General features: G+C 70.0%; 46 protein-coding genes. 23 read left to right on the top strand and 23 right to left on the bottom strand.

All coding sequences use genetic code 11. The features are described 5' to 3' along the window. Window positions 1–108: 108 nt before the first annotated feature. The 4 genes from alr (at window position 109) to purF (ending at window position 4,845) form a co-directional block, all read left to right on the top strand. A complete protein-coding gene (alr, locus tag VGN74_RS01680; RefSeq protein ID WP_327445628.1) occupies window positions 109–1,143 on the top strand; it encodes an alanine racemase in 1,035 nt (344 codons plus the stop codon). Between the two features lie 85 nt (window positions 1,144–1,228). After that, window positions 1,229–2,587, top strand: coding sequence for a DNA repair protein RadA (gene radA, locus VGN74_RS01675; RefSeq protein ID WP_327445626.1), 1,359 nt, complete (start codon window positions 1,229–1,231; stop codon window positions 2,585–2,587). Window positions 2,588–2,712: 125 nt separating this feature from the next. Continuing rightward, window positions 2,713–3,303 (top strand): CvpA family protein, encoded by a 591-nt coding sequence (locus VGN74_RS01670; protein WP_327445625.1) that lies wholly within the window; start codon window positions 2,713–2,715, stop codon window positions 3,301–3,303. 27 nt (window positions 3,304–3,330) lie between these two features. Then, entirely contained in the window at window positions 3,331–4,845 is a 1,515-nt protein-coding gene (gene purF / locus VGN74_RS01665) for an amidophosphoribosyltransferase (RefSeq protein WP_327445624.1), read from the top strand. 33 nt (window positions 4,846–4,878) lie between these two features. On the opposite strand, the gene VGN74_RS01660 is transcribed toward purF, so the two are convergent. Next, a complete protein-coding gene (locus tag VGN74_RS01660) occupies window positions 4,879–5,178 on the bottom strand; it encodes a type II toxin-antitoxin system RelE/ParE family toxin (RefSeq protein WP_327445623.1) in 300 nt (99 codons plus the stop codon). Next, window positions 5,175–5,435 carry a hypothetical protein gene (locus tag VGN74_RS01655; RefSeq protein WP_327445622.1) on the bottom strand — a complete coding sequence of 87 codons (261 nt, stop codon included), beginning with the start codon at window positions 5,433–5,435 and terminating at the stop codon, window positions 5,175–5,177. Before VGN74_RS01655 ends, VGN74_RS01660 begins: the two co-directional genes overlap by 4 nt. Before the next feature lie 75 nt (window positions 5,436–5,510). On the opposite strand from VGN74_RS01655, the gene VGN74_RS01650 reads away from it, so the two are divergent. Next, window positions 5,511–6,254 carry an SDR family NAD(P)-dependent oxidoreductase gene (locus VGN74_RS01650; RefSeq protein ID WP_327445621.1) on the top strand — a complete coding sequence of 248 codons (744 nt, stop codon included), beginning with the start codon at window positions 5,511–5,513 and terminating at the stop codon, window positions 6,252–6,254. After that, entirely contained in the window at window positions 6,251–7,171 is a 921-nt protein-coding gene (locus VGN74_RS01645; protein ID WP_327445620.1) for a DMT family transporter, read from the top strand. Before VGN74_RS01650 ends, VGN74_RS01645 begins: the two co-directional genes overlap by 4 nt. Before the next feature lie 13 nt (window positions 7,172–7,184). On the opposite strand, the gene VGN74_RS01640 is transcribed toward VGN74_RS01645, so the two are convergent. The 7 genes from VGN74_RS01640 to VGN74_RS01610 all read right to left on the bottom strand — a co-directional run bounded on the left by VGN74_RS01640 (window position 7,185) and on the right by VGN74_RS01610 (window position 17,623). Beyond that, window positions 7,185–7,388 carry a cold-shock protein gene (locus VGN74_RS01640; RefSeq protein ID WP_298278254.1) on the bottom strand — a complete coding sequence of 68 codons (204 nt, stop codon included), beginning with the start codon at window positions 7,386–7,388 and terminating at the stop codon, window positions 7,185–7,187. 183 nt (window positions 7,389–7,571) lie between these two features. Then, complete coding sequence (locus tag VGN74_RS01635) at window positions 7,572–8,339, bottom strand: extensin family protein (protein WP_327445619.1); 768 nt, start codon at window positions 8,337–8,339, stop codon at window positions 7,572–7,574. Beyond that, the gene (locus VGN74_RS01630; protein WP_327445618.1) at window positions 8,336–9,427 is read right to left on the bottom strand and encodes a serine hydrolase domain-containing protein; all 1,092 of its coding nucleotides are present in this window, start codon (window positions 9,425–9,427) and stop codon (window positions 8,336–8,338) included. The genes VGN74_RS01635 and VGN74_RS01630 overlap by 4 nt, the downstream gene beginning before the upstream one ends. Before the next feature lie 86 nt (window positions 9,428–9,513). Next, on the bottom strand, window positions 9,514–12,594 hold the full coding sequence (locus VGN74_RS01625) for a TonB-dependent receptor domain-containing protein (RefSeq protein WP_327445617.1): 3,081 nt from the start codon (window positions 12,592–12,594) through the stop codon (window positions 9,514–9,516). A 173-nt stretch (window positions 12,595–12,767) separates the two neighbouring features. Further along, window positions 12,768–13,868 (bottom strand): HAAS signaling domain-containing protein, encoded by a 1,101-nt coding sequence (locus tag VGN74_RS01620; RefSeq protein ID WP_327445616.1) that lies wholly within the window; start codon window positions 13,866–13,868, stop codon window positions 12,768–12,770. Then, window positions 13,865–14,218: a PadR family transcriptional regulator gene (locus VGN74_RS01615; RefSeq protein WP_327445615.1), complete on the bottom strand. Its 354-nt coding sequence runs from the start codon at window positions 14,216–14,218 to the stop codon at window positions 13,865–13,867. The genes VGN74_RS01620 and VGN74_RS01615 overlap by 4 nt, the downstream gene beginning before the upstream one ends. A gap of 132 nt (window positions 14,219–14,350) precedes the next feature. Beyond that, window positions 14,351–17,623: a TonB-dependent receptor domain-containing protein gene (locus tag VGN74_RS01610; RefSeq protein WP_327445614.1), complete on the bottom strand. Its 3,273-nt coding sequence runs from the start codon at window positions 17,621–17,623 to the stop codon at window positions 14,351–14,353. 299 nt (window positions 17,624–17,922) lie between these two features. Between VGN74_RS01610 and VGN74_RS01605 the strand changes: the two genes are divergently transcribed. The 7 genes from VGN74_RS01605 to VGN74_RS01575 all read left to right on the top strand — a co-directional run bounded on the left by VGN74_RS01605 (window position 17,923) and on the right by VGN74_RS01575 (window position 25,663). Beyond that, window positions 17,923–18,942 carry a mechanosensitive ion channel family protein gene (locus tag VGN74_RS01605; protein WP_327445613.1) on the top strand — a complete coding sequence of 340 codons (1,020 nt, stop codon included), beginning with the start codon at window positions 17,923–17,925 and terminating at the stop codon, window positions 18,940–18,942. 80 nt (window positions 18,943–19,022) lie between these two features. Then, window positions 19,023–19,250, top strand: coding sequence for a hypothetical protein (locus VGN74_RS01600; protein ID WP_327445612.1), 228 nt, complete (start codon window positions 19,023–19,025; stop codon window positions 19,248–19,250). A 59-nt stretch (window positions 19,251–19,309) separates the two neighbouring features. Further along, the gene (gene uvrB, locus VGN74_RS01595) at window positions 19,310–21,610 is read left to right on the top strand and encodes an excinuclease ABC subunit UvrB (protein WP_327445611.1); all 2,301 of its coding nucleotides are present in this window, start codon (window positions 19,310–19,312) and stop codon (window positions 21,608–21,610) included. A 229-nt stretch (window positions 21,611–21,839) separates the two neighbouring features. Then, window positions 21,840–23,309 (top strand): P-loop ATPase, Sll1717 family, encoded by a 1,470-nt coding sequence (locus VGN74_RS01590; RefSeq protein ID WP_327445610.1) that lies wholly within the window; start codon window positions 21,840–21,842, stop codon window positions 23,307–23,309. Window positions 23,310–23,535: 226 nt separating this feature from the next. Continuing rightward, window positions 23,536–23,664, top strand: a complete 129-nt coding sequence (locus VGN74_RS01585) for a hypothetical protein (protein WP_327445609.1) — start codon at window positions 23,536–23,538, stop codon at window positions 23,662–23,664. Window positions 23,665–24,438: 774 nt separating this feature from the next. Then, window positions 24,439–24,783 carry an HNH endonuclease gene (locus tag VGN74_RS01580; protein ID WP_327445608.1) on the top strand — a complete coding sequence of 115 codons (345 nt, stop codon included), beginning with the start codon at window positions 24,439–24,441 and terminating at the stop codon, window positions 24,781–24,783. 331 nt (window positions 24,784–25,114) lie between these two features. Next, entirely contained in the window at window positions 25,115–25,663 is a 549-nt protein-coding gene (locus VGN74_RS01575) for a hypothetical protein (protein ID WP_327445607.1), read from the top strand. Between the two features lie 404 nt (window positions 25,664–26,067). Here the strand turns inward: VGN74_RS01575 and VGN74_RS01570 are convergent, their stop codons facing one another. Together VGN74_RS01570 and VGN74_RS01565 are read right to left on the bottom strand one after the other, a co-directional pair. Then, entirely contained in the window at window positions 26,068–28,743 is a 2,676-nt protein-coding gene (locus VGN74_RS01570) for a M14 family metallopeptidase (RefSeq protein WP_327445606.1), read from the bottom strand. Between the two features lie 69 nt (window positions 28,744–28,812). After that, complete coding sequence (locus VGN74_RS01565) at window positions 28,813–29,469, bottom strand: DUF4126 domain-containing protein (RefSeq protein WP_327445605.1); 657 nt, start codon at window positions 29,467–29,469, stop codon at window positions 28,813–28,815. Between the two features lie 227 nt (window positions 29,470–29,696). On the opposite strand from VGN74_RS01565, the gene VGN74_RS01560 reads away from it, so the two are divergent. Continuing rightward, window positions 29,697–30,704: an SDR family oxidoreductase gene (locus tag VGN74_RS01560; RefSeq protein ID WP_327445604.1), complete on the top strand. Its 1,008-nt coding sequence runs from the start codon at window positions 29,697–29,699 to the stop codon at window positions 30,702–30,704. On the opposite strand, the gene VGN74_RS01555 is transcribed toward VGN74_RS01560, so the two are convergent. Beyond that, window positions 30,689–31,393, bottom strand: coding sequence for a winged helix-turn-helix transcriptional regulator (locus VGN74_RS01555; protein WP_327445603.1), 705 nt, complete (start codon window positions 31,391–31,393; stop codon window positions 30,689–30,691). The two genes, VGN74_RS01560 and VGN74_RS01555, sit on opposite strands and share 16 nt — an antisense overlap. A 128-nt stretch (window positions 31,394–31,521) precedes the next feature. On the opposite strand from VGN74_RS01555, the gene VGN74_RS01550 reads away from it, so the two are divergent. The 3 genes from VGN74_RS01550 to VGN74_RS01540 are packed head-to-tail and all read left to right on the top strand — an operon-like array spanning window position 31,522 to window position 32,848. Next, window positions 31,522–31,989, top strand: coding sequence for an SRPBCC domain-containing protein (locus tag VGN74_RS01550; protein WP_327445602.1), 468 nt, complete (start codon window positions 31,522–31,524; stop codon window positions 31,987–31,989). Further along, window positions 31,986–32,474 carry a VOC family protein gene (locus VGN74_RS01545; RefSeq protein ID WP_327445601.1) on the top strand — a complete coding sequence of 163 codons (489 nt, stop codon included), beginning with the start codon at window positions 31,986–31,988 and terminating at the stop codon, window positions 32,472–32,474. The genes VGN74_RS01550 and VGN74_RS01545 overlap by 4 nt, the downstream gene beginning before the upstream one ends. Before the next feature lie 26 nt (window positions 32,475–32,500). Continuing rightward, on the top strand, window positions 32,501–32,848 hold the full coding sequence (locus VGN74_RS01540; protein ID WP_327445600.1) for a DUF1428 domain-containing protein: 348 nt from the start codon (window positions 32,501–32,503) through the stop codon (window positions 32,846–32,848). A 3-nt stretch (window positions 32,849–32,851) separates the two neighbouring features. Here VGN74_RS01540 and VGN74_RS01535 read toward each other — a convergent pair whose 3' ends face one another. After that, a complete protein-coding gene (locus VGN74_RS01535) occupies window positions 32,852–33,505 on the bottom strand; it encodes a hypothetical protein (RefSeq protein WP_327445599.1) in 654 nt (217 codons plus the stop codon). Between VGN74_RS01535 and VGN74_RS01530 the strand changes: the two genes are divergently transcribed. Both VGN74_RS01530 and VGN74_RS01525 read left to right on the top strand, forming a co-directional pair. Next, the gene (locus VGN74_RS01530) at window positions 33,504–34,307 is read left to right on the top strand and encodes a glycoside hydrolase family 16 protein (protein ID WP_327445598.1); all 804 of its coding nucleotides are present in this window, start codon (window positions 33,504–33,506) and stop codon (window positions 34,305–34,307) included. The genes VGN74_RS01535 and VGN74_RS01530 overlap by 2 nt on opposite strands. A 77-nt stretch (window positions 34,308–34,384) precedes the next feature. Beyond that, the gene (locus VGN74_RS01525) at window positions 34,385–34,594 is read left to right on the top strand and encodes a flagellar hook protein FlgE (protein ID WP_327445597.1); all 210 of its coding nucleotides are present in this window, start codon (window positions 34,385–34,387) and stop codon (window positions 34,592–34,594) included. A gap of 17 nt (window positions 34,595–34,611) precedes the next feature. On the opposite strand, the gene rpoD is transcribed toward VGN74_RS01525, so the two are convergent. The 6 genes from rpoD to VGN74_RS01495 form a co-directional block, all read right to left on the bottom strand. After that, a complete protein-coding gene (gene rpoD, locus VGN74_RS01520) occupies window positions 34,612–36,540 on the bottom strand; it encodes an RNA polymerase sigma factor RpoD (protein WP_327445596.1) in 1,929 nt (642 codons plus the stop codon). Window positions 36,541–36,599: 59 nt separating this feature from the next. Further along, window positions 36,600–38,468 (bottom strand): DNA primase, encoded by a 1,869-nt coding sequence (gene dnaG, locus VGN74_RS01515; RefSeq protein WP_327445595.1) that lies wholly within the window; start codon window positions 38,466–38,468, stop codon window positions 36,600–36,602. A gap of 25 nt (window positions 38,469–38,493) precedes the next feature. Further along, complete coding sequence (locus tag VGN74_RS01510) at window positions 38,494–39,003, bottom strand: hypothetical protein (protein ID WP_327445594.1); 510 nt, start codon at window positions 39,001–39,003, stop codon at window positions 38,494–38,496. Between the two features lie 17 nt (window positions 39,004–39,020). Further along, entirely contained in the window at window positions 39,021–40,181 is a 1,161-nt protein-coding gene (locus tag VGN74_RS01505; RefSeq protein WP_327445593.1) for a patatin-like phospholipase family protein, read from the bottom strand. 61 nt (window positions 40,182–40,242) lie between these two features. Next, entirely contained in the window at window positions 40,243–41,400 is a 1,158-nt protein-coding gene (carA, locus tag VGN74_RS01500; RefSeq protein ID WP_327445592.1) for a glutamine-hydrolyzing carbamoyl-phosphate synthase small subunit, read from the bottom strand. A 95-nt stretch (window positions 41,401–41,495) separates the two neighbouring features. After that, a complete protein-coding gene (locus VGN74_RS01495; protein WP_327445591.1) occupies window positions 41,496–42,185 on the bottom strand; it encodes an SDR family NAD(P)-dependent oxidoreductase in 690 nt (229 codons plus the stop codon). A 126-nt stretch (window positions 42,186–42,311) separates the two neighbouring features. Here VGN74_RS01495 and VGN74_RS01490 point away from each other — a divergent pair, with 126 nt between their 5' ends. Both VGN74_RS01490 and VGN74_RS01485 read left to right on the top strand, forming a co-directional pair. Beyond that, complete coding sequence (locus tag VGN74_RS01490) at window positions 42,312–43,013, top strand: HAD family hydrolase (protein ID WP_327445590.1); 702 nt, start codon at window positions 42,312–42,314, stop codon at window positions 43,011–43,013. A gap of 149 nt (window positions 43,014–43,162) precedes the next feature. Next, window positions 43,163–46,396, top strand: coding sequence for a TonB-dependent receptor domain-containing protein (locus VGN74_RS01485; RefSeq protein WP_327445589.1), 3,234 nt, complete (start codon window positions 43,163–43,165; stop codon window positions 46,394–46,396). 64 nt (window positions 46,397–46,460) lie between these two features. Here the strand turns inward: VGN74_RS01485 and VGN74_RS01480 are convergent, their stop codons facing one another. Both VGN74_RS01480 and VGN74_RS01475 read right to left on the bottom strand, forming a co-directional pair. Then, entirely contained in the window at window positions 46,461–47,255 is a 795-nt protein-coding gene (locus tag VGN74_RS01480) for a hypothetical protein (RefSeq protein WP_327445588.1), read from the bottom strand. A 101-nt stretch (window positions 47,256–47,356) separates the two neighbouring features. Then, window positions 47,357–50,365 (bottom strand): TonB-dependent receptor domain-containing protein, encoded by a 3,009-nt coding sequence (locus VGN74_RS01475; protein WP_327445587.1) that lies wholly within the window; start codon window positions 50,363–50,365, stop codon window positions 47,357–47,359. A gap of 271 nt (window positions 50,366–50,636) precedes the next feature. On the opposite strand from VGN74_RS01475, the gene carB reads away from it, so the two are divergent. Then, window positions 50,637–53,936: a carbamoyl-phosphate synthase large subunit gene (carB, locus tag VGN74_RS01470; protein ID WP_327445586.1), complete on the top strand. Its 3,300-nt coding sequence runs from the start codon at window positions 50,637–50,639 to the stop codon at window positions 53,934–53,936. Here carB and VGN74_RS01465 read toward each other — a convergent pair. Beyond that, window positions 53,927–54,940: a serine hydrolase domain-containing protein gene (locus tag VGN74_RS01465; RefSeq protein ID WP_327445585.1), complete on the bottom strand. Its 1,014-nt coding sequence runs from the start codon at window positions 54,938–54,940 to the stop codon at window positions 53,927–53,929. The two genes, carB and VGN74_RS01465, sit on opposite strands and share 10 nt — an antisense overlap. 52 nt (window positions 54,941–54,992) lie before the next feature. After that, window positions 54,993–56,297, bottom strand: a complete 1,305-nt coding sequence (locus VGN74_RS01460) for a dicarboxylate/amino acid:cation symporter (RefSeq protein ID WP_327445584.1) — start codon at window positions 56,295–56,297, stop codon at window positions 54,993–54,995. 112 nt (window positions 56,298–56,409) lie between these two features. Here VGN74_RS01460 and VGN74_RS01455 point away from each other — a divergent pair, with 112 nt between their 5' ends. Beyond that, a complete protein-coding gene (locus tag VGN74_RS01455; RefSeq protein WP_327445583.1) occupies window positions 56,410–57,075 on the top strand; it encodes a glutathione S-transferase in 666 nt (221 codons plus the stop codon). Window positions 57,076–57,266: the final 191 nt, after the last annotated feature.

Raw genomic sequence — 57,266 nt, 5'->3', positions numbered from 1 at the left:
CTTGGGATCGCCCCCTCCACCGCTTCGCGGTCCCCCTCCCCCGCTCGCGGGGGAGGAGAAGGCGCCACCCCCTCTGGCGCTGCACAAAAGTTCCGGCATAAGGGCGCCATGCGTCCGAATGCTGTTCTCGAAGTCGATCTCGCCGCCCTGGCGCGGAACTTCCATGCCCTGTCGGTGATCGCCGGCGCGCCGGTGCATCCGGTGGTCAAGGCGGACGCCTATGGCCTCGGCGCCGGACCGGTGGCCCAGCGGCTGCTGAGCGAGGGCGCCCGCGCCTTCTTCATCGCCCGCGCCGCCGAGGGCGAGCGCCTGCGCGCCGCGGTTGGCCCGGCCCCGGACATCTATGTGCTCGACGGCTGCGTTCCCGGGACCGAGGCGGCCCTCAAGACCGCGGCCCTGTGGCCGGTGCTCAACCAGCCGGCCCAGCTGGCGGCCTGGCGCGCGGCCGGCGGCGGCAAGTGCGGCATCCAGATCGACACCGGCATGAACCGGCTCGGATTCCGCCCCGAGGACGCGCCCGAGGCCTTCCCCGGCCTGGCGCTGGTGATGAGCCACCTCGCCTGCGCCGACGCCCCCGACGAGCCGATGAACCGGCGTCAGCGCGACGCCTTCGCCGCCGTCGCCGCGCGCTATCCCGGGACGCTCCGCTCCTTCGCCAACTCCGGCGGCGTCTTCCTCGGTCCGGACTTCGCCTTCGACGCCGTCCGCCCGGGAATCAGCCTCTACGGCGGCGGGCCCGAGGGCCGGCCCGATCCCCGCCTCGCCGCGGTCGGCGCCTTCCGCGCCCCGGTGCTGCAGGTCCGCGAGGTCCCGGCCGGAGAGAGCGTCGGCTATTCGCGCGGCTTCATCGCCGAGCGGCCGATGCGGGTCGCCACGGTCGGCGCCGGCTACGCCGACGGGGTCCTGCGCAGCTACGGCCCCCGCGGGCAGGTTGCGCTCAACGGCGAGCTGCGCCCCCTGCTCGGCCGGGTGTCGATGGACGTCTGCGCCGTCGAGGTCACGGGCCTCGACGTGGCGGTCGGCGACATGGCCGAGCTGTTCGGTCCGGTCCGGCGCATCGACGACCAGGCCGCGGCCGCCGGCACCATCGCCTACGAGCTGCAGACCTCGGTCACCGCCCGGGTCCCGCGCGTCTATCTCTGAGCGCGTTCCGTCCGCCTTTGTCGCAGGCATGCGGCACGGACACGGACGCCGCCGGGAATCGCCGGCGGCCTGCTAGGATGAGATCATGGCTCGCGACGGCGCCCTCTATGTCTGTCAGTCCTGCGGCGCGGTGCACGCCAAATGGGCCGGCCAGTGCTCGGCCTGTCAGGGCTGGAACACCCTCGTCGAGGAGACGAAGGCCGCCCCGCCGGGCGCCCTCAAGCCCGCCTCCACCGCCCGGGGGCGCGGCCTGACCTTCGAGAGCCTGACCTCGGAGACGCCCGAGCCGCCGCGCATCCTCACCGGCGTCGGCGAGTTCGACCGGGTCTGCGGCGGCGGGGTGGTGCCCGGCTCGGCCCTGCTGCTGGGCGGCGACCCCGGCGTGGGCAAGTCGACCCTGCTGCTGGAGGTGCTGGCCAAGGCGGCCCGGGCCGGCGCCCGCACCGCCTACATCTCCGGCGAGGAGGCGATCGAGCAGATCCGCGCCCGCGCCCGACGCATGGGCGTCGCCGACGCCCCGGTGGCCCTGGCCTCGGCCACCTCGCTGCGCGACATCCTCACCACCCTGAAGCGCGAGCGCTTCGACATCGTGGTGATCGACTCGATCCAGACCCTGTGGAGCGACGCCCACGAGGCAGGCCCCGGCTCCATCGTCCAGGTGCGCGCCTGCGCCGCCGAGCTGGTGCGGCTGGCCAAGGCCGGCGGCCCGGCGGTGATCCTCGTCGGCCACGTCACCAAGGACGGCCAGATCGCCGGGCCGCGCGTGGTCGAGCACATGGTCGACGCCGTGCTCAGCTTCGAGGGCGAGCGCGGCTATCCCTTCCGCATCCTGCGCGCCGGCAAGAACCGCTTCGGGGCCACCGACGAGATCGGCGTGTTCGAGATGGGCGACGCCGGCCTGCGCGAGGTGGCCAATCCCTCGGCCCTGTTCCTCGGCGAGGGCAAGGACCGGGCCCCCGGCGCCGCCGTGTTCGCCGGCATCGAGGGCTCGCGGCCGGTGCTGGTCGAGATTCAGGCCCTCGTCGCCCCCTCGGCCTATGGCACCCCGCGCCGGGCCGTGGTCGGCTGGGACTCCGGCCGGCTGGCCATGGTGCTGGCGGTGCTGGAGGCCCGCTGCGGCCTGGGCTTCGGCGACCGCGACATCTATCTGAACGTGGCCGGGGGTCTTCGCGTCAATGAACCGGCCGCCGACCTCGCCGCCGCCGCCGCCCTGATCTCCTCGGCCAGCGACATGCCCCTGCCCCAGGGCTGCGTCGTGTTCGGCGAGGTCAGCCTGTCCGGCGAGGTCCGCCCGGTCGGCCGGGCCGAGGCGCGCCTGCGCGAGGCGGCCAAGCTCGGCTTCGACCAGGCGCTGGCCCCGCCGGGCCCGGCCCAGTCGTCCGGCCTGACCGCCGTCACCCGTCTCACCGAGGCGGTCGAACGAATCTCGACGAACAGGTATTAGGGACATCAGTCTCCTCCCTGGTCGCGCAGCGAGCGGGGAGGTGGCTCGCGCAGCGAGACGGAGGGGCCCCTCCACCGCTTCGCGGTCCCCCTCCCCACGGGCGTGGGGAGGAAACGGTGGAGCGCATGACCGGCTACGACGTCTTCGTCATCCTCGTGGTGCTGGCCTCGGCGGCGTCCGGCGGGGTGCGGGGCGGCGTGCGCGAGATCGTTACCCTGCTCAGCTTCATCCTGGCGGCGTTTCTCACGCTGGTGGCCCTGCCCTACACCGCCCCCGTCGGACGGGCCCTGGTCGAGCCGGAGTGGGCCGGTTCGATCCTCGCGGCGGTGCTCAGCTTCCTCATCGTCTATTTCGGCATCCGCATCCTCGGCTCGGTCCTGTCGAAGCGGGCCCAGGCCCATCCGCAGCTGGGCGGCGTCGATCGCATCCTCGGCGTCATTGTCGGGGCCGGCCGGGCGCTGGTGCTGGTCGGGGCGGTGCATCTGGTGATCGCCGCCGCCCTGCCGGGCGAGCGCACCCCGCGCTGGCTGTCCGAGGCCGGCCTCTACGGTGTCAGCGCCGGGGCTGCGCGCACCATCCAGTGGATCCTTCCGGGCATCGGCCAGAGTGTCGATGCGGTCACGCCGGCGCTCGACTCGTCCGTCCGCAGAGGGTTCGGCGGCGATGACGCCTTGCCCCCGACGCAATCCGCGCCTACTTCGCCCCCCGACTCCTGACCCCCGCCGATCATCGGAGCCCCGACGATGAGCCGCCCCGTCCATGCGATCGCCGAGCCCGTCGTCCATCGTCCGCACTGGCGCGAGCCCGGCGATGACCATCTCCGGCTGGAATGCGGCGTCTGCGGCGTCTGGGGCGCTCCGGACACCGACGCCGCCTCGATCGTCGCCCTCGGCCTGCACGCCCTGCAGCATCGCGGCCAGGAAGCCTGCGGCATCGCCTCGGTGCACCAGGCCCGCTTCCACACCGAACGGCATCAGGGCCTCGTCGGCGAAGCCTTCGGCGGCGCGGACCTGTCGCAGCGCCTGCCCGGCTCGGCGGCGGTCGGCCACACCCGCTACTCGACCGCTGGCGGCGGTTTCGTGCGCAACATCCAGCCGATGTTCGCCGATCTGGACTCCGGCGGCATCGCCATCGCCCACAACGGCAACCTGACCAACTTCCACTATCTGCGGAAGATTCTGGTCGGCGAGGGGGCGATCTTCCAGTCGACCTCGGACTCCGAGGTGATCCTTCACCTGATCGCCCGCAGCCGGAAGGCCAAGATCGTCGACCGCTTCATCGACGCCATCAGCCGCATCGAGGGCGGCTACGCCCTGGTCTGCCAGACGCGCTCGAAGATGATCGGCGCCCGCGACCCGCTGGGCATCCGCCCGCTGGTGCTGGGCCGCCTCGGCGACGCCTGGGTGCTGGCGTCCGAGACCTGCGCGCTGGACACCATCGGCGCCGAGTTCGTGCGCGACGTCGAGAACGGCGAGGTGGTGGTCATCGACCAGGGCGGCCTGCAGTCGCTCAAGCCCTTCCCCGAACGTCCGGCGCGGCCGTGCCTGTTCGAGTACGTCTACTTCTCGCGCCCGGACAGCGTCGTGAACGGCCGCTCGGTCTATGAGGTGCGCAAGGCCATGGGCCGCATCCTCGCCCGCGAGCACGGGGCCGAGGCCGACGTGGTCGTTCCGGTGCCCGATTCCGGCGTGCCGGCGGCTCTGGGCTACGCCCAGCAGTCGGGCGTGCCCTACGAGATGGGCATCATCCGCAGCCACTATCTGGGCCGCACCTTCATCCAGCCCAGCCAGGGCGCCCGGCAGAAGGGCGTGCGCATGAAGCACAGCCCCAATCGCGGGGTGCTGGCCGGCAAGCGGGTGGTGCTGATCGACGATTCGATCGTACGCGGCACCACCTCGGTGAAGCTGGTGCGCGCGGTCCGCGCCGCCGGGGCCGCCGAGATCCACCTGCGCTCGGCCTCGCCGCCGATCCTCTATCCGGACTTCTACGGCATCGACATGCCCGAGCGGGACCAGCTCCTGGCGGCGACCAAGACGCTGGCGGAGATGCGCGCCTATCTCGAGGTCGACTCGCTCGGCTTCCTGTCGGTCGACGGCCTCTACGAGGCCATGGGCGCCGGGGCCCGCGATCCGCACCAGCCGCAGTTCACCGACCACTACTTCACCGGCGACTACCCCACCCGTCTGCTCGACCGCGAGATCGAGGAAGGCGGCCGGGACGAGACCGCGCGCCAGCTGTCCCTGCTGGTGAGCGCCTGAGGGCTTTTCGGCAGGGGACGGCGTGAGCGCCGACTATTCGTCGGCTCCGTTGCTCCAGCTCCACCAGTCCTGCGACATGTGAAAGAGCCTGAGAACGTGCAGCTCGTCGCCGACAATGTCGAACACGAGCAGATATCGGGTGCCTGGAACGATCTTCTCAAAGGACCCCGGCGTCCGCCCCGGGCGACCGGTCGGTCGCCGCGCCAGCTGCTCAACCGTGACCCGCACGCGTTCTGCAAGACGCTCCGCGGCTGGCAGGTTTCGCTCGCCCAGATAGTCGAGTGCGCTGTCATGCTGCGCGAGCGCCTGTGGCGACCAGATGATGGTCTTCAAGCGACCTTGCGACGATGCTTGTCCAGCGTCGCCCTGATCTGAGCCATCGCCTCCTCGTGCGCAATCGAGCGCCCTTCGCGGATACTCTCACGCGCGGCCTCGATTTCCGCGATGAGCCAGCGCTGGTGGTCGAAATAAGCCTTCAGAACCGCTTCCGCGATGGCGGACGGCGTCTGGTTCGTCTCCGAAGCCATCGCCTTGAGCTTCTCACTCACCGCCTCGGACACATCCAGCGTCAGGGTCGCCGTCTTCGCCATGGATGCCGAGCCTCCATCTACCCGTCCTCAAGGTAACACGTTGACCGTCCCTGCGCCCATCCCTAGACCCGCGCGATGACCGACCAGCCGCTGAAAGACCGCATCGCCCTCGTCGTCGGGGCCTCGCGCGGGATCGGCTACGAGAGCGCCCTGGCCCTCGCCAAAGCCGGCGCGCACGTCGTCGCCACGGCGCGCACCGAGGGCGGGCTGGAAGCGCTTGACGACGCCATCTTCGCCGCCACGGGGCGGCACGCGACGCTCGTCCCGTTCGATCTGGTCGACGGCGGCGGCATCGACCGGCTGGGCGGGGCCCTCCACCAGCGCTTCGGCAAGCTGGACATCTGGGTCCAGGCGGCGGCGACCATGGGCCCGGCCGGCCTGACCCCGGTGGCCCATGCCGACCCGCGCGAGTTCGGCAAGATCGAGCGCGTCAACTTCACCGGCGTCTACCGCCTGATCCGCTCGCTGGAGCCGCTGCTGCGCGTCTCGGACGCCGGGCGCATGATCCACCTGACCAGCAGTCTGGCCCACACTCCGCGCGCCTTCTGGGGGGCCTATGCCTCGACCAAGGCGGCGGCCGAGGCGCTGGTCGCCTGCTGGGCCGACGAGATCGAGAACACGCCGATCCGCGCCACTATCCTCGACCCGGGCCGGATGCGCACGCGGCTGCGCGCCCAGGCCTATCCGGGCGAAGACCCGATGACCCTGCCGCACCCGGAGGCGATCGGCCCGCTCATCGTCGAGCTGGCCCGCCCGGACCGGACCCCGCCGCTGCGCCTGCGGTTCGCCGACTGGGCCGGGACGCCCGACGCCGCGTGAGCCGGCCGGCGCTCCTGCCGCTGGCGGTGCTGACCGCCGCGGCCTGCGTTCTGGGGCTGGCGCCCATCCTCGTGCGTCTGACCGAGACCGGTCCGGCCGCCGCCGGCTTCTGGCGGCTGTTTCTGGCCCTGCCCCTGCTGCTGGCGCTCAATCTCGCCTTCGCCCGGCGCAGCGAGGCCGGTGGGCCCGGGCTCGCGCCGAACCGCTGGATGCTGCTGGCCGGGACCTTCTTCGCCCTGGATCTCGGCTTCTGGCACTACGGCATCAGCCTGACCTCGGTCGCCAACGCCACGGTGCTGTGCAACCTGACGCCCGTGGTGGTGACCGCCATCGCCTGGATCGCCTTCCGCGAACGCCCTGGCGGCGGCTTCATGATCGCGCTGGCCGTAGCGCTGGCCGGAGCCTTCGCCATGGCCGCCGGGGCCGACCCGACCCAGGGTCGCAACCCCGTGCTGGGGGACCTGCTCAGCCTGTCGGTATCCTTCTGGTACGCCGGCTACTTCCTCGCCGTGAAGGCGGCCCGGCGCACGGCTTCGGCGCTGCAGGTGATGCTGTGGTCGACCGCCGCCGGCGCCCCCATGCTGCTGATCGCCGCGCTGCTGTTCGGCGAGACCATCCTGCCGGCCGAGCCCATCGGCTGGCTGTTCTGCGGGCTGTTCGCCCTGGTGCACGTCGCCGGCCAGACCGGCGTCACCTGGGCCCTCGGCCGCCTGCCGGCCGGCCTCACCGCCCTGACCATCCTGGTGCAGCCGCTGGTGGCAGCCCTGTTCGGCTGGCTGCTGTTCGCCGAAACCCTGACGCTGGTGCAGGCGCTGGGCGGCCTGCTGGTGCTCGTCGCCGTGGCTGTGGCCCAGTGGAGCAGCGCCCGAAAGACAACGGGCGCGAAAGCCGAAGCCTCCGCGCCCGCCAAAACCTGAGTTTCCTGCTTGATTACAGGAGCTTGAGGTTCACCGCAGCGGTCTTGCCGCGCTGGGATTCCAGCTCGTATTCGACGCGGGCGTTTTCATTCAGACCGGCAAGGCCGGCCTTCTGCACGGCGGTGATGTGCACGAACACATCGTTGCCGCCGTTTTCGGGCTGGATGAAACCAAAGCCCTTGGTGGGGTTGAACCACTTGACCGTACCGGTCGCCATCTGCGTTCTCCGTCAACGCGCTTTGCCAGGCAGCGCCCCCCGCGGGGAAACGCCGTCAGCCCATCTGGACAGCTCGTTCAGGCGAAGGAGCGACGCGCGGGTTTGGACCCCAGCGAAAATCCGGACTGCGTGTCGGTTGTCTCGCGTCCCGGGCGAACGGTCAAGGAAAAGCGATTCGGCCGCTCAGGCGCACAGGCCGCGCGGCGCGCCGTCGAGGTGCAGGTGATCGGCGTGCTCCGCGTTGTAGTCCGGGCTGAGCACCGTGGCGAAGATCTCGCAGCCGCCGTCCCGGATCCGCCGCAGGAAGTCCGCCCCCGCCGCGCCTGTCGCCCCCTCCCCGTCCCAGTCGGCCGTCAGGCTGACGCGCCGCCCGTCGGCCAGCGTGACCCCGGCCACGTCGAGCGCGTTGGCGCGGGCATGCTCGCTGGGCCGCGCGCCCGGCTCGGTCGAGCCGTAGATGCGGCGGCAGGAATAGGTCCCGTAGGTGTCGACCGAGGCGACCGGCGTCCCGAACGCCGCCTCGGCGGCCGGTCGCAACACCTGCCGATCCCACAGCACATAGCGGATGGCCATCGGGCACTGCATCACCAGGCCGCCGGGGGCCAGCGGCGTGACAGCGCCGCCGGTGATCCGCACGGCGCCGCGCACGACGCAGAAACCGCCATCGTCGCGATCCTCGGCCCGCTCGGCCTCGACCCCGGCCTCACGCAGCAGCTGCAGGCAGGCGTCGGTCACCGCCGTCACCTCCTCCGCGGGCGGCGGCGTGCTGCGCGCCAGTTCGAAGTCCGCCACCTTGGCCCGGGTCGCCTGGCCGAGCGGGGCGGTCAGGTCCAGCGGCGTCCACGGCAGGTCCTGCGGCGGGGCGAAGGCGTTGAGCAGGGCGAAGGCGGCGCACACGCCCAGCCCCGCCTCCCACAGCAGGTTCCAGAAATCGGCGAGGTCGCGCTTCACCCGGCGTAGGTCCGCAACATTGCCTGGGCGAGGCCGACGCAGGCCGCGCGACCGCGAGGCCCGCCATTGCTGACCGTGGCCATCGCCCGGCCGCCGTCGCGGTCGACAAGGGCGATCGCGTGCCAGCGGGTGTTCGAGCCCTCATGCACCAGCACCGGTCCCGCCGCCCACGGCTGAGGCGTCACGCCCCAGCCGAGCGCATAGCTCGACGCCGGCCCGGAGGGCGTGGTCAGGCGCGTCACACTGGCCGCCGTCAGCCAGTCGCCCGCGCCGGTGAACACGGCGAGGAAGCGGGCGTAGTCGGCCAGCGGGGCATGCACCGTACCGGCCGGACCGAGGGCCGCAGGATTGTCGGCGCCGGGCGCTTCGGGGGCCATGGAAAGCAGCTGTCCCGCAGCGTCCTGATGCCCGCGCGGCGCGTCGCCGGCCGGCGGGCCGAAGCCGGCGCACGCCATGCCCAGCGGCGCGAACAGCTCCGCCTGCATCTGCGCTTCCCACGACTGGCCTGTCAGCGCCTCGAGCGCGGCCCCGGCGACGATGTAGTTGGCGTTGCCATAGGCGAAGGCGCCCGGCGTCCCCGTCGGCGGGCGGACCAGGGCTTCGGCGGCGAAGGCCGCGCGCTGCGCCGCCAACGGCCTGGTGTCGGCCCGGGCGCTGGCCAGCCAGGCCGGTCCGATCAGGTCGGTGTCGAGCAGACCGCCCTCATGGGCCAGCAGGGCGGTCAGCGGCGTCTGGCGCCATGCGGCGTCCATGGCGATCTCCGGCAGCAGCTCCCCGAGCCGCGCCTCCCAGCCGAGCCGGCCCTGCTCGACGTAGCGGGCGACAAGGGCGGCGGTCATCGCCTTGGTGTTGGAGCCGAGATGCCAGGGATCGGCGGGCGTGACAGTCGCCTCGTTCTCCGCGGCGCGGCGGCCGGCGACGCCCTGCCAGACGATCTCGCCCTGCAGCCAGACGCCGCCCACGGCGGGGGCCCCGCTGGCGGCCAGGACGGCCGGCAGGTCGAGGCCGGTCTCCTGTCGCACGCGCGCCCATGCGAGGCCGGGGGCGGCGGCGGCGAACAGGGCGAGGCTGTGACGGCGCGTGAACATGGCCGCAGACTGCCCCAGTTCGCCCCGAAACAGAACCGCCGGGCCCCTTGCGGGACCCGGCGGCGCCGTCAGTCGGATGGATCGCCTCAGAAGCGGGCGGTCAGGCCGACCTGGTAGTAGCGGCCGATCAGGTCATAGACCCCGACGCCCGTGGTGTAGGCCGGCGGCTCCACGTCGAACAGGTTGCGGACCTGAACGCGGGCCGTCAGACGCTCGGCCCCGACCGGGACATAGTCGGCGAGGTCGAACGCCACCGAGAGATCGTTGATGTAGTAGTCGCCGATCGTCTGCGGCTGGAACTGCTCGATGGTCGAGGTGTTGCTGAAGCGCGACTCCGACACCCAGCGGGTGGTCAGCAGGATCCCGAGGTTGCCGCGGGTATAGGCGGTGTTCAGGTTCCAGCGGCCCTTGGCGTTGCCGATGGTGTTGGCGCTGTTGGTCTGGTCGAACCCGAGGCCCGTCGGCGAGGTCGTCTGGTCCTCGACCCGGAACAGGTCCCAATCGAACGACAGACGGCCGAGGTCGCTGGCCCCGTCGAGCAGGCCCGGGAACCGCTCGGCGATGTCGAAGCCGTACTCGATGCCTGCCGTGAAGCCTTCGAAGTTGGTGTAGCCGGCGTTGAAGAAGCCGGTCTGCGGACCAAGCCCGTTCGGCGCGATGTCGGCGCCGAGGATCTGGCCCTCAAGGCTGGAGCCGCCGACGTTCGAGCCCGCCGCGCCCCGCTGGAAGCGGTTGCAGGCCGACTGGTCCGGGGTCGGCAGATCGTAGCAGACCTGCAGGATCTGGCTCAGGGTGAAGTTGCCGATGGCGTTGGTGAGGTCGATCTTCACCCAGTCGAAGCTCAGCGCCAGACCGTCGATGAAGCTCGGCTGGTAGACGAAGCCATAGGTCTCCTGCTCGGCGATCTCATTGACCAGAGCCGGGTTGCCCGCGGTGGTGCCGCGCTGGGTCGCCGCCTGGATGTTGGAGGTCAGCCGGAAGTCCGCCGGCAGGCCGAGCGCGACGAAGGCCGCCTCGCAGTTGGCGCGCCGCGCGGCCGGGTTCGGCCCCGAGTCGATGTTGCGGAAGTCGCAGGGATCGGTCGCCGTCAGGAACGAGGTCGAGGTCGGCAGGAACAGCTCGGTGATGGCCGGGGCCCGGAACGAGCGGCTCTTGGACCCGCGGATCAGCAGGTCCTCGACCGGACGCCAGCGCGCGCCCACGGCCCAGGCATCGTCCTTGCCCGACTGCGAATTGTCGACCTCGCGGTACGAGGCGTCGATGTCGAAGCTGCGCATGCCGAGGAACGAGAAGTCGTCGCCGAACACCGGCAGCGCCACTTCGGCGTACCACTCGGTGGTGTCGTAGGCCCCCGACAGCGGCGCGATCGCAGCGGACCGGCCGATGCCGCCGGCCGAGGCGGCGTTCGGCTGGAAGCTCGACTCCTCCTCGCGGTACTCGAAGCCGACGTTGAAGCCGGCCCAGCCGGCCGGCAGCTGGATCAGGTCGCCCCCGAAGTTGGCCTCATAAACCGTCTGGGTGATCTCGTAGTCCTGACGGAAGGTAGTGCCGATGTAGTCGAGCGCGGCCTGGCTGCGGGCGCCCTCGCCGAACAGGTTCAGCGGCTGGCAGCCCGCGGCGCGGGCGGTCGCGTCGGCGCAGACGATCTGGCCGTTGACGTTGGCGACGTTGATCGCCTGCAGGAAGTTGGCCTGGACGATGTTGTCCTGCTGGAAAAAGCCTTCCGACGTGCCCTGGTTGAAGGCCACGTTCCAGAAGAACTGCCGGCCGAAGGTGCTGAAGTCGCCGGCGAGGTTGATCACCCCGCGCAGGACCTCGCCCTCGGTCAGGCTGTTCGGCTCGACCAGATCCGTCGAGGCGCGGTGCAGGAAGAACAGGCGCTCACCCGGATTGTTCGGGTCCGCCGGCAGCGGGGTCGGCTGGGCCAGGATCGCCGCGCGGGTGGCCGCCGGCAGGAACGGGTTCGCCGTCGAGAACTGCAGCGCGCCCGAGGCGCCGCCGAACAGGCCCGAGTTGTAGATCGGCTGGTTGAAGTCCTCGCGCCCGATGGTGCGGTTGTAGAAGACCTCGGTCTCGAGCCGGATGTTGTTGGTCAGGTCGATGCGGCCGAACAGGGTGGCCACGTCGCGCTCGGTCGGGGCCTGCAGCGAGGTCAGCTCGGCGAGGTTCAGGCCGTCGCCACCCGAGGCGATGGAGGCCTGGACGAACTGGCCGGGATTGTAGGGCACGAGGGTGCCGTCCGGCGCGAACTGGGCCGCCACACGCTGGCCGGGGTTGTTCGGGTCCGGAATGGTCAGCAGGCCGCCGAGGCCAAAGCCGGCGGTGCGGAACGGCAGACCGCCTTCGGTGATCTCCGGAATGCGGCGGTTCTCGTAGAAGACCTGCGAGGGGATGCCGTCCGTGCCGCTGGTGTTGGCCGGGTTGTTGCCGCGGATCAGCTGCAGCGCCGTGCGCGGCCGGTCGGTGAAGCGCAGCGACGACGTCTCGGCATACTCGTAGCTGCCCGACAGGTTGGCCCGGCCATCGAGGAAGTTGCGGCCGACGGTGATGCGCCCGCGATAGGTCTCGGCGTCATCCCGCTCGGACACGCCGTACTCGCCGTTGACCTCGACGCCCTCGAAGTCGGTCTGGGTGATGATGTTGATCACGCCGGCGACGGCGTCGGAGCCGTAGATGGCGCCGCCGGTGGCCTGGATGGTCTCGATCCGGTCGATCAGGGCCGTCGGGATGGCGTTGGTGTCCACCTGGCCGCCGGCGCCGGCGCCGGAGAACAGCGAGGCCACGTTCGAGCCGACGAAGCGGCGGCCGTTCACCAGCGTCAGGGTCCGGTTGGAGCCGAGGTTGAAGATGTTGACGAAGCTGCGCGCCACGCCGAAGCCGGCCTGGTCGCCTTCGGGCGAGATCGGTACGCCCGAGATGGGCTGCTCGTTCAGCGCCTCGGCGACGTTGGTGAACCCCTTCTCGTCGATCGTCTCCGCGCGGATGACCTGCAGCGGCGACGACGCCGTCAGATCCGTCCGCCGGATCCGCGAGCCGGTGATGACGATCTCCTCGACCTGGGTAGCGTCCTGGTCCTGGGGCGCCGCGGCAGGCGACTGGGCCACGGCGACACCCGACACGAGGACAACGCTGGCGAGCACCGAGCCGCCGAGCAGCATGGACTTCATTTTCACTGGGGAACCCTCACACGTGACAGAGAAACACCGCATTCCGTCTGCGGTCTGGCCTCGAAAGCGGCGCAAGCTCGCCGCATCCGAGGCCTCTGGCAAGTGCGACGATGCGCCCTGTCAAAAGTGTGATCTGATGACACCTTTAAGGCATTTTGCGCCAGTTTTAGGGCCTACTTCTGCCCTAATTTTCCGAGCGCCGCGAAGACCGACATGACGCCTGCGACGCCAGCGAAAGCGACGATCGTCATGACGATCCCGGCCGTGTCGAAAGACGGCGTCCAGCCATCCACGGCCCGGTCGATGAAGGCGGAAACACTGTCCACGGCGATCTGCGGCGACAACGGAGACGCGAACCAGAGCCAGCCGGCGAAGGCGACCCGACCAAGCGCGAAAGCCGCCTCACCCAGCGCGGCGAAGACCCGCGCGGAGGGACACAGGGCCCGGCCGAGATCAAAGACGATACGGCTCAGACCGAAGGCGATCACCGGCCAGTAGACCAGGGTGAACACTTCCCGCCCCAGCGCGCCCCAGTCGACGCCGTCGCGGACGTAGACCCACTCCACGGGATGTAGACCGGGGATGCGGAAGGCCGTGGTCCACCACAGCAGCACCACCGCCCAGGCCACGATGTTGCCGAGGGCCTCGCCGGTCGTGGTGCGTCGGGGCGCCACGCGCGCGGTCGCTGCGCCGGAGGCCGGAGAAGCGTCCGCCTTCGGCCTCGCCGTCAGACCGTCCACCCAGTCCTCGCCGACGCTGAACTCGTAGATGCCGAGGTCCTTGACCCGCCAGTCATGCAGCCAGCGCGGCCGCTCGGACTGCCGCTCGAAGATGTAGGCGGCGAGCGTGACGAAACCGATCAGGGTGATGACGCCGTTGAACAGGCTGGCGATGCTCTGGCCGAACGTCAGGCCCGGCTCGGGATCGCCGCCGGCGATGCGCACAACCAGACCCAGGGCGGTCAGAAACACCAGCACCAGGCCGCCGGCGCGGATCGCGAACCGCCAGTAGGGATAGAGCTCCGGTCCAACCACATGACGCGGTCCGGGGCGATAACGGGCGGCGACGCTGAGCGGATGCCCCACCTCGCGCAGCACCGCCTCGACCTCTGCCTCCTGCAGCGGGCGGCCCAGCTCCGCCGCCCGCGCCTCAAGCCGGCTCTCGATCTCGTCACGCAGTTCGGCGATGACGTCGTCGCGCTGCGAGGCCGGCAGATGCGCCGCCACGACCTTGAGATAGCGCGCCAGCAGCGCCCCGTGTTGCTCTGCGCTCATCGCGCCCCCTCCCCTTCCGTGAAGATCCGATCCAGCGAGGCCGAGATGCCTCGCCACTCCGCCAAAAGGCGCGCCAGCATGGCCTCGCCGGCCGGCGACAGGCGATAGAAGCGCTTCTTCCGCTTCTCCTCCTCGCGCCATTCCGAGGTCAGCAGCCCCTGCCCCTCCAGACGGCGCAGCAGCGGATAGAGGGTGCTCTCCTCCATCTCGACGCCGTCCTCCGCGAGGGCCGTGCGCAGGGAGTAGCCGTACCGCTCGACCCGCAGCCGCGCGAGCACGGCCAGGCTCAGAGAGCCCCGCCGCAGCTCCAGCCGCAGACTCTCGAACAGCTCATCCCGCCCGTCCGTCACTCGCCCTTGCCTCGTATAGTGTGTGGCGCACAGTGTATGCGGCATACTGTGTGAGGGAGTCAAGGCCGCAACGAGAAGGGCGCGGAGGGTCTCCCCTCCGCGCCCTCATCGGCGACGGTGTCGCGCCCGCCCCTAGAAGCGGCGGAAGTTGGCGCTGATGAAGAAGCGCCGGCCGAACAGGTCGAAGTTGTCGGCCGTGGTGTTGCCGAGCCAGCGGGCCGGCTCCGCGTCGAAGGCGTTGACCACGCCCGCGCGCAGGGTCACGTCATCCCGCACGTCCCAGCGCACCGAGAAGTCGTGCTGGCTGAAATCGCCGGTCTCGATGTACTTCAGGCTCTCGTAGCGGTCCGGGTTGGCGAGGATGTTGTCGATGTCCTCGATCTCCTGGCTGGCCTGCCAGTCCCAGTCCCAGCTGAACGACAGGGTGTCCGTCGGCGACCAGGTCAGGGTCGACAGCAGGCGCACGCGCGGCGAACCGACCGTATCCTGGAAGTCCGTCCCGTCGGCCGGATCGTCGATGTTGACGAAGTCGACCTGCTCGATCAGCCAGTTGCCGCGGATCGAGTGACGGAACGAGCCCCAGCCCCGGCCGGCGAAGCGCGGCACGTCCGCGCCCCAGCGCGCCGTGAAGTCGACGCCCTTGGCCGTCAGGGCGGCGTAGTTAAGCGAGCCCTCGATGAAGCTGGTGACCAGGAAGGTCGACGGATCACGGGTTTGCGTCAGGCAGGCGCCCGAGTTGACCTGATCGCCGCTCACGCACTGGTTGGCGGCGGCCTGGGCCGTCACCGAGTCGATCGCGTCGTTGATCTCGATATCGTAGTAATCCATCACGATCGCGAGGTTCGGCAGCAGATAGTCGGGCGTCCAGGCGAAGCCGTAGGTGAAGCTCTCCGATGTTTCCGGCTGCAGGAACGAATTGCCGCCCGAGAGACCCGAGACGCCGCCGCTGCCATAGTTCGGGACATAGGCGTTGCTGGCGCCGATATCCGCGAAGTTCAGGTTCAGACCGGCCGCCGCGGCGAGGGCGCCGCAGTTGGCGATGCGGTTGGCCGCGATCGTGCGGTCCGCGAGGTTGTTGATCACCGTCGCGCTGCAGGGATCCACGAAGCCGTTGGCGAAAGTCTGACCGAGCGGCTCATTGGTTTCGCTGAGGTTCGGCACCCGGATCGCGGTCGAGCTCGTGGCGCGCAGCAGAAGCTCATCCACCGGACGGTAGGTCAGGCCGAGGCTCCAGGTCTCCTGCTCGCCGACGTTCGAATAGTCGGAGAAGCGGTAGGCGCCGCTGATGTCCATCGACCGGCCGAGCCAGGTGTCGCGCATGACCGGCACCTGCAGCTCGGCGAACACCTCGTTGGTGTCATACGAGGCTTCAGGGAAGTCCGGACCGCTGTTCAGGAACAGCAGGCGGCCGGCGCGGTCACGGTCGCGGCCGATGCCGCTGGTCAGCTCCTTGCGGTACTCATAGCCGACCACAGCGCCGATCGGACCGGCGCCCCAGAGGTCCCACAGGTCGCCGCCGGCGAAGGCGACGAAGTCATGCTGCTTGTTCTGGTCCTCGACCTCGATCGAGGCCTGCATGTAGTCGAGCGCTTCCTGCGAGAAGCCGCCGGCGCCGAACACGCGCACCGGCACACACTGGCTGATGACGTCGCCCTGGCGCGAATAGGTCACGCCGCCGAGCGTCGCATCGGCGACCGGACGCCCCTGGGCCTGCAGCAGCTGCACGCGGCAGACCACTTCACCCGGACGACCGTTGACGATGCCGGCAGTGTCAACCACCGCGTCGGCCGCCGCCTGGTAGCGGACGATGTCCACGCCGAGTTCGACGTTGGAGTTGTCCATCTGGCCGTAGGTGTAGGCCGCTTCCCAGGTGATGTTCCGGACGAAGGCCAGATCCGGGGTCTCGCCACGGAGGCCCAGCACATAGCGCTGCAGCTCGCGGGTGTTGGTCTGGCTGCGCTCGGGGCCGTACAGCTTGTGCTGCGCCCGCGGGTCGGCGACCGTTCCGGTCAGAACGCCGGCCGAATTGTAGACCTGGCGGCGGTTGGCGAGAATGGCGGCGCGCACATCGGCCGGCAGGTAGGCGTTGTCGAGCCCGATCTCGAAGGCCGACGTGGCAGTGATGGCCCCGACCTCGCCCGCCGAGAACTGGCGCATGTTGAAGTCGTGGAACACCCGCTGGCCGGCGTCATAGGTCTCTTCCTTGACGTATTTGGCCTCGCCGAACGCCTCAAGGGTCCCGGCCAGGTTCATCGTGAAGCCGGTCTGGAAGCGGTAGTTTTCCGACTCCGGCAGGCGGCTGCTCTGGCCCTGCTCGGTGTTGGGGTTCTGCCCCAGACCGCCGTTGCTGAGCACCCGCGACACGCCCGTCTGGTTGCGGAGCGGGCCGAACACCACCGGCTGCGAGGCGCCGACGTCGGTATAGAGGTAGCTGTTGTTGGGATTGTTCGTCGGCGCCACCGCGAAGCAGTTGGCCGCGAAGGAAGCGGTGGAGCAGGTGACGAACGCCACATCCGGATCCGTCACCGGGCTGCGCTGCACGCCGGTCGCCAGGATGGTGATCCCGCCCCTATCCGTGCCGCGGATGTAGGTGCGCAGATTGTTGGTCAGGATCAGGTCCACCACGCCGTCACTCGTAGCAGTGGACGGGTCCGCGTCATTGCTGATGAAGCCCCAGGCCTCGCGCCGCCAGTCCACGTCGGCGTCCAGCACCTCGTCGCTGCGCTGGTACTCGCCCGAGACATAGACGTTCAGGCGGTCGTCGAGGAAGTTGCGTCCCCACAGGGCCGAAATCCGCTCGCTCATCTGGCCGTCCTGGTTGACCTCGGCCAGGGAGGCGTCGATCTCCAGACCGTCGAAGTCGTTGCGCAGGTTGAAGTTGACCACGCCCGACACGGCGTCGGCGCCATAGACGGCGGCCGCGCCGCCGGTGATCACTTCGGTGTTCTCGATCAGCAGGCGCGGGATGGTGTCGACGTCCACCGCCAGGCTGCCCGGCGAGGAGCCGACGTGACGGCGGCCGTCGACCAGCACCAGCGTGCGCGCCGTGCCGAGGCCGCGCAGATTCAGCAGCGACAGGCCGCCGTCATTCAGGTTCGAGCCCGTGGTGTCTTCCGGCACCTGCGAGAAGGACAGCGCCGGGATGTCGGCGAGGAAGTCGATGACGTTGACTTCGCCCGACTGCAGCACCTCTTCCTGGCCGATCTGGATCAGCGGGGTCGGGGCGTTGGTGGCGTCGCGACGGATGCGCGAGCCGGTGATGACGATCTCCTCGACTTCGGTGGCCTGCGGCCCCGTCGCGTCCTGGGCCGCGGCGACGCCGGCGCCGCCCATCAGTCCGGCCAGCACGGTCCCGGCGAGCAGGGCCCCGCGCAGAGTCCGGCGCGCATCAAAGTCTGCATACATGAAGTGTCACCCCAACCTTGGTGTTTCCGATGGGGCGCAGTTGCGTGCGGGACAGTCATCGACGCCACGAAATTTTCGGGATTGGGGCCAGATTCCGCCCCGGGCGTAGCATTCGTGCGACATATATTTGTCGAACATAGATATCGCGACAGGAAATGGCCATGTAACGCCGTATTCGACACTTGAATACGCCACAGACATGACGGTGTATCCATGTTCGGCCAGATTGCGTCAGGGCGGAGCCGTTCGCCGGCGACTCGCCGCCGGAACCCCCGACGCCTCCGCGCGTAGCTTCCGGGATGAGACTTCCGGCCGAGCTTGACCAGATCGAGACCACGCCCCTGCTGACGCTGGGCGGGGCGGCGCTGACGCTTGGCGAGGCCGTCTCGGCGGCGCTGGTTCTGACCGTCGCCATCGCCCTGTCGTGGCTGGCTACCCGCGGCCTGCGCCGGGCGCGCGAGCACCGGCCCGGGCGCCATGCCCAGGTGCTGTACCTGCTGGAGAAGCTGACCGGCTACGGCATCCTGATCGCCGGCGCCTTCACGGCCTTGTCGGCGGCCGGGCTGAACCTGTCGTCGCTGGCGGTGTTCGCCGGGGCCATCGGCATCGGCGTCGGGCTGGGCCTGCAGGGGGTGGTGAAGGAGTTCGTCTCCGGCCTGTTCCTGATCTTCGACCGCATGGTCTCGGTCGGTGACTATATTGAACTGGAGGACGGGGCCCGGGGCATGATCGTCGAGATCGGCCCGCGCGCCAGCCGCATCCGCACCAATGACAACATCAATGTGCTGGTGCCCAACAGCCAGCTGATCGAGCGGCCGGTGACCAACTGGACGCTCAAGGGCGACACCCGCCGCATCCATGTGCCCTTCGCCGTGGCCTATGGCGCCGACCGGGCAAAGGTGCGCGAGGCGGTGCTGCAGGCGGCCCGCGACATCCCCTTCACCCTGCCGGAGACCGAGACGCGCAAGTGCCAGGTCTGGCTGGTCGGCTTCGGCGAGTCCGGCCTCGACTTCGAGCTGCTGGTCTGGCCGACCCGCGACGCGGTCAAGCGCCCGGCCGCCATGCACGCCGCCTACACCTGGGCCATCGCCGAGGCGCTGGAGCGGGCCGGCATCGAGATCCCCTTCCCCCAGACCGACCTGCGCCTGCGCAGCGTGTTCGGGCGCGAGGGCGACGACGCCGCCGAGCTGTTCGGCCTGCGCCCGCGCGGGGCGCGCCCGGAGGCCGACGCGCCGCCGGCCGCCGCCGGCCGCGGGGACGACAACGACGCCGCTGCGGAGTTACTCTCGCCCCTGCCGCCCGAGGCGGAAACGGAATGAGACGGTGACGGAGCACGGCGCCGTGGGCCGCTCTCCGGTTTCTCCACGACATCCGCCCCGGGGCGTGCCACGCTGCGCCGATGAGCACGCCCGCCGACGATCCCCCAGTCCCCACCGGGCCCGCTGCGGAAGCCCCGGATCCCGCCGTGTCTGCGGGCCCGCCCGGCGAGACCCCCGTGCAACGCGCTCTTCGGCTGAAGCAGGCGCGGCTGGAGGCGCGTCCCAAACCGCCGCGCGGCGGGCGCTTCCAGCGTCAGCAGGCCGCCGGCGTGGCCCCCGGCGCCTCACGGCCCTGGACGCACAAATAGCGATCTCGCCGCGACCGGTCCGGATGGCGCCACAAGTCACGAACCCCTAGATTGCGTTCATGGCCCGTTCTCCCCGCTCGACCTCCGCGCCCGCCGGGCTGCAGGAGGCCCCCGCCGCCTTCGACCGCTCGGCCATGCCGATGTTCGCGCCGGTCACGGGACCGCGCCTGACGCCGGAGGAGGCGCCCGGGGCCGGGGCCGACTGGGTCCCGCACCGCCCCGCGCGGCCCGCGGCCCGGCTGCGCACCCCGTTCCGGCTGGTCAGCGCCTATACCCCCGCCGGGGATCAGCCCGCGGCCATCGCCGAGCTGGTGGCCCAGGCCGAGGCCGGCGACCGCGACCAGGTGCTGCTGGGCGTCACCGGCTCGGGCAAGACCTTCACCATGGCCAAGGTCATCGAACAGACCCAGCGCCCGGCGCTGATCCTCGCGCACAACAAGACCCTGGCGGCCCAGCTCTATTCCGAGTTCAAGGCCTTCTTCCCGGACAATGCGGTCGAATACTTTGTCAGCTACTACGACTACTACCAGCCGGAAGCCTATGTTCCGCGCACGGATACTTATATTGAAAAGGACTCCAGCATAAACGAGCAGATCGACCGGATGCGGCACGCGGCGACGCGGGCGATCCTGGAGCGGGACGACGTCATCGTCGTGGCGTCGGTCAGCTGCATCTACGGCATCGGCTCGGTCGAGACCTATACGGCCATGACCTTCACCCTGAAGGTCGGCGACACCATCGACGAGGCCAAGCTGCGGGCCGACCTGATCGCCCTGCAGTACAAGCGCAACGACGCCGCCTTCGATCGCGGCATGTTCAGGAAGCGCGGCGACGTCATCGAGATCTTCCCGGTCCACCAGGAGGACCGCGCCTGGCGCGTCAGCCTGTTCGGCGACGAGATCGAGGCCATCGCCGAGTTCGATCCCCTGACCGGTGCCAAGACGGCCGACCTGAAGGAGATCACCGTCTACGCCGCCAGCCACTACGTCACCCCGCGGCCGACGCTCAACCAGGCCATCACCGGCATCAAGGCCGAGCTGAAGGAGACGCTCGACTGGATGGTCGAGAACGGCAAGCTGCTGGAGGCCCAGCGGCTGGAGCAGCGCACCCGCTTCGACCTGGAGATGATGGAGGCCACCGGCTCCTGCGCCGGCATCGAGAACTACAGCCGCTGGCTGACCGGCCGCGCCCCGGGCGAGCCGCCGCCGACCTTCTTCGAATACATCCCCGACAACGCCCTGCTGTTCGTCGACGAGAGCCACGTCACCGTCGGCCAGATCGGGGCCATGTACCGCGGCGACTATCGCCGCAAGTCGACCCTGGCCGAGTACGGCTTCCGCCTGCCCTCCTGCATCGACAACCGCCCGCTCAAGTTCGACGAGTGGGACGCCATGCGGCCCCAGACCATCCACGTCAGCGCCACCCCCGGCCCGTGGGAGATGGAGCGCACCGGCGGCGTCTTCGTCGAACAGGTGATCCGCCCCACCGGCCTGGTCGACCCGCCGGTCGAGGTGCGCCCGGTCACCGGCGCCACCCGCAACCAGGTCGACGACGTCATCGCCGAGGTCAAGGACACCGCCCGCGCCGGCTACCGCAGCCTGGTCACCGTCCTGACCAAGAAGATGGCCGAGGACCTGACCGAATACATGCACGAGCAGGGCGTGCGCGTGCGCTACATGCACTCGGACGTCGACACCCTCGAGCGCATCGAGATCCTGCGCGACCTGCGCCTCGGCGCCTTCGACGTCCTCATCGGCATCAACCTTTTGCGCGAGGGCCTCGACATCCCCGAGTGCGGCCTGGTCGCCATCCTCGACGCCGACAAGGAGGGCTTCCTGCGCTCCGAAACGTCGCTGATCCAGACCATCGGCCGCGCCGCCCGCAACGTCGACGGCCGCGTCATCCTCTACGCCGACCGCATCACCGGCTCGATGGAGCGGGCCATGGCCGAGACCACGCGCCGGCGCGAGAAGCAGGTGGCGTACAATGCCGAGCACGGCATCACGCCCGAGAGCGTGAAGCGCGACATCAAGGAGATCCTCGCCAGCCCCTACGAGAGCCGCGCCCTCGACCAGCTGACCGCCCCCGGCATGAAGGAGGACGCCAGGCCCTTCGTCGGCTCCAACTTCCAGGCCGCCCTCAAGGACCTGGAGACCCGCATGCGCGACGCCGCCGCCAACCTCGAGTTCGAGGAGGCGGCGCGGCTCCGGGACGAGATCAAGCGGATGAAGGCGCTGGATCTGGAGTTCGCCAACGAGATGCTGACCGGGGCCGGGGAAGAGGTGGACGCCGCGGCGCCGCGGCGCTGGCGCAAGGAAGCCGCGGCGGAGAAGGCGGCGCGGGGGAAGAAGGGAAGGTAGGCCTCTCTGCTCCCCATCGCCCTCGATGGGGAGCAGGACCGCGCAGCGGTGGAGGGGCTGGAGGAAAGCAGACTTGTTTCGACTGGCCATGAGACCTCCACCGGGCCCCATCTTCCGAGGGCTGAGCATTTGGCAGCCCACCTGCGCTGCGGATTGCCGACGAACTCTCGTTCGACAGGCTGACATTTCGCCGCTAGTTTATTGATCGCACGAAGGGCTGAGGGCTGTGATGAATCCGAGCGTAAAAGAGCTTCTAAAGGACCTGTCGTTTGGCGGCTCGGTGGCTGAATTCGACGCTCATCTGAAGGATTATTTCCTAGAGACCCACGCCTTCCGGGAGTTAATCACGGATAGAAAAGATATAGTCGCCGGTGACAAGGGAACCGGAAAGACTGCTATATTCAAAGTTCTTCATGAGAGGTACCCTTATATACAGGAGCTGTCTCACGTCGTAGTAGTGCCAGCCTTCAACACTAGCGGGGACCCGATTTTCCAAGAAATTGCAACCAGATCCCCTCAAGAAGAGGGTGAGTATATTATGTTCTGGAAGGGCTTCATACTCGCTCTAGTCGGAAACTGGTTGCTAAAGCATAACAGATATGACAAGAAATCTCCGCTCAACGACCTTGATAATCTCTTGCGGGGTCTTGGACTTCGTTCGGAGTTGGATCAGCCCCGGCCTGTATTCGATAGGATTATGGCAAAGGCGGCCGGCGTATTCTCTTGGCAGGCAGCTGAGCTAAAGTTCGGTGCTGGCGCAGAGGGGATATCTCTCACGCCGCGCGTGGAGTTCGACAAACGCACCAAGGCGGATGCTCGGATCATCCCTGTCGCCGGCGCCTTGGCGCTACTGAATAAATGCCTAGCTGAAACGGGCAAGGTAGCCTGGGTCGCGATCGATCGGATGGATGAGGCGTTCCAAGGCTACCCAGATGTTGAAATTCCCGCACTTCGGGCGCTCTTTCGAACATATCTCGATTTCGCAGAATTCAATAGGATTAAGCTGAAACTGTTCGTGCGGCAGGACCTGTTCCGTCGCATAGTGAGCGAGACGTTTGTGAACCTGTCCCACATAAACGACAGGAAGGTGGACGTCATTTGGGATGAAGAAGACCTCATGAGCCTTCTTGTTCGTCGAGTTAGGCAAGGAAAAATATTCGCCGCTCGATCAAATATCAGTAAACTTGATGATAAGGATGTCTTTTATTCTGTGTTTCCAGACAAGATCGACGCAGGGAAGCGCCAACCGGAAACATGGACTTGGATGATGGGGCGCATTAAGGACGGGAACGGTGTTAAGCCGCCTAGAAACTTAATCGATCTGGCTACTTTCGCGAGAGACGCTCAGCTCCGTAAAGAAGAAAGGGAGCGCGAGCCTAGGCCGTTTGTGGAAGGCAAGGCAATGATTGAAGCCGAGGCGGTGCGAAAGGCGTTAGGCGTACTAAGTGATAGGCGAGTGAACGATACCCTTCTGGCGGAGGCCCGTTCGCTTGCTCCCTGCGTTCGGAAATTTAAGAATAGTCGGTCCGAGCATAACGAAGGGTCGATCTCCGATGTATTAGGTGAGGACATTTCTTCAACGCGAACAAAGATCGAGCAGTTGAGAGAGTTGGGCTTTCTAGAGGAGGTCGGCTCGTCCTATAAAATCCCGATGCTTTACCGAGGTGGTTTGAACATCACGCAAGGGAAGGCCTTCTAGCTAACGCATGGAAACCGGGTCCCACCTCGGCCGTGATACCACGCGGGGGTCGTCGCGGCTGAGGGGGGCTACCCCCCCCGGTTGGTAGCGCACCCTCCCGACTTCCGACACGCTCTCCCATGACGGGCACCGCGCCACGCCGAAGTTCGCCATCCTCTCCCGCGTCGACGCCTACATCGACTAAAGCTGCACCGTCACGGCCGCGTCGGCCGAGGAGGCGGTCAACGTGGTCTATGAGGGCCTCGTGGACGTGACGTCGGAGAAGCAGGGCGTCACCGAATTCGACGCCGTGCGCATGTCGGCCATCGACGCCGACGGCGAGGACATCGACGGCTACACCCGCGGCAAGGGGTAAAGCCCCTCTCCCGGCGGGAGAGGGCTTGAGCGCCCGGGAGCCCGCAAGGGCGATCGGCCTTGCGCGAAAGGGTGAGGGGTTACGGGGGGCGGGAGGTGTCGCGGCCGACGGCATCGGCGCGCAAAGCGTCTGAAGTCGTACCCCCTCACCCCCTGGCTGCTTCGCGCCGCCCTTCGGGTCGCGCGAGACCGCGCGCTGCGCTTGCGGGCGCTCAGGCCCTCTCCCCATGGGAGAGGGCGACCGTCGCGAGACCCCTCATCCGTCAGGCTTCGCCTGCCACCTTCTCCCACAAGGGGAGAAGGATAAGGAACGCCGCCCGCGCTGAGCTGGCGGGGCTGACGCGCGCCCGACCACCGCTTAAGGTGGTCGTCGATGGATCGCATCGGCAACCTCAAGTGGGAAGCGGCCAGGACGGCAACGCAAGGCGGGGCCGGGTAGGCCGTGCCGATCCGGCCCGAGCACATTGTCGAGGCCCTGTCCCAACTTGGCGGGGAAGCGCATCTTGATGAGATCGTCCCACGAGTGGTCGCGCTTGTGCCGGATCATCAGGCCCGCAGCCCCGCGGCGAGCGTCCGGGCGCGACTGCAGGAGTACTGTTCCGCGTCGCCCCATTACAAAGGAAGGGACGACCTGTTCGAGAGCGTCCATGGCCTCGCCGCGAGGGCCGGCGTGTGGCGGCTGAGGTCCGACGAACTGAGTGCGGCCCATCCCGACAGCGTAATTGACGGTGCCGAGGCGGAGATAGAAGCGGTGGAAGGCCGCGCCGTCCTCCGCATGCACCTCCGCCGGGAGCGCTCCCGCAAGCTGATCGAGACCTTCAAGGCGTCCCTGACCTCCTTCGCCTGCGAGGCCTGCGGGGTCGACATGGAGGCGATCTATGGCCCCCTCGGCGCGGGCTATATCGAGGCGCACCACCGGATACCGGTGGCGCAGCTGGAGCCGGGCCAGACGACCCGGCTGGCCGACCTCGCCGCCGTCTGCGCCAACTGCCACCGCATCCTGCACCGCAACGGCCTGATGTCGGTGGAGGACCTGGCGGCCCACCTCCGCGCCCGACGCGGCTGGCCCCTGGCCGCGGAGCCCCGCCCCGAAGACTGGCAGGGCCCTGACAAGGGCTGAAGCCCCCCACCCCGCCGGCGGTGTCACCCCCACCCCGGCCCTCCCCCCTCAAGGGGGAGGGAGACGGGGGGCGGGGCGGCGGGAGACGCCGCGCCCCACAGCGTCAGCGCAAGTGTCGGCTGACGTCGTACCCCCTCACCCCTTCGCGCGAGTCCACTCGCTGCGCTTGCGGGCGCTCAGGCCCTCTCCCCATGGGAGAGGGCGACCCAATGATAGGCCGCCGCTCTGCCACGCCGTCGTGCCCGTTGGGCCTTCGCTGTGGTCGCTGTGATCCCTTGAGCCGCCCCCCCACGTCCGCCCCTGACGCAGCGGGCCCCTAGCCTCTCCGCCCATGACTGACGCCCCGTCCCGCCGACGCATTCGCCCCGAGGCTGTCTGGGCCGAGGTGCGCCGGGCGTGGGAGGGCGGGGAGACGGCGCGGTCGGTGGCCAGGCGGTACGATGTCGGGGTGCACGCCCTGTGGAAGCGGCGCGAGGCGGAAGGGTGGACGCGGCCGGACCCTGCGTACGGGCCGGTCGAGCCGGCGGAGGGCTGGTCCGACCATGCCGCGGCGCGCTGGGACGCCTTCGAGGCGCGGCTGGCGGAGGAGCGGGACCTGGCGCGGGCGCTGGCGGCGGGGCTGGTGGGGCGGCGGCCGGAGGACGTGCCCCTGTGGCACCTGCCCTTCGTCATGCAGTGGCGGGCCGAGCATCTGGGGCCCGGGGTCGCCGCCGACGACCGGGCCCGCAACCTCGACCAGGCCTGGGCGGCGGTGATCTGGGACGCGCAGGGGCGGATGGGCCGGCTCGACGTCATGACCCGGGCGCTGGCCCGCCTCTACCGCGACGACTGGCGCGCGCAGGAGAAACTGCCCGCGTGGGCCGCCCCGGACTGGCCGTAGGGGGTGGGCCGGAGGGGGCGCCGGTTCATCACGGAGAGCACGGAGAAAGACACAGAGGCCACGGCGGCGTCGCGGCGCTGCGCCGAAGGCGCCTTGTCTTGCGCGCCACAGGAGAAGGCGCTGCGCGCGACGCTGCACAGGGCCGTTGTGTCCTTTGTGCCCCCTCCGTGCTCTCCGTGATGAACCAGCCGGCGTCGGCGCTGGCACCCCTCATCCGTCATGCTCCGCATGACACCCGTCGTCGGATCGCATGCGATCCTCCTCCACCCGCAAGGGGAGAAGGAAAGGGGCGCGGCGCCGTCGCACCACGTCGCTGTGCCCGCCGTGACCTCGCTGTGGTCGCTGTGATCCCTTGACCTGACGGCGGTGCCGCCCCTCCCCCATGAAGGGGGAGGAGAAGCCCCCTACTGCACCCAGCTGGCGCCGCTGACGGCCGGGCCGAGCAGGAGGGCGTTGAGGAACAGCGGCTTGAGGCCGTCGAGGTAGGCGCGGGTGGTGGGGTCCTGGGTGAAGACCACGACCTGGCCGCGACCGACCGGGGTGACCAGCACCGCCGGCTTGAAGGCCAGGGCGCGGCGGGTCTCGTCCCACAGCTGGCCCGAGGCGCGCAGATCATCGGGGCCGAGGTAGCGCACCACATTGGCGCCGGCGTCGGGGCTGAGCGGGGCGAAGGTGGCGTCGCCCTGGGCCAGCAGGATCAGCTCCGGCGCGATGCCGGCGGCCAGCCAGTGGTCCGGGTCGGTGCGGGCGCGCACCAGGGCCCCGGCCACCGAGGTGGGCCGTTCGGTCCCCAGCACCGCCTCGCGGAACTCGGCCTCGGTGGCGAACAGGGTGCGCTCCGTGCCGGCCGCCTCGCCTTCCGGATCGGTCTCCAGCCGCACGGCGCCCAGCTTGTTGTCCTCATCGGCGACGAGGGCGGCGGGGCCCGAGCCGAGGGTGACGAGGATGCCGCCGCGCTCGACCCAGGCGCGCAGGTTGGCGATGCCGCGCGCGCCGAGGCGGCCGGCGTAGTCGCCGCCGTCGGGCAGGACGATGACCGGGTAGCGGTTGAGGTCGGCCCCGGCGAGGCGGGCGGTGCGGGCGGCGGTGACCGGCAGGCCGAACTCGCGCTCGAGGATGTGGCGCGCGGCCCCGGCGGCGGTCGGGTCGGTGGGCTCGTCCCAGGCCAGCAGGACGTTGGGCAGGGTCAGGCCGACGGCCTCGGCCGAGCCGAAGCTGATGCCCGAGGTGGTCCAGCTGCCGTCGACGCCGACGACGCGGGCGCCGGTGGCGGCGGCGAGGGCCTGCAGCCGCTGCGGCAGGTCCGCAGCCACATCAGCGGACTGGCCGGCGCGGGGCACCAGCACGGTCCCGGCGGGCCAGGCGCCGCTCTCGTGGGTGAAGGGGGCGAGCATGGCCCGGGCGGCCACGCCCTGGCGCAGCAGGGCGATGGTCAGCTTCTGGCCGGCCGCGCCCGGATGGATCAGGTAGCCGTAGCGGGCGTCGGGATTGGCCACGGCGGCGGGCCGCACCAGCTCGGGGCCGACGGCGGTGGTCGCCACCTGCGGAGCGGCGCCGCAGGCCTCGGCCGGGACGTTGAACATCAGCGGCAGGGACCAGGCGGTGACGTCATAGAGCTCGTCGCCGAGGCCGCGGTCGCGGCGCGCCGCCTGACGGGCCATGAAGTCTTCCGGCACCGGCACGTCGCGGGTCAGCAGCACCTCGGCCATGCGGCGCAGGGGCTGGCTGCGGCTGACCACATAGGCGCCCGCCGGCCACTGGCGGCCGCACGCGGCGAAGGCGCGATCGGCGCGGCCGACCTCGACGCCCGAACGGACCAGCAGGCCGGCCAGCCGGTCGACCGCGGTCGGGTCGGCCGGGTTGGGCCCGAGGATGTAGGCGCCGCGGCCGCCCTCGACGCCGTCCCGGGCGAAGGCCCAGCGGTCGCGCAGCAGCCGCTCGCGGTTGGTCGCCGCCGCCTCGATGGTCGACAGCAGGGCGACGAAGGTGTTGCGCACGCTCTCGCGGTAGGTCAGCAGGCTGCCGTCGCTGCGGCGCCCGACGAGGCCCCGGGCCGAGCCCTGCTCGTAGGTCATGGACACGGCGCCGAGGTAGGCCGGCCAGCCGTCGCCATAGCCCGGGTAGAAGGCGTCGAAGATCTGGCGCACGAAATAGGGCTGGCCGATCTCGTCGAAGCGCCGCGCCGTGTTGCGCCCGATGGTCTCGCGCATGGCCAGGGTCGAGGCCGGCAGCCAGGGGTTCAGCGGGTCGGCTTCGGGCGGGAAGAAGAAGCTCTCGTCCGTGCCCATCTCGTGGGCGTCGACCAGCACATGGGGGCGCCAGTCCAGCACCACGGCGGCGTGGCCCTCGGTCTCCGGCTGGCTCTGGATGAACCAGTCGCGGTTCAGGTCGAACAGGGCGTGGTTGAAGCGCCCGCCCGGCCAGGGCTGGGCCCGCTCGGCCGACAGCGGGTCGGGGTTGGGCTCGACGCCGAGGCCGGCGCGGAAGCTGTTGATGAAGCGGTCGCGGCCGTCGGGGTTCTGGGTCGGCACGATGACCACCACCGTGCGCTCCAGCCAGGTGCGCACCGCCGGATCGCGCGAGGCCAGCAGATGGTGCGCCGTGGCGGCGGCGGCGTCGGCCGGGCTGATCTCGTCACCGTGCACCGAATGGGCCAGCCAGACGATGGCCGGCAGCCCGGCGATCAGCCGCTCGGCCTCGGCGACGCCGGTGGCGCGCGGGTCGGACAGGGCGCGCGAGCCGGCCTTAATCTCGTCCAGGCGCGCCAGATTGGCCGGCGAGGCCACGACCGCGCCCCACAGCGCCCGGCCCTCGTGGGTCTGGCCGTAGTCGAACAGCCGCACCCGGTCGGGCGCGTGAGCGGCCAGGGCCTCGAAATAGCGCCGCAGCTCGGCCGGCCGGCTGATCTGTTCGCCGGAGGCCCAGCCCAGCACGCCCTGCAGCGTCGGCACGGCCGGATCGTAGGTCGCGCCCACGAGCAGCGGCGGGGCGGCGACCTGACCGGGGCTCTGGGCGCTCACGGGCGCGGCGGCGGACAGGACAAGACCGGCCAGAAGTGCGGCGGCGACGCGACGAGACATGGGATCCCCTTCAGACAGGGGACCAGCCTAGCCGTTGCAGGGGCCGGCGGGATAGTCCCGACGCGTCGATCAGGCGGCCTCGTGCGCCGGTGTCGCGGCCCGGCGTTGGCGCAGGCGGCGTCGCCAGCGGAACAGGACGGTCAGCAGGGCGATCAGCACCAGCGGGATCAGCAGCGGCGCGAGCAGGGCGAGCACGACCAGACCCGCCACGCCGAGGTCCTCCAGCACCGACAGGACCGGATTGGCCAGCCCGCCGGTGGTCAGGGTCGAGGCCGCGCGCAGGCCGCTCGACACCCCGGCGAACAGCAGGGCGGTCGGGGCGCCGACGATCACCCCGGCCACCGCCGCCGCGACCGGATCGACCGACCAGAAGACGCTGCCCGCCGCCACCGCCGCCGCCAGCGGCCGCGCCACCAGTCCGATGGACTGCAGGGCATTGTCGACCAGCGGGATCTTGTCGCCGAGCAGCTCCAGCGCCGCGGCGAGGCCCAGCGCCACGAGGGCGGCGTCGCCCACCAGCCACTGCATGTCCGGGTGCAGCTGCAGCCCGAACAGGCCGAACCGCGCCGCCAGCCCCAGCATGAGCAGCGGCAGGAAGGCGCGCAGCCCGCTGGCCGCGGCCAGCCCGAGCCCGAGCAGCGCCGGCAGAATCCAGACCTGCAGCGGGCCTGCGGCGGCGCCCGCTTGCTGAAGCCAAAGGCCCCCGTTGCTGATCCATGAGTCCATCTGCGCCTCCCGCCACGCTCCACGTCAGGGAACACCCCCGGGCCAGCGAGGTTCAAGAGGCGTTCCCCCGAACAGGCCCCCCATGCCCTCCCGACACCCCGCCGCCGTTACGGCCACCATCGCCCCCCTGACCGTCCTGCTCCTCGTCGCGCTCCTGCTCGCGGCCGGAGCGCTCGGCGGGGGGTTGACGCGGCCGGCCGGGTCCGACCTCCGAAAGGATACGCTCCATGTCGTCCGATGATCGCACCGAGGCCTTCCACGACGCCTTCCACGACGCCGCCGGGGCGGTCGCCGAACACGAGCGCGAGATCCAGCGCGGCGTTGAAGCCGCTGAAGGCGATGACGCAGAGGGCGAAGGGGCTGTCCAGGCCGGGGCCCGGCCCTATCCGGCGCCGCCCCTGCCCCGCCAGCACCAGCCCAAGCCCGGCGACGAGGCGGCGCTGGACCCCGCCCCGATGTACGACGCGCCCTACTGGAAGGGCTCCGGCAAGCTGGAGGGCCGCGTCGCCCTGATCACCGGCGCCGACTCCGGCATCGGCCGGGCCGTGGCCGTCCTCTTCGCCCGGGAGGGCTGCGACGTGGTCATCTGCCACCTCGACGAGGAGCGCGACGCCGCCGAGACCCGCCGCGCCGTCGAGGCCGAGGGCCGCGCCGCCATCGTGCTGAAGGGTGACGTGGCCGACCCGGCCGTCTGCCGCGCCGCGGTCGAGGCGGCGCTGAGCGCCTTCGGCCGCCTCGACGTGCTGGTGCCCAACGCCGCCTTCCAGGAGCATGTGGAACGGTTCGAGGACCTGACGGCGGAGCATTTCGACCGCACCCTCAAGACCAACCTCTACGGCTATTTCCACCTGACCCAGGCCGCGGTCCCGCACATGACCAACGGCGGGGCCATCGTCATGACCGGCTCGGTGACCGGCCTGATGGGCAGCAGCCAGCTGCTCGACTATTCGATGACCAAGGGCGGCATCCACGCCTTCGCCCGCTCGCTGGGCACGCATCTGGCGCCGCGCGGCATCCGGGTGAATGTGGTGGCGCCGGGCCCGGTCTGGACCCCGCTGAACCCCGCCGACCGCTCGGCCGACGACATCACGCAGTTCGGCGCCCAGACGGTGATGAAGCGTCCGGCCCAGCCGGAGGAGATCGCCCCCGCCTACGTCTTCCTGGCCTCGCCGCAGATGTCGAGCTTCATCACGGGTGAGATTCTGCCGATCATCGGCGGCTACTCGGGGGGGTGAGCCTCATGCTCGGCCTTCGGCGGCAGGGCGAACAGGGTCAGAAACCGTTCAAGGGCCTTGCGGTCGCCGGTCACGGCCAGCTGCCCCGCCGCCTCCAGCGCCGCCAGCGGCACGCCGCCATAGGCCGCCGCCGCCATGGGCTCGGGAGCGCCGGTGACCACGGCGTCCGCAGGGGCAGGCGTCTCGACCCGCGCCGGCCGGACGCCCTCGGGCCCTACCGCCACACGCCAGCTGTCGAGACCGAAGCGGAAGCCGATCACGACCTCGCCCGACGCCGCGCGCTCCGGCACGACCATGGTGGTGAAGGACAGCATCAGCGAACTGCCCGACAGCGGCAGGGTCGGGTCATGCTGCGGCGACCGCGCGGCCCAGCGCCCCAGCACCCGGAACACGGGCTCGATCTCCTGGCCCCAGTCGGTCAGCTCATAGACCTGCACCGCCGCAGGGGGCGGCAGCCGGCGCCGGCGGACGATGCCCGAGGCCTCCAGCCCCTCCAGCCGCTGGGTCAGCACATTGGCGCTGATCCCGCACAGGTCGCCCTTGAGATCGCTGAAGCGCCGCGGCCCGAAGATCAGCTCGCGGATCACCAGCAGCGCCCATCGCTCGCCGACCAGGTCCAGCCCGTGCGCCGCGCCGCAGGCGTCGGCGTACCGCCGGCCCACACTATGAGTTATCTTTTCTAACTTCATTGTTGCCAAGGCTAACTCGGCGCCCTACGAGTCGCAACGGGACAGAGGGAGAGGACGACGATGGGCCGCACGATCTTCATCAACCTGCCGGGGACGGACCTCGCCGCGGCCTCGAAGGACGCGGCCTGATGTCGGCCGATCTCGAGCTGTCGATCTCGCGCGTCATCGCCGCCCGCCCGGAGACGGTGTGGACCGCCTTCATCGATCATGCGGTCGAATGGTTCACGCCGCGGCCCTGGTCCACCCTCCGCGTCGACTACGACCTGCAGCCCGGCGGCAAGGCCGATGTGGTGATGGCCTCGCCCGAGGGCGAACAGCACGCCTATGCCGGCGTCGTCCTGATGGTCGAGCCGGCGCGCCGGCTCGTGACCACCGGGGCCATGACCGAGGGCTTCGTCCCCCAGCCCGGCGACATGGCCTTTGTCCGCATCGACACCTTCGAGCCCGAGGGGGACGGCACGCGCTACACGGCGTTGGCCCGGCACTGGACCGCCGAGGCGGTGAGCGCCCACCGCGACATGGGCTTCGAAGCGGGCTGGGCCGCCGCCGCCGCCCAGCTGGCCGAGGTGGCGGAACGGCTGGAGCGGGGCGCATGACCGACAAGATCGTTCCCTGCCTCTGGTACGACCGCGGGCAGGCGTTGCAGGCCGTCGAATTCTACATGTCGCTCGGCCTGCCCGACAGCCGGATCGAGCGGGTCAACGGCAGTCCGGCCGACAACCCGTACAGTGGTCATCGAGAAGGCGAGGAGCTGACGGTCGAGTTCACCCTCGCTGGCCGGCCCTTCCTCGCCCTCGCCGGCGGCCCGAACTTCCCGCACACCGAGGCGGTGTCCTTCACCATCCTGACCGACGACCAGGCCGAGACCGACCGGCTGTGGGACGCCATCGTCTCGAATGGCGGGGCCGAAAGCGCCTGCGGCTGGTGCAAGGACCGCTGGGGCGTGAACTGGCAGGTCACGCCGCGCCGCCTGATCGACCTGATGACCCACCCGGACCCGGCCACCGCGAAAGCGGCGTTCGAGGCCATGATGACCATGACGAAGATCGACATCGCCGCGCTCGACCGCGCGGCGGCCTGACCCCTTCCCCGCAAGGAGCGACCCCGATGCCCTGGTACACCGGCTTCCTGACCCCCGTGAAAGCCGCCGACAAGGACCGCTACATCGCCTCGGCAAAGGCCTCATGGCCGGTCTTCCAGCGCTACGGCGCGCTGCAGCAGGTCGAGACCTGGGGCGAGGACGTGCCGGACGGGACCCACACCAGCTTCCCCATGGCGGTGAAGAAGGAAGAGGACGAGGTCGTCGTCCTCTCGTGGATCAAATGGCCGGACCGGGCGACGGCCGATGCCTGCTACGCCACCATGGAGACGGACCCGGCGTGGAAGGACATGGACATGCCCTTCGACGGCAAGCGCATGATGTGGGGCGGCTTCGCCCCGATCTTCGAGAGCTGAGCGTCAGCCCTCGACCGCCGGCTCAGGCCCCAGCAGCCGGCGCAGCCGCGGCCAGAGGTTGGCGAGGGCCGACAGGAAGCCAACCACGCTGGCGGCGATCTGGAAGCCTTGCCAGATCGTCTGGATCAGGCCCGGGCCGAAGATCGCTTCCGAGGCCGGATAGAGCAGCCGACTGACGCCGATGCGGAAGGCCGCATAGGCGGTCGAATACTCGATCGAGCGGTCGGCGAAGAAGGCGACCACCACCGCCGCCGCCGTCGGGGCCCAGAGCAGCGGCAGCACCAGCAGCAGCGCCAGCAGGGTCAGCGCCAGACTGGTGCCGAGGCTGGGGCCGCGCGCCCAGGTCAGGGCCAGCCCCAGCGCCAGCGCCAGCCCCTGCCCGGCCCAGGCGGCCGGCAGGGCCATGTCGGCGGCGACCATCAGGTCCAGCCCGAACGCCATGCCCCCGAGAATGATGGCCAGGGCCAGGCCGAAGCCGGCCAGCCACAGCGCCCCGTACTGGCCGAGGCGACGCTTCAGATGGCCGAGGTTGATCATGACCACGCTCCCCAACGCCCCCGGGTGAAGCTCGCCCGGCGGGCGACCGGCGTCCAGTCGAATAACCGTGATCGGCTCCCGGCTTTGATTGGACCGCACGAACAGGTCAGGGTGGCGCATGCGCGCCTCTCTCCTCGCCCTGACCACCCTGCTCCTCGCCGCACCGGCGATGGCGCAGACGCCCCTGCCTGGCCACCGCCTCGTGTGGTCGGACGAATTCGACCGCGACGGTCTGCCGGACCCGGCGCGCTGGCGCTACGACACCCACGCCAATCGCTCGGGCTGGTACAATGACGAGCGTCAGTACTACGCCGCCGATCGCCCCGAGAACGCCCGCGTGGAGAATGGCCGACTCATCATCGAGGCCCGTCGCGAGCGCCTGACGGAAGCGGCCGACTTCGGCGGGCAGGCCTATACCTCGGCCCGGATGATCAGCCGCGAGGCCTGGACCTACGGCGTGGTCCAGGTCCGCGCCCGCCTGCCCTGCGGCGGAGGCACCTGGCCGGCCATCTGGATGCTGCCGAAGGACCTGACCTCATGGCCCGGCGATGGCGAGATCGACATCATGGAGCACGTCGGCAACCGGCCCGGCGTCGTTCTGGGCACGGTGCACACGGGCGCCTACAACCATGTGGCCGGGACCCAGCGCGGCGGCGAGACGGTCGTGGAGGACGCGTGCGACGCCTTCCACGTCTATGCGGCGACCTGGACGGCTGACGGAATCGACTTCGCCATCGACGGCCGGCCCTTCTATCGCTTCGACAATGACGGCGCCGGCGACCGGGCGACCTGGCCGTTCGACCGGCCGTTCGAGCTGATCCTGAACGTCGCCATCGGCGGCGGCCTGGGCGGCGCGGTGGATGACAGCGCCTTTCCCCAGTGGCTCGAGGTCGACTGGGTCAGGGTCTGGCAGGCCGACTGACGCCCGCCCGCCGTAACCGTGTTCGTTCGCCACGTTTGCGAACGATCGGTTGACCCTGGCCGTGCGACCGTGGCGGCATGGAAAGCTCGAATATCGCCGCCGCCGGGATCCAGAGCGCTGTCGCCCGCTTCGAGGAAAGCGCGCGCCGGACCGAACGGGCCCAACTCGACAGGCTCGCCGAAGAGCAGGTCACCCGCCGCCTCGCCGAACGCGACGTCGAGGCCAACGTCAAGGTCGTGCAGGCCGCCGACGAGATGACCGGCACGATGCTGGACGTGCGGGCCTAGGGACCCGCTCCTCGCCCTCAGCTGTCCAGGAAGCTCCGCAGCTTGCGCGAGCGGCTGGGGTGCTTGAGCTTGCGCAGGGCCTTGGCCTCGATCTGGCGGATCCGCTCGCGCGTCACCGAGAACTGCTGGCCGACCTCTTCGAGCGTGTGGTCGGTGTTCATGCCGATGCCGAAGCGCATGCGCAGCACCCGCTCCTCGCGCGGGGTCAGCGAGGCCAGCACCCGCGTGGTCGTCTCGCGAAGGTTGGACTGGATGGCCGCGTCGATCGGCAGGACGGCGTTCTTGTCCTCGATGAAGTCGCCCAGGTGGCTGTCCTCCTCGTCCCCGATCGGGGTTTCGAGCGAGATCGGCTCCTTGGCGATCTTCAGAACCTTGCGCACCTTCTCCAGCGGCATGGCCAGACGCTCGGCCAGCTCCTCCGGCGTCGCCTCGCGGCCGATCTCGTGCAGCATCTGGCGCTGGGTGCGGACGATCTTGTTGATCGTCTCGATCATGTGCACCGGGATGCGGATGGTGCGCGCCTGGTCGGCGATCGAGCGGGTGATGGCCTGCCGGATCCACCAGGTGGCGTAGGTCGAGAACTTGTAGCCGCGGCGGTACTCGAACTTGTCGACCGCCTTCATCAGGCCGATGTTGCCCTCCTGGATCAGATCCAGGAACTGCAGGCCGCGGTTGGTGTATTTCTTGGCGATGGAGATGACGAGGCGCAGGTTGGCCTCGACCATTTCCTTCTTGGCCTGACGGGCCTCGCGCTCGCCCTTCTGCACCTTCTGGACGATGCGGCGGTAGTCGTCGATCGGCAGGCCGGCCTCGGTGGCCACGGCGGCGATGTCGCCACGGATGTCGCCGATCTGGCCCGCCTCGTTCTCGGCGAACTTGGTCCAGCGCACGCCCATCTCCTTGACCCGGGTGGTCCAGGTCGGGTCGAGCTCGGCCCCGAAATAGGCGGTCAGGAACTCCGGCCGCGAGATGCCGTAGCTGTCGGCGAGGCGCAGCAGCCGGCCTTCCAGCCCGATCAGACGCTTGTTGATGGCGTACAGCTGCTCGACCAGCGCCTCGATCCGGGCGTTGTTCAGCTTCAGGGTCTTCAGACGGTCCGAGATCGAGCGGGACAGGGCGTCATAGGCCTTCTGGTCCTTGGCGGAGAGGACCTCGCCCTTGAGGCGGGCCTCGACCAGCTTGTCCTGCAGCCGGCGGAAGGCGCCGAAGTCGGCGGCCACGCCGTCCAGCACCTCCATGACGCCGTCGCGCAGCTCGGCCTCCATGGCCGAGATCGACAGGCCGCCGCCGTCGTCGAAGTCGTCGTCGTCGTCATCGCCTTCCGGCGTCTCGGCCTCGGCCTCGGCCTCCGCCTCTTCCTCCTCCTCGGCCTCGCCGGGCGGAGCCGTGGGGTTCATCACCCCGTAGGTGGCGTCGAGGTCGACGACCTCGCGCAGCAGGATGCGGTTGTTGGTCAGCTCCTCGCGCCAGACCATGATGGCCTCGAAGGTCAGGGCGCTTTCGCACAGACCCGAGATCATGGCGTCGCGGCCGGCCTCGATGCGCTTGGCGATGGCGATCTCGCCCTCGCGGCTGAGCAGCTCGACCGAACCCATCTCGCGCAGATACATGCGCACCGGATCGTCGGTGCGGTCGTAGGCGGGCTTGGACTCCGTCTCGGCCACGGCGGTGTCGGCGCGCTCGGCGACTTCGCCCCCGGCGGCCTCCTGGCCGTCCTCCTCGGCCTCGACGACGTTCACCCCCATCTCCGACAGCATGGCGAGGGTGTCCTCGATCTGGTCGGGGGTGACCTCCTCGGACGGCAGCACCTTGTTCAGCTCGTCCATGGTGACGTAGCCGCGGGCCTTGGCCTGCTTGATGAACTTCTTGACGCCGGCGTCAGTGAGGTCGAGCAGCGGACCGTCCTGGGCGGTCTCGGCGTCCGGCGTCTCGGTCTGGGCAGTCATTCCGTCTTCGTCTCCGGGCGGGGTCGATCCGCCGATACAACTGTTCATCCGCGCCGGGGTTACCGGCCCGCGGACAAATCCCAAATGTCTCCGGTCTTGATCGCACGGCGAAGCGCGTCCCGCTCGGCCTTCAGCCGACGGAACGTGTCATCCTGCCCCGGCGCGGCCTTGACCGCCTCCAGGGCCGACTCCAGCGCCGCGACGCGCGTCAACGCATCGAACGCCTGCGACCAAAGGGTCCGCGCCTCGGCGAGGGGCTTGTCTGCAGCCAGGAAAGGCGCGCCGGACTTTGCCGCCGCCTTCTCGACCTCACGCAACAGGACGCCATGACCCAAGTTCGCCAGATGGCGGCGGAGTCCCGAAGAGTCAAGCGATTGCCCGGCGAAGCGGCTGGCGACCATGGCCTGGGCCAGCGGCTCCAGCTGCGGATCGCCGAGGCCATGGGTCGCCACGGCCTCCAGATGCGCGTCCATCCGCTCGGGATCATCCAGCGCCCCGTGGGCGATGGCGGCGGCCATGGGTTCCAGCGCCCGGGACAGGGCGGCCATGGCCTCGGCCCCCTCGGGCGTCTGGCCGAGCAGCGGCGGCGGGCCGAAACGCCCACCGGTACGGCCGCCCCCCCGCCCCGGCTGGGCCGGCGCACGTGAGCGGGCGGGGAACAGGGCGTCGAAGCGGTCGAACAGCTCGGCCCGGTACTGTTCGGCGAGATCGCGGTCCTGGATCGCCTGGGCCGCCTGGCGCAGACGCCCCTTGAAGCCGGCGCGGCGCTCCGGCGTGTCGAGGGGCTCGGCCGCCTGCTCGCGCTGGAACAGCACCTCGGCGAAGGGGCGGGTCTCCCCCACCGCCTGGCGCAGGGCCGGGGCCCCCGCCTCGCGCAGGATGTCGTCCGGGTCCTTGCCGCCGGACAGAAGGGCGAAGCGGAACGACCGTCCCGGCTTCAACAGCGGCAGGGCCCGCTCCACGGCGCGATAGGCGGCGCGCAGACCGGCGGCGTCGCCGTCGAAGCACAGCACCGGCTCGGACGACACGCGCCACAGCACGGCCATCTGCTCCTCGGTCAGGGCCGTGCCCATCGGCGCCACCGCCGGCAGCCCCGCCCGCTGGCAGGCGATCACGTCCATGTAGCCCTCGACCACGATCAGGGCGTGGTCGCTGCTGGAGGCCGCGCCGAGGATGCGGCGCGCCTCGGGCAGGCCGTAGAGGGTCGCGCCCTTGTGGAAGAGCGGGCTCTCGGGCCCGTTCAGATACTTGGCCCGGTCGTCCGGTTTCATGGCCCGGCCGCCGAAGCTGACGATGCGGCCGCGGGCGTCGAGGATCGGGAACATCAGCCGGTCGCGGAACCGGTCATAAGGGGCCCCGCCGCCCTCCGGGGCGATCAGCAGGCCGGCCTCGACCAGATCGCCGGGCCGCGCCCCGCGCTGCACCAGCGCCGTCTTGAGACCCTCGCGGTCATTGGGAGCGTAGCCGAGGCCGAAGCGCTCCCACTGGTCCTCGGGCAGGCCGCGGCGGGCCAGATAATCCCGGGTGGCGGCGCCGGCCGAGCGGCGCAGGTTGGCGGCGAACCACTTCTGGGCCAGGTCCAGCCAGTCGGCGAGGCCCTGACGCTTCTGCTCGCGCTCGGCGGCCTGCGGGTCCTCGGCCGGCAGGGCCATGCCCGCCTCCCCCGCCAGCCGGCTGACCGCCTCGACGAAACTGAGCCGCTCGGTCTCCTGCAGGAAGCTGATGACGTCGCCGTGCTTGCCCGACGAGAAATCGTGGAAGAAGCCCTTGTCGTCGTTGACGAAGAAGCTGGGCGACTTCTCCTTGGTGAAGGGGCTGAGGCCCACCCACTCACGCCCCTGGCGCTTCAGCTTGACGGTCCGCCCGATGATGTCGGACGGCCGCAGCCGGCTCTTCAGCTCCTCGATGTATCGCTCGTCGAACCGCACGGGGCTGTGTAGCGCGAATCGCGCCTCAGCGCTCGCGGCGGACGCGCAGGGACCGCGCCCCGTCGACGCTGAGCAGATAGCTGCCGATGGCGCCGCGGCGGATGACCACCGACTGGCCCGCGCGAGGGGTCACGCGCAGGCGCTCGCTGTCGATCTGGCGCCAGACCGAGCCGTCCTCCAGCGTGAAGCGCCAGCCGTCCCGCCCCTGCCCGGCCGAGGCCAGCCGGGTTTCCAGCGTCGCGTCCTCGGCCTCGTCCCCGCCGCGGCCGCGGAAGATGTTCAGGTCGCCGCCCTCGATGCCGAACAGGCTGCGGCGGGCGGCGCGCACCTGCTCGCGGTCGACCACCGTGACGTCGCCGCTGCGCTCGGCCGCGTCCAGCGCGGCGACGGCGGCGTCGAAACAAGCCAGCCGCGCCGCGTCGACGGTCTCGGCGCGGCAAGCGACCAGCCGCTGCAGCAGCTCGGGACGGGAGGCGGCGTCCTGCGGCGCCGCCTGGACGCTGATCGCCGCAAGCATGGACACGAGAAGGGGCATCGCAGTCTCCGTAGGGCCTAGCGCCAGATGTCGCCGCTGAGGGCGCCCTGCCGCCCCGCCTCATACACCCGTTGCATGGTCTCGGTGCGGAAACTGAGCGGCGGGGCGTCGAGGTCGTCGGGGATGGCGGCGTAGCGGAACTGCACGCCGTTGCGCTCGGCGAAAGCGCGGTTGCCGGCCAGCGCCGAGATCAGCGCGCCGCGCAACAACACATCGACCGACCGCCCGAGCACCGTCTGCGGCGTGTCGGAGGTGACGCCGAAGCTGGGCGACAGCTTGCCGTTGACGACCACATGCAGGCGCGCGCCGCGCAGGTGCCCGGACGGATCGCTGTAACTCCACATGTCCTCCGGCAGGGCCAGGAAGGGCGTGGTCACGCCCCCGTCCACATGCATCTCCCGGAACACGACCCCGCCGTTGGAGGACTCGATCAGGACCGGCGGGAACACCCCCGGCACGCTGGCGGAGGCGACCAGCACGTCCTGAAACAGCTTCACCGCGTCGGGGCCGCCGTGGGCGGCGATGGCGCCCATGTCCCAGCTGACGCCGCGCTGGGCGTCGAGGTCGGTGGTGGCCACCAAAAGGGTCCGGCCCTTGCGATGCTCCTCGGCGATCGCCGCCAGCATGGCCTCGTCGACATAGCGCTCCACCAGCTGGCGCAGCGGCGCGTCCTGGAAGATGCCGGAGCCGAAGAAGGCCCCCAGGCCCTGCGGGCGCAGCAGCCCGTCGGCGGCGCCGCCGATGTAGGCGTCCGCCAGCTCATTGTCCCAGTCCGGCCCGAGAAAGACGAAGGGCGCCGCCAGCGCCCCGGTCGAGACGCCCGTGACGACCTCGAAATCGGGCCGGGTCCCCGCCTCGGTCCAGCCGCTCATCACGCCCGCGGTAAAGGCGCCGTTGGCGCCGCCGCCGGAAAGCGCCAGCACGTCGAACCGCCCGTCGGGACCGACCTGCAGGCCCCGCTCGACCTGGGCCTCGAACATGGCGAGGCGCTCGCGATCATCGATGAACAGCCGCACCGGCGGCTCGGCGTCGGGGCGGAAGGCGACGGGCACGGCCCCGGTGCGGTCCTCGCTGGAATAGGAGTCGCGAGACAGGCCGACGCATCCGCCCAGCCCGACGAGGCCGATCGCGAGGAGGCCCGCCACCAGGGCGCGGGGCCGGAGACGGGGTGAGGGCATGCCCGGATGTCGCTTCACCCCGTAATCGTAGCAGAACGCCGACGCCGGCGCCGCCCCGCCGTCAGCTCATGGCGTCGGCGAAGCGCTGGAACAGATAGAGGCTGTCCGTCGGGCCGGGGCTGGCCTCCGGGTGGTGCTGCACGCTGAACACCGGACGGTCCTTCAGGGCGATGCCGCAATTGGTGCCGTCGAACAGGCTGACATGGGTCTCGATCACCGCCTCGGGCAGGCTGTCGCGATCCACGGTGAAGCCGTGGTTCATCGACACGATCTCGACCTTGCCGGTGGTCAGGTCCTTCACCGGGTGGTTCGCCCCGTGGTGGCCCTGGGCCATCTTCACGGTCCTGGCGCCGAGCGCGAGGGCCAGCATCTGGTGGCCGAGGCAGATGCCGAACACCGGCTTGCCGCTGTCGACCAGCTTGCGGATCTCCGGCACGGCGTATTCGCCGGTAGCCGCCGGATCGCCCGGGCCATTGGACAGCACCACGCCGTCCGGATTGCGGGCCAGGATCTCTTCCGCCGTCGTCGTCGCCGGCACCACGGTGATCTTCACGCCCGTCGAGGCGAGGGCGCGCAGGATGTTGCGCTTGACGCCATAGTCCACGACCACGACCGACTTGCCCTTCGCGTCGACGCGCGGATAGCCCTCGGGCCACTCCCACAGGCCCTCGTCCCAGTCGAAGCTCTGCAGGGTCGAGGCCGGCTTGGCCAGGTCGAGACCGACGAGGCCGGTCCAGCCGCGCGCCTCGGCCACGAGGGCCTCCAGATCGAAACGACCTTCGGGGTCGTGGGCGATCACCGCATGGGGCGCGCCCTTGTCGCGGATGGCCTGGGTCAGGGCGCGGGTGTCGACCCCGGCCAGGGCCACCACGCCGCGGCGCTTCATCCAGGCGTCGAAGCTGTCGTCGGCGCGCCAGTTGGCCGGGGCGGTCGGCAGGTCGCGGAACACTGCGCCCCGGGCCGAGGTGTCGGCCCCGCCGCCGATCTGCTCCAGGTCCTCGACATTGACCCCGACGTTGCCGACGTGGGGGAAGGTGAAGGCGAGGATCTGGCTCATGTAGCTGGGGTCGGTCAGGATCTCCTGATAGCCGGTCATGGCGGTGTTGAAGACCACCTCGCCGAGCGCCTGGCCCACGGCCCCGGCGCCGATCCCCTGGAACACGGTGCCGTCCGCCAGCACCAGCACCCCGGTCGCCCCCTCGATCAGTCTGGCGGTCATGGGCGGACTCCTTCTGGCGGCGCGGGGGGCGGGCAAACGGTCGCTCCGCTACAGGGGGCGGCCGACCGGGTCAACGCATGAGACGCCCTTTGCGGCTATTCCGGGACCCGCGCGCCATCCCAGGCGAAGACGCCGCCGGACTCGGCCGGCGTCAGCCCGTCCAGCACCTGCAGCAGATACGCCGCGGACTGGTCCGCCGTGAACAGCTTTTCCGGCTGCACGCCGCGCTGGAACGGCTTCGACAGGCCGGTGTCCACGGTGCCGGGATGCAGGCCGGCCACCACCGCCTGCGGATGGGTCCGCGCCAGCTCCACCGCCAGGGTCTTCAGGATCATGTTCAGGGCCGCCTTGGAGGCGCGGTAGCTGTGCCAGCCGCCCAGCCGGTTGTCGCCGATCGACCCCACCCGCGCCGACAGGGCCGCGAACACCGCCCGCCGGTCGCGGGGCATCAGGGGAATCAGATGCCGGGCCAGCAGCGCCGGGCCCAGGGCGTTGACCTGGAAGTCGCGCAGCAGATGCGCCGCCTGCATGGCCTTGAAGCTGCGCTCCGGCTCGAACCCGTCGTGCAGCACGCCGGTGGCGACAAACACGAGCTCGAGCGGCGGACCGTCGGCGAGTCGGGCGGCGAGGCCGGCGACCGAAGCCTCGTCGGTGATGTCGATCCCGTCGCCGCGGCGGGACACGCCGTGCACCACCTCGAACCGGCCCGAGGCTTCCAGCCAGGACCGCACCGCGCCGCCCACGCCCCCCGAGGCCCCGATCACCACCGCTGCGCCAGAGGTCATGCCGCCGTCTCCGTCATCCGGCCCGGCCTACGCGCCTCGGGACCGGCAGGACAACGCGGCCGATCGCCCCGGCTTGACCCGCGCCGGTTCGCGCGCGATGCCCGCGGCCCGCTGCGGAGCCGCCCCATGCCCATCACCACCGTCGGCCTCGATGCCGATGACACCCTCTGGCACAACGAGACCATCTTCCGGATGACGCACGCCCGCTTCGCGGCGCTGCTGGCCGAGGCGGCCGACCCGGAGATGATCGAGGGGCGTCTGGCCGAGGTCGAGCGGCGGAACCTCAGACTCTATGGCTACGGGGTGAAGGGCTTCACCCTGTCGATGATCGAGACGGCCATGGAGCTGACCGACGGCCGGGTCGATCCCGCCGTGATCCGCGAGATCCTCGCCGCCGGCCGCGAGATGCTGGCCCATCCGGTGGAGCCGCTGTCGGGGGTGGAGGCGACCCTCGCTACCCTGTCGGAGCGGTACCGGCTGGTGCTGATCACCAAGGGCGACCTGCTGGACCAGGAGCGCAAGCTGGCCGCCTCGGGCCTCGGCGACCTGTTCGCGGCGGTGGAGATCGTCTCGGAGAAGACGGCGGAGACCTACACCCGGGTGTTTGCGCGTCATGGCAGCGGCGCCGAAGAGGCGGCGATGATCGGCAACTCCATGCGCTCCGACGTGTTGCCGGCGCTGGAGGCGGGCGCCTGGGCCGCGCATGTGCCCTATGTGGTCACCTGGGCGCACGAGCTGGCGGACGCGCCCGAGGGTAATCCCCGCTACGCGGCGCTCGAGACCCTGGCCGACGCGCCCGGCTGGCTCGAGGCTGCGACTGCGACATAAGGCCGCTTTCCGGGCGGAATCGTGGCGAAACCGTGTCTTATGCGCCGCACACGGCGACCTAGTTGCACTGCAACATGACGCGCCGGCTTGTCAGGTTTCGACGTTCCCCGGACGGTGGGCCCCTTCACTGAACCGGCTTTCGGGGGTCCATGATGCCGCTTTCGATCTCGTCCACGCGCGCTCGGCGCAAGAATCTTCTGACGGGAGCCGCCATCGCGACCGTCGCCAGCTTCGCCGCCGGCGCCGCGCTGGCCCAGGAGGCGACCGAGGTCGAGGAGATCGTCATCACCGGGTCGCGGATCGCCATCCGCGCCGAGAACGCCCCCCAGCCCGTGCAGCTTGTGACGCCCGAGCAGATCACCCGCCAGGGGGTCACCGCCATCGCGGACATCCTGGACGTGCTTCCGGCCCTGCAGGCTGGCGAAAGCGCCGCCCAAGCCAACGGCGGCGCCGCTACGCTGAACCTCCGCGGCATGGGCGACAACCGGACTCTCGTCCTGGTCAACGGCCGTCGTCACGTCGCGGGCCTGCAAGGCAGCGCGGCGGTAGACGTCTCGACCATCCCGTCCGGTCTGGTGGAACGGGTGGACGTCCTGACCGGCGGCGCCTCGGCCGTGTACGGCTCCGACGCGGTCACCGGCGTGGTCAACTTTGTGCTCAAGGATGACTTTGAAGGCACCGAGTTCGACATCCAGGCCGGCATGTCCGGCGAAGGCGACCGCGGCGAGCTCTTCGCGTCCTTCCTGCACGGCCGCAATTTCCACGGTGGCCGCGGGAATGTCACCTTCGCCGTGCAGGGCAGCCACGCCGAAGAGCTGTTCTACGGCGACCGCGACTGGTCGCGCGACAACCAGGTCGCCAACGACTATCCGAACCCGGCGCGCGTCTTCCAGGTGGGCGACCCGGTGCCGACTGGGCTGAGCGCCAACACCGTGATCGGCCGCACCATCCTGCTGGCCAATGGCAGCCCGCGCTACGCCAACACTGACCCGGCCCTGATCGCCCGGGCCCAGGCGGCGGCCCCGCGCACCTACTACAACGACCCGCGCTTCTCGATCTCCTCGATCGGCGGCCTCATCGGCTATGATCCTTACGGCTTCGGTTTCGCCGGCGGGCCCGGTGACTTCGCCACGAGGCCCGACCTCGACGGCAACGGGACGTTTGACTGCCTGCAAAGCCTCGGCGGCCGCGGCAGCGGCGGCGGCTTCCCGGTCGGCTGCTGGGTCACCGACCCGGTCACCGGTCAGGTCCGTCCCTATCGCGACGGCCTGATCGCAGGCTTCACCAATCACTCCGGCGGCGACGGCGCGCCCGAGACCTTCAACAACCAGTCGCTCATGCCGCGCGAAAGCTCGGTCAACCTGAACATCAATCTGAACTACGAAGTGTCGCCGCGCTTCCGGCCCTATGTCGAGTTCAAGTACGCCTACAACGAGGGGGTCACCTTCAACCCCTACAACACCTTCGACGACTCGATCCCGATCGCGCTGGACAACCCGTTCATCCCGACGGCGATCCGCAACATCGTCAACGCCGAGATCGCGGCCGGCAACGGCGACGCCAATTCGCTTATCACCCTGGCGCGCGACAACATCGACCTGTTCGATCCGCGCGGGACCTCGGAGCGACACAGCAAGCGCATCGTCATCGGCTTCGACGGCGAACTGGACAACGGCTGGACCTATGACGTCGCGTTGAACTACGGTCAGACCGACAGCGAGGGCCGCAGCTTCGCGCGCCTTGAGGACCGCTACTTTGCGGCCATCGACGCCGTCACGGACCCCGCGACCGGCCAGGCTGTCTGCCGCTCGACCCTCGATCCGACGGCCTTCCCCCGCTACTCCTACCTGACCGATACGGCCAACTTCGGTCCCGGCGCGACCATCCAGCAGTTCGGCGGCTTCACCACCTTCACCCCCGGGGCCAACTCGCCCTGCCGTCCGCTGAACCTGTTCGGCGTCGGCGCGGCCAGCCCGGAAGCCCTTGAGTTCCTGCGCTACGAGACGGTCAGCAAGTCGAAGATCGACCAGACGGTCCTGTCAGCCTACCTCGTCGGCGACACCGAGGCGTGGTTCAGCCTGCCCGGCGGACCGATCGGCTTCGTCATCGGCGGCGAGTATCGGGACGAAGGCAGCGAATTCACGCCCGACCCCTTCAGCGCTGCGGGCTACACCTTCCAGTACCAGTCCACCGCGGCGGTGTCGGGCGGCTATGACGTCAAGGAAGCCTTCGCCGAACTCGATCTGCCGATCCTGTCAGGCGCGCCGTTTGCGGAGCTGCTCACCCTCAAGCTGGCGGGTCGCATCGGCGACTATTCCACCGTCGGCGAGACCTCGACCTGGAACGCCTCGCTGATCTGGTCGCCGATCCGCGACATCCGGGTGCGGGGCGGGTACTCGGTCGCCATCCGTGCGCCCAACATCGCCGAGCTGTTCTCACCGCTCAGCTCCGCCACCTTCCGCCCGGTCGACCCGTGCGATGTCGCCAACATCGGCCTCGGCAACAGCCCGGCCAACCGCGAGGCCAACTGCCGCGCGGACCTCGGCATCGCGCCGGGCGCGCCCTACACCTTCGTCGATCCGTTGACAGCGCGCTTCACCGGCCAGACCGGCGGCAACCCGAACCTCGGCGAGGAATCGGCCACCACCTACACCTACGGGCTCGTGCTGACGCCGCGGTTCCTCGAGGGCTTCTCGGCCACGGTGGACTACTGGAACATCGAGATCGAGGACGCGATCGCGGCCGTGGCGGCGCAGGACATCGTCAACAGCTGCTACGACGCGCCGGACCTCAACAACCAGTACTGCGCCCTGTTCACCCGGAACCGCACGGTCACCTCACCGACCTACCTCGGGTTCAACTACCTGCTGCAGACCCAGCTGAACTTTGCGCGGCTGGAAGCCTCCGGCGTCGATTTCAACATGAGCTACGGCTTCGACCTCGAGCAGCTGGGTCAGCCGACCTGGGGCAGTGTCCGGGCCTCGCTGGGCGGCAGCTGGTGGGAAGAACGCAACAACTTCCCGTTCGTGGCGGACCCGACCCTGGCCAATCCGGTCAAGAAGGAGCTGAGCTATCCGGAGTGGGCGCTGAACGCGACGCTGGCGTGGAACGTCGGGGACTTCACCGTCTCGTGGTTCACCAACTATCAGAGCGAGCAGACCCTGAACTCGACCCCGATCGAGGACGTGGCCAACTTCGATCCGCAGTTCACCGACGACTTCTTCAGCCACAACGCCTCGGTGGAGTGGCGGGTGCGCGACAACCTCGTCGCCACGGCCGGGGTCCGCAACCTGACCGACGAGCAGCCGTATCTCGGCTCGGTGGCGACCCCGGTGTCACCGGTCGGCCGCAGCTTCTTCGTGCGCCTGCTGGCCACCTACTGAGCCGACGGACACACGGCTGGAGACGGAAGGGGCGGCCTGCGGGCCGCCCCTTTTCGTTGGGGCGTCAGGCGTAGCCGAGCAGCGCCCGAAGTCCCGGCGCATGGACGTCGACGAGCCGCTTCTGCGTCTCCGGCAGGGCGTCCGGGAAGACGAGACCCTCCGGCAGCTTGAGATTCTCCCGCGCCGTGCGGCTGCGGCGGCGATCCGCCCCGACCTGCACCCGTTCGCGCCAGTCGTCCGGCCGGTCGATGCCCGCCGCCTCGAACAGGCCGGCGAAGAAGGCCTCGCCCTGCGGGCCATCCACATCACGCACGGCCGCCACAACGTCCTCGTAGCGCACCAGATGGACGCCGGCGCCCAGCCAGGCGACGGCGTTGTGGGTGTAGATGTCGATCAGCGCCGGCGACTTCTGGTGGACGCCGAAGATCATCATGTTGAGCAGCGCCTCGGCGGTGAACAGGCCCGGCAGCTTCAGGTGCCTCAGGTTCTCCTGGTCGAACTCCTCCGAGACGTAGAAGCGGGCCCGCGCCAGCACCCAGTCGTAGGGGTCGCGCACCAGCAGCAGGTGCCGGGCATGGCGCACATTGGCCCAGGACTGGTCACTGAACAGCAGATGCGCCGCCGCCAGCCGCGGATTGTTCGGATCGAAGGCGTCCAGATGCTGGTGCATGTTGGGGATCTGGACGAAGTCGCGGGCGTGGTGCTGCTCCACCGGCACGAACATCCGCAGGATGTTGCGCAGCAGGTGGGTGCCGCCCTTGGGCACGCTGTTGACCAGCACGGGCTGGCGCAGCGGCGCCTGGGCGAAGCGGGCGACCTCGGCGTCCAGGGTGTCGGTCAGGCCGCGGATGATGGCCATGTCGGGAGGCTCCGGCAGGAAACAGGGACCGTCGGTCCTGCACGTGCAAAGGGCGGCGGATCGCTCCGCCGCCCTCGCAGGATCAGGACCGTCGGACGGTCTTAGAACGACTTCGACAGCCGCAGGAAGGCGCGACGGCCGTAGTAGCCCTCGGTGTACTGCGACGCGAGGATCGAGTTGCCCTGGCTGCCCACGCGGGTGCCGATGGCCGTCGACGAGGCCGCCGGCGGCAGTTCGTCGAACAGGTTGGCGATCCCGCCCGAGATGGCCCAGCCCTCGCCCTCATAGGCCAGCGAGGCGCTGTGGAAGCCGGTAAACTCGGCCGAGGCCTTCAGCTCCACACGACGCCCGTCGACGGTGGTGAACATCGACTCGCCGTTGGCGATGCGGAACGGGGCGTTGTCCTGCTTGCCGATCCAGTCGAAGCCCCAGAAGGCGGTCCACGGACCGCGCGTCAGGCTCAGGTTGATGTTGCCGACCAGCTCCGGGTTGCCGATCCGGCCGAGGAAGTCGGTGCCGAAGCTGGCGAACGTCGCCTCGTTCGACTCCAGCGTCCAGGTCGTCTGGCTGTCCAGGTTGACGGTGCCGAACGAGAAGTCGTGGAACCACCGGGCCGTGAAGTCGAGGCCGCGGTTGTTCTGCTCGGCGATGTTCAGGTAGCTGGCGCGCACCTGGCTGATGCTGCCATCGAGGGTCGGATCCCGATCGAACTGGTTGCAGATCGGATCGGTCGGGAAGGTCTCCGACAGATAGCAGGCCTGCAGGATCCCCGCGGCGCTAAGCACGCCCACCTGATCCTCAATGCGGATCTCGAAGTAGTCGACCGCGAGGCTCAGGTTGGTGTCGGTCGGGGTCAGCACCACGCCGATGACCGTCGCCTGCGAGGTCTCGGGCTCCAGCACGCCCAGACCGCCGCCGGTCACCACCTCGGTCGACGAAACGCCGCCGGTGAAGTCGCCGGCCACGCCGCCGCCCGGCCCGGTCGGGCTGGTGCAGTTGCGGTACAGGGTCGAGCTGGCGTCGAGCGCGCCGTCCGCGACACGCTGGTCGAGGTTCAGGCAGGGATCGATGTTGCGCTGGCCGATGAAGCTGGTCTGGTCAGCGAGGTACAGCTCGAACAGGGCCGGGGCGCGGAACGAGGTGCCGTGGGTGGCGCGGATGCGGACCGAGTCATTGACCGCCCAGTTCAGGCCGACCTTGTAGGTCGAGGCGTCGCCCGAGGTCTTGGTGTCGGTGTAGCGGCCCGACAGGGACAGATCGAGCGCCTGGACGAACGGCGCGTCGCGCAGCAGCGGGACGGCCAGCTCCAGATAGGCCTCGTTGGTGTCTTCAGAGCCCTCGGTGATGCCGGCGCCCGACAGGCCCCAGCTGTTGCCGGCCAGGGTGACTTCGCCCGGGACGTCCCGGATCTCGTCACGACGCAGGTGGAAGCCGGCGGCGACGCCCAGCGGACCGGCGGGCAGCTCGAACAGGTTGCCGGCGATCGAGCCCTCGACATAGGTCTGTTCGTACAGGGTGTTGCCGGTCTCGGTGTCGAACAGGAAGGCCCGCTCTTCCGGCGTCAGGTTGCCGGCGAGGAACTGCGGGTCGGTGAAGTCGACGTCGATGCAGGGACGGCCGCTGATCGGCAGGTTGGTGCCGACGCACGACGCGGTCTTGAAGCTGGTCGAGTCGACCGCATCCTTCAGGATGATGTCCGAGGTGTAGTCCCCGTCCGACCGGCTGTACTGGGCGAAGATATCCCAGCTCCAGCCGCCGAGGTTGCCGCGCAGGCCGCCGACGATGCGGCCGTAATCGACGATCTGCTCCTGGTCGAAGTGATCGGTGATCGGGGTGGCGCTCAGCAGGTTCAGGCCGGTGAAGCCGGTGACCGGGTCACCGCCCGCGCCCGGGCCGTAGTAGAAGTCGAGGAAGTCCGCCGTGTAGGTGTAGTTCCAGAACTGGCGGTAGCTGTCGGTGCGCGACTCACGACGGTTCAGCAGGAACTCGCCATAGGCCTCGATGCCGTTGCCGATCTCGTAGGCCCCGTCGACGAACAGGGTGTAACGCTCGATTTCCGGAATGACCGACTCTTCGAGCGCGAACGGGCTCAGGTTGTTGGTCACGGCCCGCGACGGGGTGTCGTAGCTGACCAGATAGAAGCCCGCCGGCGCGTCCGGGTAGGCCGCCGAAACGGCCGGGTCGGCCGGGCGGGTCGGGATGTACTGGCCGAGGTCGCCGTCATAGTCGAACTGGAAGCGGCCGGCGCGACCCGAGAAGTCCGGGCCGTAGACGAAGATCTGGCCCCAGGCCAGGTCGGTGCACTGCGGCTGGCCAGTGCGCGGGTCGATGCGGTCGGCGCGCGTGCGGGTGCCCGGCTCGAAGACGAACTGGTTGCGGCAGTTCAGGTAGTCGCGATCGCCGGCGCGCAGGGTTTCCTGAAGATAGTAGTCGCCCGAGACATTGATGTAGCCCCGGTCGAAGGTGCGGCCGAAGGTGCCGTTGATGTTGTACTGCTCGCCGCCGCCCTCGACGGGCACCGAGGCGAACACCGACATCTCGCCGCCGTCGCGGCCACGCTCGGTGATCAGGTTGACGACGCCGGCCACGGCGTCCGAACCGTAGATCGACGAGGCGCCGTCCTTCAGCACATCGATGCGATTGATCGACGACTGCGGCACGACGTTCAGGTCAAAGGCCGAAACCCCGCCGCGGGTGCCGGCCGGACCGGCGCGGCGGCTGTTCAGCAGCACGAGGGTGCGGTTGGCGCCGAGGCCGCGCAGCGAGATGGTCGAGGAGCCCGGGCCGCCGTCGGTGACGAAGGCGCTCGAGATGGCGGCGTTCACCTGCGGCGAGCCGGCGGCGAGCGTCGAGCTCTGCAGCAGCTGGGCCGTGTCGCTCAGGCCGCGCTGTTCGGCGCGCTCGGCGGTCAGGACCTGGATCGGGTCAGAGCTGGTGAACTCGTTGCGCGGGATACGCGACCCGGTGATCACGATTTCCTCGACCTCGGTCGCTTCAGGGGCCTGGGCGGCGTCCTGGGCGAAGGCAAGGCCCGGGGCCCAGAGCGCCAGACCGGCGACGCCGGTCAGGACGGTGTGATTAAGCAGCTTGCGGGAGAGAGACGAGGTCAACGCTGTGACTCCAAATTCAAAACTGAAAGGCCGCGCATCGGCGGATGCGCGGCGTCGTTTGACGTCGGGGCGTCGCACCTTTGACGCCGGGCCGTCACAATAGGGCGGATAAAGGCGCAAATGGGGCTCCCCCGGAACGATCCCACCAACGCTTGTCGCGGCGTCCGGTTCCCTCTAAACGGGCCGCTTAGCCGACAAACCCATCCGCCCCCGGAGCGCGCCTCCCCCTCGACGCGCGACGGGGCCGCGCGCGCGAGAAAGATCAGGACCCATGCCCAGGCGGACAGACATTTCCTCCATCCTGATCATCGGCGCCGGTCCGATCGTCATCGGCCAGGCGTGCGAGTTCGACTATTCGGGGGTGCAGGCCTGCAAGGCGCTGAAGGCCGAGGGCTACCGGGTGATCCTGGTCAACTCGAACCCGGCGACGATCATGACCGACCCGGAGATCGCCGACGCGACCTACATCGAGCCGATCACCCCGGAGATCGTCGAGAAGATCATCGCGAAGGAAAAGCCGGACGCCCTGCTGCCGACCATGGGCGGCCAGACGGCGCTGAACACCGCCCTGGCGCTGGAGGCTTCCGGGGCCCTCGCGCGCCACGGGGTCGAGATGATCGGGGCCAAGGCCGAGGTCATCGACAAGGCCGAGGACCGCCAGAAGTTCCGCGACGCCATGGACCGGCTCGGGCTGGAGAGCCCGCGCTCGCGCGCCTGTCATACCCTCGACGAGGGCATGGAGGCGCTGGAGTTCGTCGGCCTGCCGGCGATCATCCGCCCGTCCTTCACCCTCGCCGGCACCGGCGGCGGCATCGCCTACAATGTCGAGGAGTTCCGCGAGATCGTCGAGCGCGGCCTCGACCTGTCGCCGACCACCGAAGTGCTGGTCGAGGAGAGCGTCCTCGGCTGGAAGGAATACGAGATGGAGGTGGTCCGCGACCGGGCGGACAACTGCATCATCGTCTGCTCCATCGAAAACGTGGACCCGATGGGGGTGCACACCGGCGACTCCATCACCGTCGCCCCGGCCCTGACCCTGACCGACAAGGAATACCAGCGCATGCGGTCCGGCTCGATCGCCGTGCTGCGCGAGATCGGGGTCGAGACCGGCGGCTCGAACGTGCAGTGGGCGATCAATCCGAAGGACGGCCGCATGGTCGTCATCGAGATGAACCCGCGCGTGTCGCGCTCCTCCGCCCTGGCGTCGAAGGCCACCGGCTTCCCCATCGCCAAGGTCGCCGCCCGTCTGGCGGTCGGCTACACTCTCGACGAGCTGCAGAACGACATCACCCAGGTGACGCCGGCCAGCTTCGAGCCGTCGATCGACTATGTCGTCACCAAGATTCCCCGCTTCGCCTTCGAGAAGTACCCGGGCTCCGAGCCCTATCTGACCACCTCGATGAAGTCGGTCGGCGAGGTCATGGCCATCGGCCGGACCTTCCAGGAGTCGATGCAGAAGGCCCTGCGCGGGCTGGAGACCGGCCTGACCGGCTTCGACGAGATCGAGATCGACGGCGTGGCCGGGGCCGGGGACGACGCCTCCGCCCGCGCGGCGGTGATCCGGGCGCTGGGTCAGCCGACCCCGGACCGTATCCGCGTCATCGCCCAGGCCTTCCGCCACGGCCTGACCGTCGAGGAGGTCGAGGCGGCCTGCGCCTACGAGCCCTGGTTCCTGCGCCAGATCGCCGACCTCGTGCGGGAAGAAGGCCACCTGCGGGTCAAGGGCCTGCCGGAGACCCCAGCGGACCTCCGCCGCCTGAAGGCCAAGGGCTTCTCCGACGCCCGCATCGCGAAGCTGACCGGCGGCAGTGAAGCCGATGTGCGCAGCGCCCGTCGGGCGCTGGGCGTCCGGCCGGTGTTCAAGCGCATCGACACCTGCGCCGCCGAGTTCGCCTCGGCCACGGCCTACATGTACTCGACCTACGAGACCGGGGCGCTGGGTCAGGCGCCGGCCTGCGAGGCCGAGCCCTCGACCCGCCGCAAGGCCATCATCCTCGGGGGCGGCCCCAACCGCATCGGCCAGGGCATCGAGTTCGACTACTGCTGCTGCCACGCGGCCTTCGCCTTCGCCGACATCGGCGTCGAGTCGATCATGGTCAACTGCAACCCCGAGACCGTCTCGACCGACTACGACACCTCCGACCGGCTCTATTTCGAGCCGCTGACGGCCGAGGACGTGCTGGAGCTGATCGACGTCGAGCGTTCCACCGGCCACCTGATCGGCGTGGTGGTGCAGTTCGGCGGCCAGACGCCGCTCAAGCTGGCCCATGCGCTGGAGGCCGATGGCGTGCCGATCCTTGGCACCAGCGTCGACTCCATCGACCTCGCCGAGGACCGCGAGCGCTTCCAGCAGATGCTGCAGGCCATCGGCCTGAAGCAGCCGCCGAACGCTCTCGCCCGCTCGGCCGAGGAGGCCGCGGAGAAAGCCGAACAGGTCGGCTATCCGGTCGTGCTGCGCCCCTCCTATGTGCTGGGCGGCCGCGGCATGATGATCGTCCACGACCGCGAGCAGCTGGACCGCTACGTGCACGAGGCCATGCAGGTCTCGGGCGACGACCCGGTGCTGATCGACCACTATCTGAACCGCGCCACCGAGGTCGATGTCGACGCCCTGTGCGACGACGACACGGTGTTCGTGGCCGGCGTGCTGGAGCACATCGAGGAGGCCGGGGTGCACTCCGGCGACAGCGCCTGCTCCATGCCGCCGCACTCGCTGCGCCCGGAGATCGTCGCCGAGCTGAAGCGCCAGACCGAGGCCATGGCCCGCGCCCTGAAGGTGCGCGGCCTGATGAACGTGCAGTTCGCCATCGAGGAGCCGCACTCGGACGCGCCGCGCATCTTCGTGCTGGAGGTCAATCCGCGCGCCAGCCGCACGGTGCCGTTCGTGGCCAAGACCATGGGCGCGCCGGTCGCCGCCATCGCCGCCAAGGTCATGGCCGGCGAACCGCTGGCCGGCTTCGGCCTGACCGACCGGATCCTCGACCATATCGCCGTCAAGGAAGCGGTCTTCCCCTTCGCCCGCTTCGCCAATGTCGACACGGTGCTGGGCCCGGAGATGCGCTCGACCGGCGAGGTCATGGGGCTCGACTTCCGCCGCGACGGCGAGGCCGACCTGGCCCCGGCCTTCGCCCGCGCCTTCGCCAAAAGCCAGATCGGCGGCGGCACCAGGCTGCCGACCTCGGGCTGCGCCTTCATCTCGGTCAAGGACGACGACAAGCCGTTCATCCTCGACGCCGCCCGCACCCTGCTGGCCCAGGGCTTCAGCCTGATCGCCACCGCCGGCACCCATGCCTGGCTGACGGCCCAGGGGCTCGAGGTCGGCCTGGTGAAGAAGGTGCTGGAGGGTCGCCCGCACATCGTCGACGCCATGAAGAACGGCGAGGTGCAGCTGGTCTTCAACACCACGGAGGGCAAGCAGTCCCTGTCGGACAGCTTCTCCATCCGGCGCTCGGCCCTGATGATGAAGATCCCCTACTACACCACCGCCTCGGGGGCCGACGCCGCCGCCCGCGCCATCGCCGCCATCAAGGCCGGCGAGCTGGATGTGAAGCCGGTGCAGGCCTACGCCTGAGCCGGCCTCGCCGCCCCGAGCAACCGCCTCAGGAACTCGACATCCGACCAGGCGGGGCTGCGGCCGCGCAGGGCGTCCAGCACGCCCGCGCTCTGGCGAACGACCACCAGCTCGCGCTCGGGGATCAGATAGAGCCGCTGGTGGCCGGCCCCCGCGGCCATGCGCACCTCCAGACCGGCGAGCCGGGCGAAGGCGTCCGCGTCGATGCCGGACCGGGGCCCCGGGGGGACCAGGCCCGGCCGCGGCAGCCACCAGGTCAGGCCATAGCCGGGATTGGCCGGGGACGGCGCGAAACAGGCCGCGAGCGCCGCCGGGTCGACGAGGCCGCGCCCGCCGTCCTGCACCATCTGGCCGAAGCGGGCCCAGGCGGTGGCGGTCAGCTGCGCCCCCGAGGGCAGGTTCGGCTGTCCCGCCTGACGGCGCCAGCCGCCCACCTCGACCCCGGCGGGGTCCAGCAGGCGGCGCTGCAGGAAGGCGAGCACATCGTCCGGCTGCCCGGCGGCGACGAGCTTGCGCCGCACGATCTCGCCGAACGCCTGGAAGGGCGTCGGGCCATAGCGGAAGACGCCGGGCGCCTCGGCCGGAAAGGCGATCGCCGCGGCATAGGTCGGCGGCCGGCCGATCGGGCCGCCCGCCACCCCCGACGCCAGCTGCAGCAGGGTGCGGATCGTCGCCTGCGCCTTGACCGGATCGTCACGCCATTCGGTCAGGGTGTCGGCGCAGCGCGCGTCGAGCGTCAGCCAGCCGTCCTGCACCAGCGCCGCCGCCAGCACGCCGCAGAAGCTCTTGGTCCCGCTGGCCAGCTCAAGGGGGCGCTCGGCGCCGTCCCGATGGGCGCGGAACACCTCGCGCCCGCGCTCCAGAACCAGCAGGGACACGCCCCCCGCGGCGGCCGAGTAGTCCGCGGCCGCGGCGAACCGGTCCTGCGCCCGGGAACGGGCCGGGGCGACGACCCCGGCGGCGGCAAGGCCGGTCATCAGACGGCGACGGGTCAGCAGGATCATGGCAGCGACCTCCTCCTGCCCTTGAACGCCGCGCAGAGCGCTATCCGGGGACTCAGATCCCCGCGCCGGCTTCCTTTTCGGCCTCGTGGTCGCCGCCCTCGACGATGCGGGCGGCGGCGAGGTCGGCGGTGACATTGCCGATGGTGCGGAAGATGTCCGGGATCACCTCGACCGCCAGCAGCAGCGGCAGCAGCTCGACCGGCACGCCCATGGCGATGCAGATCGGGGCGATGGAGGCGAAGAAGCTGACCTGGCCCGGCAGGCCGACCGAGGCCACACTCACGGCAAAGGCGACGATGCCGCCGATCAGGATCTGCTCCAGCCCGATCGGGATGCCGAACAGCTGGGCGCAGTAGAGCACCACCGCCAGGTTGGCGACCGGGCTGGTGATGCGGAACACGGCCACGGCCAGCGGCAGCACAAGGCCGGCGGTCGCCGAGGAGACCCCGAGATGCCCACGGGCGCGGTCGACCATGGCCGGCAGGCTGGCCAGAGAGCTCTGGGTCGAGAAGGCCACGGCCTGGACCGGCGCGGCGGCGACCGCGAAGCGGGCCAGGGACACCCGGCCGAAGGTGATGGCGACGGCATAGACCAGCAGGATCAGGCCCAGCTGGCACAGCACCACGATCGAGATGTAGTGGCCCAGCGTGCCGGCGGCGCTCAGGCCCGTGCGCAGCCCGACCCCGAATGACAGGGCGAAGACGCCAAGCGGAGCGGCCAGCAGCACCCAGTGGACGATGACGATCATCGTCTCCGACACCGCCTCGAAGAAGGTGGTCATCGGCTGGCGCAGCCGGTTGGGCAGGCGGGTGGAGGCGAAGCCGAAGGCGATGGCGAAGACGACGACGCCCAGGATGGCGTCCTCGGCCGCGGCCCGGATCGGGTTGGAGGGCGCCAGCGTCTGCAGGAAGGCGGTCAGGCCGTCGCCCTCGACGCTGCGCAGCACCTCCCCGGCGCGACCGGCGGTGGCGGCGGCCAGCGCCTGTCCGCCCTCCGGGTCGATCGGCCAGACGCTGAGCCAGCCGAGCGCGGCGGCGAAGGCGTAGAGGATGGCCCCGACCAGCAGCAGGAAGAACACCGTCAGGGCCTTCATCGCCATCCGGCCCGAGGCGGCCGCATCGGCGATCGAGGCGATGCCGACGACCAGCAGGGAGAAGACCAGCGGCACGATGGTCATGCGCAGGGCGTTGAGCCAGAGACTGCCGAGGGCCTCGATGGCCCGCGCCGTCCCGGCCCCGCCCGGCAGGCCGTTGACCTGGGCCGCCGCCCCGGCCCCGAGGCCGAGCGCCAGCGCCAGAAGGACGAGGAAACTCAGGGAGGTGAACAGCCCGCGACGGCGGGGAGAGGTGCTCTGCATGGGGCTCCGCTTAGCATGCCGGGCGACCCGCGCCGCCACGCCGAAAAACTGAAATGGGCTTTACGAACGCTGCGCCGACCGTGACCATAGGCCGGACAGCGGAGGCTTGCCCATGATCATCGTCCATCACCTCGCCGACAGCCGGTCGCAGCGGGTGATCTGGCTGCTGGAAGAGCTTGGGCTACCCTACGAGGTGAAGCGCTACGAGCGCGACCCGGCGACGCGGCTGGCCCCGGCCGAGCTGAAGGCCATCCACCCCCTCGGCAAGTCGCCGGTGCTGGAGGATGGCGCAGTCAAGGTCGCCGAGACCGGAGCCATCGTCGAGTATCTGCTCGACACCCATGGCTATGGCCGTCTGCGGCCAGCGCAGGGCACGGAGGCGCGTCGCCGCTTCACCTACTGGCTGCACTACGCCGAGGGCTCGGCCATGACCCCGCTGCTGCTGGCCCTGGTGTTCAGCATGCTGCCGACCCGCGCCCCGGGGCTGCTGCGGCCGCTGGTGCGCCAGATCTCGGCCAAGGCCATGGCCGGCTTCATCACGCCGCAGCTGAAGCTGCACAGCGCCTACTGGAACGACGAGCTGGCGGCGACCGAATGGTTCGCCGGCGACCAGTTCACCGCCGCCGACATCATGATGAGCTTCCCGCTGGAGGCGGCGGCGACGCGGACCATCGACGTCAACGCCCTGCCCCATGTGAAGGCCTTCCTCGAGCGCATCCACGCCCGCCCCGCCTACCAGCGCGCCCTCGAGGCCGGCGGCGAATACGCCTACGCGTGAGGGCGCGGGTCAGCGGTTTCTTCACGGAGAGCACAAAGGCGAAAGCCACAAAGGGCACAGAGGCGTTGCGCGCTTCGCGCCGCAGGCGCCTTGACGTCACCCGGCCATAGGACAGGCGCTCCGCGCCAACTTCACTGCGACCTTTGTGTCCTTCGTGCCTCCCCGTGCTCTCCGTGATGAACCTGCAAGGC

Source organism: Brevundimonas sp. (genome assembly GCF_035998205.1).
Classification (GTDB): domain Bacteria; phylum Pseudomonadota; class Alphaproteobacteria; order Caulobacterales; family Caulobacteraceae; genus Brevundimonas.
The sequence above is the reverse complement of the archived record's forward strand: the minus strand, read 5'-3'. Positions and strand labels throughout refer to the sequence as shown.

Excerpts from the sequence above, each read along its gene's own strand:
- alr (WP_327445628.1), top strand. The coding sequence starts at position 109 with ATGCGTCCGAATGCTGTTCTCGAAGTCGATCTCGCCGCCCTGGCGCGG.
- radA (WP_327445626.1), top strand. The coding sequence starts at position 1,229 with ATGGCTCGCGACGGCGCCCTCTATGTCTGTCAGTCCTGCGGCGCGGTG.
- VGN74_RS01670 (WP_327445625.1), top strand. The coding sequence starts at position 2,713 with ATGACCGGCTACGACGTCTTCGTCATCCTCGTGGTGCTGGCCTCGGCG.
- purF (WP_327445624.1), top strand. The coding sequence starts at position 3,331 with ATGAGCCGCCCCGTCCATGCGATCGCCGAGCCCGTCGTCCATCGTCCG.
- VGN74_RS01655 (WP_327445622.1), bottom strand. The coding sequence starts at position 5,435 with ATGGCGAAGACGGCGACCCTGACGCTGGATGTGTCCGAGGCGGTGAGT.
- VGN74_RS01650 (WP_327445621.1), top strand. The coding sequence starts at position 5,511 with ATGACCGACCAGCCGCTGAAAGACCGCATCGCCCTCGTCGTCGGGGCC.
- VGN74_RS01640 (WP_298278254.1), bottom strand. The coding sequence starts at position 7,388 with ATGGCGACCGGTACGGTCAAGTGGTTCAACCCCACCAAGGGCTTTGGT.
- VGN74_RS01630 (WP_327445618.1), bottom strand. The coding sequence starts at position 9,427 with ATGTTCACGCGCCGTCACAGCCTCGCCCTGTTCGCCGCCGCCGCCCCC.
- VGN74_RS01625 (WP_327445617.1), bottom strand. The coding sequence starts at position 12,594 with ATGAAGTCCATGCTGCTCGGCGGCTCGGTGCTCGCCAGCGTTGTCCTC.
- VGN74_RS01620 (WP_327445616.1), bottom strand. The coding sequence starts at position 13,868 with ATGAGCGCAGAGCAACACGGGGCGCTGCTGGCGCGCTATCTCAAGGTC.
- VGN74_RS01610 (WP_327445614.1), bottom strand. The coding sequence starts at position 17,623 with ATGTATGCAGACTTTGATGCGCGCCGGACTCTGCGCGGGGCCCTGCTC.
- VGN74_RS01605 (WP_327445613.1), top strand. The coding sequence starts at position 17,923 with ATGAGACTTCCGGCCGAGCTTGACCAGATCGAGACCACGCCCCTGCTG.
- VGN74_RS01600 (WP_327445612.1), top strand. The coding sequence starts at position 19,023 with ATGAGCACGCCCGCCGACGATCCCCCAGTCCCCACCGGGCCCGCTGCG.
- uvrB (WP_327445611.1), top strand. The coding sequence starts at position 19,310 with ATGGCCCGTTCTCCCCGCTCGACCTCCGCGCCCGCCGGGCTGCAGGAG.
- VGN74_RS01590 (WP_327445610.1), top strand. The coding sequence starts at position 21,840 with ATGAATCCGAGCGTAAAAGAGCTTCTAAAGGACCTGTCGTTTGGCGGC.
- VGN74_RS01580 (WP_327445608.1), top strand. The coding sequence starts at position 24,439 with ATGCACCTCCGCCGGGAGCGCTCCCGCAAGCTGATCGAGACCTTCAAG.
- VGN74_RS01575 (WP_327445607.1), top strand. The coding sequence starts at position 25,115 with ATGACTGACGCCCCGTCCCGCCGACGCATTCGCCCCGAGGCTGTCTGG.
- VGN74_RS01570 (WP_327445606.1), bottom strand. The coding sequence starts at position 28,743 with ATGTCTCGTCGCGTCGCCGCCGCACTTCTGGCCGGTCTTGTCCTGTCC.
- VGN74_RS01565 (WP_327445605.1), bottom strand. The coding sequence starts at position 29,469 with ATGGACTCATGGATCAGCAACGGGGGCCTTTGGCTTCAGCAAGCGGGC.
- VGN74_RS01560 (WP_327445604.1), top strand. The coding sequence starts at position 29,697 with ATGTCGTCCGATGATCGCACCGAGGCCTTCCACGACGCCTTCCACGAC.
- VGN74_RS01555 (WP_327445603.1), bottom strand. The coding sequence starts at position 31,393 with ATGAAGTTAGAAAAGATAACTCATAGTGTGGGCCGGCGGTACGCCGAC.
- VGN74_RS01550 (WP_327445602.1), top strand. The coding sequence starts at position 31,522 with ATGTCGGCCGATCTCGAGCTGTCGATCTCGCGCGTCATCGCCGCCCGC.
- VGN74_RS01545 (WP_327445601.1), top strand. The coding sequence starts at position 31,986 with ATGACCGACAAGATCGTTCCCTGCCTCTGGTACGACCGCGGGCAGGCG.
- VGN74_RS01540 (WP_327445600.1), top strand. The coding sequence starts at position 32,501 with ATGCCCTGGTACACCGGCTTCCTGACCCCCGTGAAAGCCGCCGACAAG.
- VGN74_RS01530 (WP_327445598.1), top strand. The coding sequence starts at position 33,504 with ATGCGCGCCTCTCTCCTCGCCCTGACCACCCTGCTCCTCGCCGCACCG.
- VGN74_RS01535 (WP_327445599.1), bottom strand. The coding sequence starts at position 33,505 with ATGCGCCACCCTGACCTGTTCGTGCGGTCCAATCAAAGCCGGGAGCCG.
- VGN74_RS01525 (WP_327445597.1), top strand. The coding sequence starts at position 34,385 with ATGGAAAGCTCGAATATCGCCGCCGCCGGGATCCAGAGCGCTGTCGCC.
- rpoD (WP_327445596.1), bottom strand. The coding sequence starts at position 36,540 with ATGACTGCCCAGACCGAGACGCCGGACGCCGAGACCGCCCAGGACGGT.
- VGN74_RS01510 (WP_327445594.1), bottom strand. The coding sequence starts at position 39,003 with ATGCCCCTTCTCGTGTCCATGCTTGCGGCGATCAGCGTCCAGGCGGCG.
- VGN74_RS01505 (WP_327445593.1), bottom strand. The coding sequence starts at position 40,181 with ATGCCCTCACCCCGTCTCCGGCCCCGCGCCCTGGTGGCGGGCCTCCTC.
- carA (WP_327445592.1), bottom strand. The coding sequence starts at position 41,400 with ATGACCGCCAGACTGATCGAGGGGGCGACCGGGGTGCTGGTGCTGGCG.
- VGN74_RS01495 (WP_327445591.1), bottom strand. The coding sequence starts at position 42,185 with ATGACCTCTGGCGCAGCGGTGGTGATCGGGGCCTCGGGGGGCGTGGGC.
- VGN74_RS01490 (WP_327445590.1), top strand. The coding sequence starts at position 42,312 with ATGCCCATCACCACCGTCGGCCTCGATGCCGATGACACCCTCTGGCAC.
- VGN74_RS01485 (WP_327445589.1), top strand. The coding sequence starts at position 43,163 with ATGATGCCGCTTTCGATCTCGTCCACGCGCGCTCGGCGCAAGAATCTT.
- VGN74_RS01480 (WP_327445588.1), bottom strand. The coding sequence starts at position 47,255 with ATGGCCATCATCCGCGGCCTGACCGACACCCTGGACGCCGAGGTCGCC.
- carB (WP_327445586.1), top strand. The coding sequence starts at position 50,637 with ATGCCCAGGCGGACAGACATTTCCTCCATCCTGATCATCGGCGCCGGT.
- VGN74_RS01465 (WP_327445585.1), bottom strand. The coding sequence starts at position 54,940 with ATGATCCTGCTGACCCGTCGCCGTCTGATGACCGGCCTTGCCGCCGCC.
- VGN74_RS01460 (WP_327445584.1), bottom strand. The coding sequence starts at position 56,297 with ATGCAGAGCACCTCTCCCCGCCGTCGCGGGCTGTTCACCTCCCTGAGT.
- VGN74_RS01455 (WP_327445583.1), top strand. The coding sequence starts at position 56,410 with ATGATCATCGTCCATCACCTCGCCGACAGCCGGTCGCAGCGGGTGATC.